This window comes from Streptomyces sp. NPDC005202 (assembly GCF_040608235.1).
Taxonomy (GTDB): Bacteria; Actinomycetota; Actinomycetes; order Streptomycetales; family Streptomycetaceae; genus Streptomyces.
This window is the reverse complement of record NZ_JBEXHW010000009.1, coordinates 1-57671: the sequence shown is the minus strand read 5'-3', so window position 1 is coordinate 57671 and position 57671 is coordinate 1. Positions and strand designations below refer to the sequence as shown.

Sequence of the window (57671 nt, the reverse complement as noted above, 5' to 3'; positions counted from 1 at the left end):
GGACCGCATCGGTCGCAAGCCGCTCGCGATCATCGGCTCCGTCGGCATGGTCGTCGGTCTGGCGCTGGAGGCCTGGGCTTTCTCCTACCACCTGGTCGACGGCAAGCTGCCGAGCACCCAGGGCTGGGTCGCCCTGATCGCCGCCCACGTCTTCGTCCTCTTCTTCGCCCTGTCCTGGGGTGTGGTCGTCTGGGTCATGCTCGGCGAGATGTTCCCGAACAGGATCCGCGCCGCCGCCCTGGGCGTGGCCGCCTCCGCGCAGTGGATCGCCAACTGGGCCATCACCGCGAGCTTCCCCTCGCTGTCCGACTGGAACCTGTCGGCGACCTACGTGATCTACACGCTCTTCGCCGCGCTCTCCGTCCCGTTCGTCCTGAAGTTCGTCAAGGAGACGAAGGGCAAGGCGCTGGAGGAGATGGGCTGAGCCTCTTCAGGAGGCCCTCGATCCCGAGGAGAAGGGCCAAGTCCCCGCTGCCCCTCTCCTCGAACCCGTAAGGCGTACTGCCCCGGCTCACGCACCGAGCCGGGGCAGTACGTCTTCGCAGAACAGGTGCAGGCTGCGCCACCCCTCGTCGACGGGCATCCCGCCGGCCAGGGGGTGGAGGACGTGGTTGTCCAGGCCCTGGGCGACGCACTCGTCCGGGGTGAGGATGCGGTAGACGCCCTCGGCGCGCAGCTCCTCCACGGTCGTCGCGCCCGACTTCACCGCCGACCGGATGTCGCCCGACTGCCAGGAGGCGTAGGTCCGCGCCTCGTGCAGGAAGTGCTCGCCGTACTCCGCCCACGCGCGGTCGGGGTCCTCGGCGAGGTGCAGCAGCGGGGTCTCGGCGGCGGGCATCATGGTCCAGCCCTCGGTGCCGTACTCGATCAGCCGCTCCTCAGCACGCCTCCAGCTCCGGCAGATGCGCGCTCGGGAAGAACGGCAGGCCGAGGCGGGCGGCGCGACGGGCGGCCGCCTTCGAGGAGCCGCCGACCAGGAGCAGGGGGTGCGGGTCGGAGTACGGCCGCGGGGTGACCCGTACGGTACGGCCCCGGTACGCGAAGGGCTCGCCCGTCCACGCCTTCAGCAGGGTTTCCAGCAGCTCGTCCTGGAGCCTGCCGCGCCGCTTCCACTCCACGTCGAACAGGGCGTACTCCTCGGGCCGGTACCCGATCCCCGCGACGGTCACCAGCCGCCCGCCGCTCAGCAGATCCAGTACGGCGATGTCCTCGGCCAGCCGCAGCGGGTCGTGCAGCGGGCCGACCACCGCCGACACCGTGACCGCGAGGTGCAGGGTCGCGCCGAGGACGGCACCCGCGAAGGTGAACGGCGACGGCAGCCAGTTGTTCGCGACCCCGTGGTGCTCCTCGGTCTGCACGGTGGTGATCCTGCGGTCGTCGGCGTACACGGCCATCTCGACGGCCGCCCGGTAACGCGCGCTGAGCGAGGCCGGGGTGGCGCCGGGTTCGACGAGGTTGAAACGTACGACCGTGACGGGCATGGCAGCGTCCCCCTTCGCCGGGCGGGTGTGCAGGGGACGGTATCTGACGATACGTCAGATAGCCCGGGCGGCGGCCGGTGTCGGCCGTGGGCTCGCGGTATGGCTGACCCGTGGCGGCCGCCGGCGTCACCACCGCCGGCTTCGGCAGCGCCAGGTACAGCAGGCCCGACATCGCGATCGTGGCGACCCAGCCGAGGCCGTACTCGCTGATGACGTTGTTCCTGGCGAGCGGGGCGGTGAACCAGTCGGACATGGTGAACATCAGGCCCGTACCGAGGCCGACCGCCCAGGCGGCGACCGCGGCGGGAGAGAAGCCGCCCCGGCTTTGATCCCACTCCATCCTTCCAGTGGGGTTTGTCCCTTGGAGGAAGCCACAAGCAGGGTGTCGCCGGAGCCCATGGCTGATACTGGACGGGTTATGGAAACCATCATCCTTGCTGTAGTCATCGCCGTGGTCGTGCTAGTCGCGCTCGGCGGGCTCGTCGTCGGCAGCCGGCGGAAGAAGTCGCTGCCCCCGCCGCCCCCCGCCGCGCCCGACATCACCGCCCCTCCGGCCGAGCCGCACGTCGGCGACGAGGCCGAGACGCCGCGCGAAGAGCCGCGGCGAACGATCGAGGAGGTGGATCTTCCGGACGGCTCCGCTCCCGTCGCCGTCGAGGAGCCACCCGCCGTCGAAGAGCTCCCGGCGCCCGCGATCGAAGTCCCCGAGCCCACCGCCGGCCGTCTGGTCCGGCTGCGCGCCCGCCTCTCCCGCTCGCAGAACGCCCTGGGCAAGGGCCTGCTCACCCTCCTGTCGCGCGAGCACCTCGACGAGGAGACCTGGGAGGAGATCGAAGACACGCTGCTGACCGCCGACGTCGGTGTGCAGCCCACCCAGGAGCTGGTCGAGCGGCTGCGCGAGCGCGTCCGCGTGCTCGGCACCCGCACCCCCGAGGAGCTGCGCGGACTGCTGCGCGAGGAGCTACTCAAGCTGGTCGGCACCGATCTGGACCGCACCGTGAAGACCGAGCCCGAGACCAGCAAGCCGGGCATCGTGATGGTCGTCGGCGTCAACGGCACCGGCAAGACCACCACCACCGGCAAGCTCGCCCGGATGCTGGTGGCCGACGGCCGCAGCGTCGTGCTAGGCGCGGCCGACACCTTCCGCGCGGCCGCCGCCGACCAGCTGCAGACCTGGGGCGAGCGGGTCGGCGCCCACACCGTGCGCGGCCCCGAGTGCGGCGACCCCGCCTCCGTGGCCTTCGACGCGGTCAAGGAGGGCAAGGAGATGGGGGCCGACGTCGTCCTCATCGACACCGCCGGCCGTCTGCACACCAAGACCGGCCTCATGGACGAGCTCGGCAAGGTCAAGCGCGTCGTCGAGAAGCAGGCCCCGCTGGACGAGGTGCTGCTCGTGCTGGACGCGACGACCGGGCAGAACGGCCTGGTGCAGGCCCGCGTCTTCGCCGAGGTCGTCGACGTCACCGGCATCGTGCTGACCAAGCTGGACGGCACGGCCAAGGGCGGCATCGTCGTCGCGGTGCAGCGCGAGCTGGGCGTACCGGTCAAGCTGGTCGGGCTCGGCGAGGGCGCGGACGACCTGGCGCCGTTCGAGCCGGAGGCGTTCGTTGACGCCCTTGTCGGAGACTGACCACCCGCGGCTTCCGTTGAGGTGCCGAGAAGCGCCCGCTCCCAAGGTTCAGTTGGGGACGGGCGCTTCGCTGTGTGCGGCTACGCCCGCGACCGGTGCGCCACGTACGCCAGGGTGCCCAGCAGCAGCCGCGCCTCCGGCGGCTTCGCCGCGTCCAGGGCCGGTGGGCGCAGCCAGCGCACCGGGCCGAGGCCGCCCCGGTCGGAGGGCGGTGCCGTGATGTACGCACCCGGTCCGAGGCCGCGCAGGTCGAGGGAGGTCGGGTCGTCCCAGCCCAAGCGGTAGAGCAGCGCGGGCAGCTCGGTGGCCGCGCCCGGGGCGACGAAGAAGTGGGCGCGGCCGTCCGGGGTGGCGGCCACCGGGCCGAGCGGGAGGCCCATGCGCTCCAGCCGGGCCAGGGCGCGGCGCCCGGCGGGCTCGGCGACCTCGATCACGTCGAACGCGCGCCCGACCGCCAGCATCACCGCGGCCCCGGGCAGCTCCGCCCAGGCCTTGGTCACCTCGTAGAGCGTGGCCCCGGCCGGGATCGCGGGCGCGAACTCGAGGGGATGGGCGCCCGGCGCGGGACAGTCGGTGCGGCCGCACGAGCACGCGCCGGCGGCGGCTCGGGCACCCCGCACCACGTCCCAGCCCCACAGCCCGGTGTACTCGGCCATCGCGGTGCACTCCGACGCGCGGTACGACCGGCCGCGCCGCCGCGCGCCGGAGCGGATCTCGCGAATGCCGCCGATCGTGAAGCCCATGCTCCCTCCAACGGGTCCGGCGCCTCGATGGTTACGAGGCGGATCCGGATCGTGACTCTCTGTTCTCACTCCCTCCCCGGCCCCGCCCAGTCCAGGCGGCGCCCGGAAGCGCTCCGGGTGGTGCGCTCGGCGCCGCACGCCCTTACGCGCACCGCTCCGCCGACTCCCGGCTGTCCTATGTCAAGTGAATCGCGCCAAGGCCACCGAGAGTTCATTCGAAGGGGTGGCGAATGGTGGCGTTTCCGGGATCGCCATGGCTGGACGGGTGATCGTAGGATTACTGTGAGTGTGCGAGTCCTGGGGGCACATGCACTCGTGGGTATGCCGGAGGCAAGTCGCCATTCCGTTCGAAGGGTGAGAACCGACGGACGAACGGCCCTATTGACCGGCATTCTGATAGGGCTTGGCGCACTCAGCGACAAGTGGTCTCAGGAATGGGGGCGTTCCAGTGAGCGGCAACGGCGGTAGCGGGACGAACGCTGCGAGTGCGGACAGGCGCCCCAACGAGCTGCTCACTTCGTGGTTCGTGCGCAGTGGCTGGTCCAAGGGGGAGCTCGCCCGCCAGGTCAACCGCCGGGCCCGCCAGCTGGGGGCCAACCACATCTCCACCGACACCTCGCGCGTGAGGCGCTGGCTGGACGGGGAGAACCCGCGCGAGCCGATCCCCCGGATCCTGTCGGAGCTGTTCTCCGAGCGCTTCGGCTGTGTTGTCTCCGTGGAGGACCTGGGTCTGCGCACCGCCCGCCAGTCGCCCTCCGCGACCGGAGTCGACCTTCCCTGGACGGGCCCGCAGACCGTGGCCCTGCTCAGCGAGTTCTCGCGCAGCGACCTGATGCTGGCGCGGCGCGGCTTCCTCGGGACCTCGCTGGTGCTGTCCGCGGGCCCGTCCCTCATCGAGCCGCTGCAGCGCTGGCTCGTCCCCGCGCCCCCGGCCCCGCGGACCGAACCCGAGCCGCCGGCCGCGACCCGCCACCCCGGCCGACTCTCCCGGCCCGAGCTCGACCTGCTGGAGTCCACCACCGTGATGTTCCGGGAGTGGGACGCCCAGTGCGGCGGCGGCCTGCGCCGCAAGGCGGTCGTCGGCCAGCTGCACGAGGTGACGGACCTTCTCCAGGAACCCCAGCCCGAAGCCACCACCCGCAGGCTGTTCAAGGTCGCCGCGGAGCTGGCGGAGCTGGCCGGCTGGATGAGCTACGACGTGGGGCTGCAGCCCACCGCGCAGAAGTACTTCGTGCTCGCCCTGCACGCCGCCAAGGAGGCCGGCGACAAGCCGCTCGGCTCGTACATCCTCTCCAGCATGAGCCGCCAGATGATCCACCTCGGCCGCCCCGAGGACGCCCTGGAGCTCATCCACCTCGCGCAGTACGGCAGCCGCGACTGCGCGAGCCCGCGCACCCAGTCCATGCTGTATGCGATGGAGGCCCGCGCCTACGCCAACATGGGCCAGCCCGGCAGGTGCAAGCGGGCGGTGCGGATGGCCGAGGACACCTTCGTCGACGCCGAGGACTGGGACGAGCCGGACCCCGACTGGATCCGCTTCTTCTCCGAGGCCGAGCTGTACGGCGAGAACTCCCACTCCTTCCGCGACCTCGCCTACGTCGCCGGCCGCAGCCCCACGTACGCCTCGCTGGCCGAGCCGCTGATGCAGAAGGCCGCGGAGCTGTTCGCCGAGGACGCCGAGCACCAGCGGTCGTACGCACTGAACCTCATCGGCGTGGCCACGGTGCACCTGCTGCGGCGCGAGCCCGAGCAGAGCACGGCGTATGCCGCGCGGGCGATGCAGGTCGCCAAGAAGGTCCGCTCCGAGCGAGTGAACACCCGTATCCGAAAGACCGTCGACACCGCCGTACGCGATTACGGCGATCTCGCCGAGGTCATCGGCCTCACCGAGCAGCTCGCCGTGGAGCTGCCCGAGACCGCCGAGGCCGTCTGAAACCCCTTGAACCCCGGCCGCGGCCGGCCCTCCCGAACTGCCCGACTCGGCTCCCCCACGCCAGGTCATCGGAAGGCCGCCCGCGGCCGGCTTCGTCCCTTCCCGCGCCTGAGCCGGCGCCGCTCTCGCGGATCCGGCTGATCGCCGTCGGGGCTCCTCAATTCATGGCTAATTCATGGCTGCGGTGCCCTTCATCGAAGGTTGCGTCACGATAGCGATCGGCGCGGCCGACATCCGGCACTTCATCGACGCGTAACACGCAGGGCGCCTTCGTCACCCCGGCGAAACAACGAGGGGCGTCGACCGAAACCGCGCTGCGCCAATCTCATGGCGCATAACCGGCCCACCCCTCACTGACCGCCCAGGCTTCGCCCGCACGGGGCCGTACCAACCGACGAGGAGACGCCGATGGCTCCAGCCATCATGCTTGCGGCGGACGCAGCCAAGCTGTCGTCCGCCAATACAGGCTTCATGCTGATCTGTTCCGCACTGGTGATGCTGATGACCCCGGGCCTGGCCTTCTTCTACGGAGGCATGGTCCGCGTCAAGAGCACGCTGAACATGCTGATGATGAGCTTCATCAGCCTCGGGATCGTCACCATTCTGTGGGTGCTCTACGGCTTCTCGATGGCCTTCGGCACCGACAAGGGCTCGATCGTCGGCTGGACCTCCGACTTCGTCGGCTTCAGCGGCATCGGCAAGATGGACCTCTGGCCCGGCTACACCATCCCGGTGTTCGCCTTCGCCGTGTTCCAGCTGATGTTCGCGATCATCACGCCCGCCCTGATAAGCGGTGCGCTGGCCGACCGCGTGAAGTTCAGCGCATGGTCGCTGTTCCTCGTCCTGTGGGCCACGATCGTGTATTTCCCGGTCGCCCACTGGGTATGGGGCACCGGCGGCTGGGCCTTCGACCTCGGGGTGATCGACTTCGCCGGTGGTACGGCGGTCCACATCAACGCCGGTGCCGCGGCGCTCGGCGTGATACTCGTCATCGGCAAGCGCGTCGGCTTCAAGAAGGACCCGATGCGCCCGCACAGCCTCCCGCTGGTCATGCTCGGCGCCGGTCTGCTGTGGTTCGGCTGGTTCGGCTTCAACGCCGGCTCCTGGCTCGGCAACGACGACGGCGTCGGCCCGCTGATGTTCGTCAACACCCAGGTGGCCACCGGCGCGGCCATGCTGGCCTGGCTCGCCTACGAGAAGATTCGCCACGGCGCGTTCACCACGCTGGGTGCCGCCTCCGGCGCGGTCGCCGGTCTGGTCGCGATCACCCCGTCCGGTGGCGCGGTCTCCCCGCTCGGCGCGATCGCGGTCGGCGCCACCGCCGGTGTGCTGTGCGCCATGGCGGTCGGCTTGAAGTACAGGTTCGGCTACGACGACTCCCTCGACGTGGTCGGGGTCCACATGGTCGGCGGCGTCGTCGGCTCCCTGCTCATCGGTTTCTTCGCCAGCGGCAAGGGCCAGTCCGACGTCAAGGGCCTCTTCTACGGCGGCGGCATGGACCAGTTCTGGAAGCAGTGCGCCGGTGTCTTCGCGGTCCTCGCCTACTCCCTGATCGCCTCCGCGATCCTCGCCTTCATCCTCGACAAGACGATCGGGATGCGGGTCCCCGAGGACGAGGAGATCTCCGGCATCGACCAGGCGGAGCACGCCGAGACCGCATACGACTTCAGCGGCGCGGGCGGCGGTGTCGTCGGCACGGTCGCCGCTCCGTCCCTGGCCGCCGCGCAGAGCAAGAAGGTGGACGCATGAAGCTCATCACCGCCGTCGTGAAGCCCCACCGGCTCGACGAGATCAAGGAGGCCCTGCAGGCCTTCGGTGTTCACGGTCTGACGGTCACCGAGGCGAGCGGCTACGGTCGTCAGCGGGGGCACACCGAGGTCTACCGCGGCGCCGAGTACACGGTCGACCTGGTGCCGAAGATCCGCATCGAGGTGCTGGCCGAGGACGACGACGCCGAGCAGCTGATCGAGGTCATCGTCAAGGCGGCCCGCACGGGCAAGATCGGTGACGGCAAGGTCTGGTCCCTCCCGGTCGAGACGGCCGTCCGGGTCCGGACCGGCGAGCGCGGCCCGGACGCGCTTTGAACTGCACAAGGACAGGAGTCGCTGGGTGACGAGTACGGATGTGCGGAAAGAAGCAGAGGACTCGGGACCCAGCGGCTACGCGGCGGCCCGGCTGCGCCTCCTCCAGGAGGGGGCGCGGTCCGGGCCGCCGCGCCGTGCGGCTCTCGCCGGACTGACCGACAACTGGCTGGCGGGGCTGTTCGGCGCGGCGGCCCAGAGGCTCCGGGGCGTCTCGCTGATCGCCGTGGGCGGCTACGGGCGGGGTGAGCTGTCCCCGCGCAGCGACCTGGATCTGGTGCTCCTGCACGACGGCGGGGACGCCAAGGCCGTCGCCGCCCTCGCCGACCGCATCTGGTACCCCGTGTGGGACCTCGGCCTCGCCCTCGACCACTCGGTCCGTACGCCGTCGGAGGCCCGCAAAACGGCGGGGGAGGACCTCAAGGTCCAGCTCGGCCTCCTGGACGCCCGGCACATCGCGGGCGACCTCGGCCTGACGGCGGGACTGCGCACCGCGGTCCTCGCCGACTGGCGCAACCAGGCGCCGAAACGTCTCCCCGAACTCCAGGAGCTGTGCACCGAACGGGCCGCCCGGCAGGGCGAGCTGCGGTACCTCCTGGAACCCGACCTGAAGGAGGCCCGCGGTGGCCTGCGGGACGCCACCGCCCTGCGCGCGGTCGCCGCGTCCTGGCTGGCCGACGCCCCGCGCGAGGGCCTCGCCGACGCCCGGCGCCGGCTCCTCGACGTACGGGACGCCCTGCACCTGGCCACCGGCCGTGCCACCGACCGGCTCGCGCTGCAGGAGCAGGACCAGGTGGCGGCCGAGCTGGGACTGCTGGACGCCGACACGCTCCTGCGGCAGGTGTACGAGGCGGCGCGCGTGATCTCGTACGCGAGCGACGTCACCTGGCGCGAGGTGGGGCGTGTGCTGCGGTCGCGCGCCGTGCGGCCCAGGCTGCGCGCCATGCTGGGCGGTGGGAAGCCGGTCACCGAAAGGTCTCCTCTGGCCGAGGGTGTCGTGGAGCAGGACGGCGAGGTGGTGCTCGCCCGCGCCGCGCGCCCCGAGCGCGACCCCGTCCTCCCGCTGCGCGCCGCGGCCGCCGCAGCGCAGGCCGGCCTGCCGCTCTCCCTGCACGCCGTACGGCGCATGGCGGCCACCGTGCGCCCCCTGCCCACGCCCTGGCCCGCCGAGGCGCGCGAACAGCTCGTCACCCTGCTCGGCTCCGGCCGCCCCACCGTCGACGTCTGGGAAGCCCTGGAGGCCGAGGGCCTGATCACGCGCCTGCTTCCCGACTGGGAGCGGGTCCGCTGCCGCCCGCAGCGCAACGCCGTCCACCTTTGGACCGTCGACCGGCATCTGATCGAAACCGCCGTCCGCGCCTCCGAACTGACCCGCCGTGTCAGCCGCCCCGACCTGCTCCTGGTCGCCGCGCTGCTGCACGACATCGGCAAGGGCTGGCCCGGCGACCACTCCGTGGTCGGCGAGATCATCGCCAGGGACGTGGCCGGGCGCATCGGCTTCGACCGCGCGGACGTGGCGGTGCTCGCCACCCTCGTACGCCACCACCTGCTGCTCATCGAGACGGCCACCCGGCGCGACCTGGAGGACCCGGCCACCGTCCGCTCGGTCGCCGAGGCGGTCGGCACGCAGAGCACGCTGGAGTTGCTGCACGCCCTGACCGAGGCGGACGCGCTGGCCACCGGACCGGCCGCCTGGTCGTCCTGGCGGGGCTCGCTGGTCGCCGAACTGGTCAGGCGGGTCTCCGCGGTCCTCTCCGGGGACGCCCCCGAGGAGCCCGAACCCGCCGCGCCCACCGCCGAGCAGGAGCGGCTTGCGATCGAGGCGCACCGCACGGGCGGGCCGGTGCTGGCGCTGCGCGCCCAGACCGAGGCGCCCGCGGAGGAGGACGCTTCCGCTTCGGGGGAGCCCGAGCCGCTCGGCGTGGAGTTGCTCATCGCCGTCCCCGATCAGCCGGGCGTGCTGCCCTCGGTCGCCGGGGTGCTGGCCATGCACCGCCTGACCGTCCGCACGGCCGAACTGCGCGCCCTGGAACTGCCGGACGGCGTCGACGAGGGCTCGGTCCTGCTGCTGAACTGGCGGGTCGCCGCCCAGTACGGCTCCCTGCCCCAGGCCGTCCGGCTGCGCGCCGACATCGTCCGCGCCCTCGACGGCTCCCTGGACATCGCGGGCCGCCTCGCCGAGCGGGACGCCGCCTATCCGCGCCGCCGGGGCGTGGTGGCACCCCCGCCCCGCGTGACGGTCGCGCCCTCCGCGTCCCGGCACGCGACCGTGATCGAGGTCCGCGCACAGGACGCGCCGGGGCTGCTGTTCCGCATCGGGCGGGCGCTGGAGGACGCGGAGGTACGCGTGCGCAGCGCCCACGTCTCCACGCTGGGTGCCAACGCGGTGGACACGGTGTACGTCACACGGGCGGACGGGGCAGTGCTGTCCGATGCGGATGCTGCGGCCGTGGTGAAGTCGCTGGAGGACGCTCTGCGCTGAACGCGTGACCGGGATGGTCGGCGGTCGTTGAGGGATGCGGGTTCCCCGCGGACGCGGGGGTGATCCGGCGTCGACCGCGTTGGCACCCGGCGTGGTCACGTAGTCCCCGCCGACGCGGGGCTCCCGTCCCCGTCCGCTGAATCCAGCAGGCGGGGACGATTGTCTTGTGCGGCCGGATACCCTGGAAGACGCTCAGACCTGCCCCCGACTCCGAGGACCGACGCCGCCGTGTTCGATACTCTCTCCGACCGCCTCTCAGCCACCTTCAAGTCCCTCCGGGGCAAGGGCAGGCTGTCCGAAGCGGACATCGACGCCACGGCCCGGGAAATCCGTATCGCGCTCCTCGAAGCCGACGTGGCCCTGCCCGTGGTCCGCACCTTCATCAAGAACGTGAAGGAAAGGGCTCTCGGCGCCGAGGTCTCCCGGGCGCTGAACCCCGCCCAGCAGGTCCTCAAGATCGTCAACGAGGAACTGGTCACCATCCTCGGCGGCGAGACCCGGCGCCTGCGCTTCGCCAAGCAGCCGCCGACCGTGATCATGCTGGCCGGTCTGCAGGGTACCGGTAAGACCACCCTCGCGGGCAAGCTCGGCAAGTGGCTCAAGGATCAGGGCCACTCGCCGCTCCTGGTCGCCGCCGACCTCCAGCGCCCGAACGCGGTCAACCAGCTCAGCGTCGTCGCCGAGCGCGCCGGCGTTGCCGTCTTCGCGCCCGAGCCGGGCAACGGCGTGGGCGACCCGGTCAAGGTCGCCCGGGACTCCATCGACTACGCGAAGACCAAGGTCCACGACATCGTGATCGTGGACACCGCCGGCCGCCTCGGCATCGACCAGGACATGATGCAGCAGGCCGCGGACATCCGGGACGCGGTCTCGCCGGACGAGATCCTCTTCGTCGTCGACGCGATGATCGGTCAGGACGCCGTCAACACGGCGGAAGCCTTCCGCGACGGCGTCGGCTTCGACGGCGTGGTGCTCTCCAAGCTCGACGGTGACGCCCGCGGTGGTGCGGCCCTGTCGATCGCTTCGGTCACCGGCAAGCCGATCATGTTCGCGTCGAACGGCGAGAAGCTCGAGGACTTCGACGCCTTCCACCCGGACCGGATGGCCTCCCGCATCCTCGACATGGGTGACCTGCTCACCCTGATCGAGCAGGCGGAGAAGACGTTCAGCCAGGAAGAGGCCCAGAAGATGGCCTCCAAGCTGGCGTCCAAGAAGGGCCAGGACTTCACGCTCGACGACTTCCTGGCCCAGATGGAGCAGATCAGGAAGATGGGCTCCATCTCCAAGCTGCTCGGCATGCTCCCGGGCATGGGCCAGATCAAGGACCAGATCAACAACCTCGACGAGCGGGACGTCGACCGCACGGCCGCGATCATCAAGTCGATGACTCCGGCCGAACGCCAGGACCCGACGATCATCAACGGCTCGCGCCGCGCCCGTATCGCCAAGGGCTCCGGCGTCGAGGTCAGCGCGGTGAAGAACCTCGTCGAGCGGTTCTTCGAGGCCCGCAAGATGATGTCCCGCATGGCCCAGGGCGGCGGTATGCCCGGCATGCCGGGGATCCCGGGCATGGGCGGCGGGCCCGGCCGGAGCAAGAAGCAGCCGAAGAAGGCCAAGGGCAAGCAGCGCTCCGGCAACCCGATGAAGCGCAAGCAGCAGGAGCAGGAGGCCGCCGCGCGCCGCGCCGCAGCCGCCGAGGGCGGCAACGCCTTCGGACTGCCGCATCAGGGCGGTCAGGACTTCGAGCTGCCGGACGAGTTCAAGAAGTTCATGGGCTGATGGTCCGGGGCCGGGGCCGGGTACGGTTCCGACGCCGCTCGTCGCGTACGTCTCCTCGGCTGGCACGTCACTGGGGGCGCCCCTCGCCGAGGGGCGCCCCCAGTGACGTGCTGCGGATGCCCGCGGGCACCTGGGGCGTCCCGGAGACGGGTACCTAGGGCGTCCGGGCGATCAGGTAGCGGAAGACGTTCGGCATCCACACCATGCCGTCCCCCCGCTGATGCGCGTGCAGCGCCTCCGCCAGCTCCTTGTCGACCTGGTTCTGATCGGTCGCGCGGATCGCTGCGTCGAACAGCCCCGTCGACTTCAGACCGCGCACCGCGCTGTCCAGGTCGGCGTACCCGAAGGGGCAGGCGACCCGGCCGGAGCCGTCCGGCCTGAGACCGGCGCGCTGGGCCACCTCCTCCAGGTCGTCGCGCAGGGCCGGGCGCCAACTGCCCGGGCTGCGCAGCGGGTCGGCCAGTTTGCTGGCCACCCGGAGCACGGACGACGTGGCGCAACGTTCCGGCGGGCCCCAGCCGGCCAGCACCACGGGAGTCCCGCGCTCGGCGAGCGGTGTCGCCGCGGCGAGCACCTCGCCCAGCCCCTCCGAGTCGCCCGCGAGGCACCCGATGGGCTCGAAGGCGGTCACCAGGTTGTACGCGGGCGTCTCCGCGTCGGCCGCGTCCTGAGGTGATCCGTCGACGATCCGGGCGTCCGCACGCGCGTGCGTGTCCCACGCCTCCGGCAGCAACCGCTGCCGCGCGAGGGCGAGCCGTTCGGGGGAGGAGGAGTCGACACCGGTGACCGCGGCGCCTCTGGAGGCCGCCATCAGCAGGGCCAGTCCGGAGCCGCAGCCGAGCGCCAGCAGCCGCGTGCCGGAGCCCACTTCCAGCCGTTCGTAGACGGCCTGGTACAGCGGAACCAGCATGCGCTCCTGGATCTCGGACCAGTCACGCGCGCGTGCACGCAGATCCACGCGGGGCACCGTTCCCGCGTGACGTACGTGCTGCCGCACGACCGTAGGTGTCATGGATAAGCGCCCCAATCCGCCGAGAGTTGCCGCTGTGCCCGATTCCCTGGCCCCCGTGCAGTGCGCTCGCACTCCCCGTATGCCAGGTAACTGCGAGCTCCCCATCGCGTCCAGTGCCTGTGGGACCCCGCTTGTGGGTTGTCGGTGACTTGGGCGGAAATTCACATTCCGGCAACTTGTGCCCGTACCATCGCGCCATGGCCAAGGCACCCGTTCTCACGCCGCAGGCGGACGACTTCCCGCGCTGGTACCAGGACCTGATCAACAAGGCCGAGCTGGCCGACAACGGGCCGGTGCGCGGCACCATGGTCATCCGGCCGTACGGGTACGGGCTGTGGGAGCGGATGCAGCAGGAGATGGACGCCCGGATCAAGGACGCGGGCGCCGCCAACGCCTACTTCCCGCTCTTCATCCCGCAGTCGTACCTGACGAGGGAGGCCGACCACGTCGAGGGCTTCACGCCCGAGCTCGCGGTCGTCACGCACGGCGGCGGCAAGGACCTGGAGGAGCCCGTCGTCGTCCGGCCGACCTCCGAGACGATCATCAACGACTACTTCTCCAAGTGGGTGCAGAGCTACCGCGACCTGCCGCTGCTGATCAACCAGTGGGCGAACGTGGTCCGTTGGGAGATGCGCCCGCGCGTGTTCCTGCGCACCACCGAGTTCCTCTGGCAGGAGGGCCACACGGCCCACGCCACGTACGAGGACGCCCGGGACTACGCCGCGTACATCCACAAGGAGGTGTACGCCGATTTCATGGTCAACGTCCTCGGCATCGACGTCGTGCTCGGCCGCAAGACGCCGAGCGAGCGGTTCGCCGGCGCCATCAACACCCTCACCCTCGAAGGGATGATGGGCGACGGCAAGGCCCTGCAGATGGGCACCAGCCATGAGCTCGGCCAGAACTTCGCCAAGGCCTTCCACACCCAGTACCTGTCCAAGGACGGCAGGCAGGAGTACGTCTGGCAGACCTCCTGGGGCTCCTCCACACGCATGGTCGGTGGCCTGATCATGTCGCACGGCGATGACAACGGGTTGCGGGTGCCGCCGCGGCTCGCGCCGATCCAGGCTGTCGTCCTCGCGATCAAGGGGGACGATGCGGTTCTGGCCAAGGTCCGCGAGCTCGGCGACCGGCTGAAGGCGGCCGGTGTCCGCGTCCACGTGGACGACCGCACGGACACTCCCTTCGGCCGCCGCGCCGTCGACTGGGAGCTCAAGGGCGTCCCCGTCCGCATCGAGGTCGGGCCGCGTGACCTGTTGAACGGCACCGCGATGCTGGCGCGCCGCATCCCGGGGGGCAAGGAACCGGTGCCGGTCGACGGGCTGGCCGCGCGGCTCCCGGCGATCCTCGAAGAAGACCAGGCGATGCTGCTGACGCAGTCCCGCGACCGCCGCGAGTCCCGCACGGCGGACGTGACGACGATCGAGGAGGCCGTGGAGGCCGCCACCGCCGACGGCTGGGCGCGCATCCCGTGGGCGGTCCTCGGCGAAGAGGGTGAGGCCAAGCTGTCCGAGCACGCGGTGACCGTACGGTGTCTGGTCGCCGAGGACGGGTCGGTGCCGGACGCCGACGACGCGCCCGGTAACGTCGCGGTGGTCGCGCGCGCTTATTGAGATAGCGCCTTCCGGCGGGAGAGCGACCGAAACGTCTCTTGCGCACCGCGCGACCACATGGACACCGGCGCGAGGAAATGGCCTACGCGCCGGGGCGTACGTCAGGCTACGCACCACCTTGGTATGAGCTGTGCGGCTTCTCCGCAGATCAGCGCACCCGCCCTCGTCAGGACGCATCAGCGGCAACTGACGGGTACGTGCAAAATATTTGGGATGCCCCGGAATAGGAACACAGCGGCCCCCAGGCTCGTTGTCATTACGTGAGCACGACACCACCTGTTCTCGCCGCAGAGCTGGCACAGGCGTGGGCCGACATTCAGCGGTACCACCCCGAGCTGCCAGACCTTGCCGCGCCCGAGTCCCTGATCGGAGAGTCGTCGTCCGCGTGCGGTCACGAACTCTCCTTCGAGCGACTGCTCCACGAAGCAGTCCACGGCATCGCCGCCGCGCGCGGAGTACGCGACACCTCCCGCGCCGGCCGCTACCACAACCGCAGATTCCTCGCGATCGCCGAGGAGCTGGGCCTGGACCACCCCGAGGAGCCGCACCCCAGCAGCGGCTTCTCGTTGGTCACGCTCAGCCCCGAGGCGAAGCGGCGCTACCGGCCGACGATCGAGCGCCTCCAGCGCGCCCTGAAGGCCCACACCGCAGCCACCTCCGCCGACACCACCCGCACCTTCCGCGGCCCGGCCGCCCGCCACGGCTCCTCCGGCGGCGGGGTGAGGGTCAAGGCGGTCTGCGACTGCGGTCGTAATGTGCGGGTCGTCCCGTCGGTCCTGGCCCAGGCACCGATCGTGTGCGGGGGCTGCGGCAAGCCGTTCCGGATCCCGGAGGCCGTGGGCGCGGCGTCAGGCTGAGAATGCGGCTGCTCGTGGCAGCCGCATTTCGCCTTCCGGCCCACGTGACGGCACCCGAAGCGCCGGGTGCCGCTCGGGCATGCCCCGGCGCCGTACCCTCGGCCGAGAGCGACCCGCAGGGTATGGCACAATGGCTAGCTGTACTCGACAGCCGCACAGGACCCCTCTCTCCTCCGGCTGACGCGTCCATCGGGCACTCGGGTACCGCAACCCCACGCGGCAACTCCGTCGTGCCCAACCACGTCAATTCCAGGAGAACCCACTCCCGTGGCAGTCAAGATCAAGCTGAAGCGTCTGGGCAAGATCCGTTCGCCTCACTACCGCATCGTCGTCGCCGACTCCCGTACCCGCCGTGACGGCCGGGCCATCGAGGAGATCGGTCTGTACCACCCGGTGCAGAACCCCTCGCGCATCGAGGTCAACGCCGAGCGTGTGGCGTACTGGCTCTCCGTCGGCGCTCAGCCGACCGAGCCCGTGCTCGCCATCCTGAAGAAGACCGGCGACTGGCAGAAGTTCAAGGGCGAGCCCGCCCCTGCGCCGCTGCTGCAGCCGGAGGAGAAGGCCGCGCGTCCGTCGTTCGAGGCCCTCGGTGGCGACGACGAGGGCAAGGGTGAGGCGATCACCCCGAAGAAGAAGGCTGAGAAGAAGGACGAGGCCCCGGCCGAGTCCGAGTCGACCGAGGCCTGAGCAGCATGCTCGAAGAGGCGCTCGAGCACCTCGTGAAGGGCATCGTCGACAACCCTGACGATGTGCAGGTGGCCTCGCGCAACCTGCGCCGCGGCCGCGTGCTCGAGGTCCGGGTCCACCCCGACGACCTCGGCAAGGTGATCGGCCGCAACGGCCGCACCGCACGCGCTCTGCGCACCGTCGTGGGCGCCATCGGCGGCCGCGGCGTCCGCGTCGACCTGGTCGACGTGGACCACGTCCGCTGACGCTTTCGCAGCACCGGCTCGGGCCGGGGAGGGCCACTGGGCCGTCCCCGGCCCGTAGTCGTCCACGCAGAGATGCCGTAGGCAGTACGACAGGAGATCTTCAGAAGTGCAGCTGGTAGTCGCACGGATCGGCCGCGCCCACGGCATCAAGGGCGAGGTCACCGTGGAGGTACGTACCGACGAGCCGGAGCTCAGGCTCGCCCCCGGCGCCCTACTGGCCACCGATCCCGCATCCGCGGGCCCGCTGACCATCGAAAGCGGCCGGGTGCACAGCGGCCGCCTGCTCCTGCGCTTCGAAGGCGTGACCGACCGCAACGCCGCCGAGGCCCTCCGCAACACTCTCCTGATTGCCGAGGTCGACCCGGACGAGCTCCCCGAGGGCGAGGACGAGTACTACGACCACCAGCTGATCGACCTCGACGTGGTGACCGAGGACGGCACGGAGGTCGGCCGGATCACCGAGATCTCGCACCTGCCCTCCCAGGACCTCTTCATCGTCGAGCGCCCCGACGGCAGCGAGGTTCTGATTCCCTTCGTCGAGGAGATCGTCACCGAGATCGACCTGGAGGAGCAACGGGCGGTCATCGACCCGCCGCCCGGGCTGATCGACGACGGCGCCGAGATCGCCTCCTCCCGGGAAGAGGCGTAATGCGGCTCGACGTCGTCACGATCTTCCCCGAGTACCTGGAACCGCTGAACGTCTCCCTCGTCGGCAAGGCACGCGCGCGTGGACAGCTGAACGTGCACGTGCATGATCTGCGCACCTGGACGTACGACCGCCACAACACGGTCGATGACACGCCGTACGGCGGCGGCCCCGGCATGGTGATGAAGACCGAGCCCTGGGGCGACGCCCTGGACTCCGTCCTCGCCGACGGCTACGAGACGGGCTCCCACGCGCCGGCCCTGATCGTCCCGACGCCCAGCGGCCGGCCCTTCACCCAGGAACTCGCCGTCGAACTCTCCGAGCGCCCCTGGCTCATCTTCACGCCCGCCCGCTACGAGGGCATCGACCGGCGCGTGATGGACGAGTACGCGACCCGGATACCCGTCTACGAGGTGTCCATCGGCGACTACGTCCTCGCCGGCGGCGAGGCGGCCGTCCTCGTCATCACGGAGGCCGTCGCCCGGCTGCTGCCCGGCGTCCTCGGCAACGCCGAGTCCCACCGGGACGACTCCTTCGCGCCCGGCGCCATGGCCAACCTCCTGGAGGGGCCCGTCTACACCAAGCCGCCCGAGTGGCGCGGCCGCGGGATCCCGGAGGTGCTGCTCAGCGGCCACCACGGGAAGATCGCCCGCTGGCGACGCGACGAGGCCCTGAAGCGTACGACGGCCAGCCGGCCCGACCTCATCGAGCGTTGCGACCCCAAGGTCTTCGACAAGAAGGACCGCGAGATGCTGTCCATCCTGGGCTGGGCCCCGGACCCCGAGGGGGAGCCGTACGGCCGATTTTGGCGCAGGACCGAGGGCGTGGAAGAATAGGCCGCTGTTGTGCGCCGTCCGGCGTGCGCCCCTGCCACAGGGGGACACGACGCCCGCCCCGACACGCGCAGCACTGATCCCGAACACCTAGTTCCCGTTGATGACCTGTGGCATCAGCGAAGAAAGCAGACGAAATGTCTCACCTGCTCGACTCCGTCGACGCCGCGTCGCTCCGCGACGACATCCCGGCCTTCCGCCCGGGTGACACCGTCAACGTGCACGTCCGCGTCATCGAGGGCAACCGCTCCCGTGTGCAGCAGTTCAAGGGCGTGGTGATCCGTCGCCAGGGCTCCGGCGTGCGCGAGACCTTCACGGTCCGCAAGGTCTCCTTCTCCGTCGGCGTCGAGCGGACCTTCCCGGTGCACACCCCGATCGTGGAGAAGATCGAGCTCGTCACCAAGGGTGACGTCCGCCGCGCCAAGCTGTACTACCTGCGCGAGCTGCGCGGCAAGGCCGCGAAGATCAAGGAGAAGCGCGTGAACTGAGCGCTCTCCGGGGTTCACGGCGGGGCCGGATAGCATCTGGCTCCGATGGACACCGAAGCACAGCCGACGGAGCGCGACCGCTCCTCCCGCCCTTCCGGATCCGCGGACATCCCGGACACCGAGAGGCCGGAGGAACGGTCGCGTTTCGCGTTGGTGCCACGGATCACGGACTGGCTCCCCGGCGGACGGATCACCCTGACCCTGCTGATCTGCCTGGTCGTTTTGCTGCTCCTCAACACTTTCGTGGCGCAACCGTTCCAGATTCCGAGCGGATCCATGGAACAGGGATTGAGGATCGGGGACCGCGTTCTCGTAAATAAGTTGGCGTACCGTTTCGGTGCCGAGCCGCAGCGCGGCGACGTCGTCGTGTTCGACGGCACCGGGTACTTCGGGGACGCCGACTACATCAAACGCGTTGTGGGTGTAGGGGGAGACCACGTGGTCTGCTGTGACAAGGAGGGGAGGATCCGGGTGAACGGCCGGTCGGTCGACGAGTCGACGTTCCTCCACCCCGGCGACAGCCCCTCCACGGTGCCCTTCGACGTCGTCGTGCCCGACGGCACCCTGTTCGTCCTCGGCGACCACCGCAGTGACTCCAGCGACTCCCGCGACCACCTGGGCTCGCCGGGCGGCGGCATGATCCCCGTCGGTGACGTGATCGGCCGGGCCGACTGGATCGTCTGGCCCGTCGGCCACTGGACCCGCCTGCACCGCCCCAGCGCCTACGCGCGCGTGCCCGCCGCCGAAGGGGCGCGCCGGTGTCCAGAGGTCGTGGAAGTACCCCCTGCTCGAAGAGCTCAGGGGAGCGCGGAGGCCCGAAGGGCTGAGCACGGTCGGGCTCTCGGCACCAGCTGTAGCGCCCCGGAGGCGAACAAGTCGGAAAACGCGGACGGCGCCCATGGGTAACCGCGGCAGACCACGCGGCGTCCCCCTCGGCGCCGCCGACAACCTCCTGCCCACCGGGGCCCGGCGCGCCGCCGGCCCGTCCGGCGGCCGCACCCGCGCGGAGCGGCGCAAGCTGCAGCGCAAGGTCAAGCGGAAGCGCAGGCGCTCCGCCGTCAGGGAGATACCCCTTCTGGTCGGCGTGGCCGTGCTCATAGCCCTGGTGCTGAAGACCTTCCTCGTGCAGGCCTTCGTGATCCCCTCGGGCTCCATGGAGCAGACGATCCGCATCGGCGACCGCGTCCTGGTCGACAAGCTGACCCCGTGGTTCGGCTCCAAGCCGCAGCGCGGGGACGTCGTCGTCTTCCACGATCCGGGCGGCTGGCTGGCGGGCGAGCAGACCACCAGGAAGAACGACCCCGTCGTCGTCAAGCAGATCAAGGAAGGCCTCACCTTCATCGGCCTGCTGCCCTCCGACAACGAGAAGGACCTCATCAAGCGGGTCGTCGGCGTCGGCGGGGACCACGTCAAGTGCTGCGACGCGCAGGGGCGGGTGACCGTGAACGGCGTTCCCCTGAACGAGGGAAATTACCTGTATCCCGGGAACGCGCCGTCCAACACGCAGTTCGACATCACCGTCCCCAAGGGCCGCCTGTGGATGATGGGCGACCACCGGGCCAACTCCGCGGACTCGCGCGCCCACCAGGACACCGCCTACGGCGGCACGGTCTCCGAAAACTCCGTGGTGGGACGCGCCATGTTCATCGGCTGGCCCATCGGCCACTGGAACATGCTGAAGGAACCGGAAACCTTCGCTTCGGTGTCCGACTCGGTGACCGGGGCGACCGCGGCCGACCAGCTGTCGCATAGGGTTGCCCCCGACGATCCGAACGGATCGATCCAACTCCCGAGCCCTGCGGAACTCCCGCTCGTTATGGGAGTGGTGGGCCTGCGCCGTGCACGGGGCAGGCGGCGGCACGGAGTAAGGAGTTGGCGTGGGGGATGTGGCGGTTGGCGAACGGTCCGGACACGACGGCGAGGAGCACCGCGGACACCCCGCGGGAGCAGCTGTCCCGGCCGCGAACAGCGCCGTGACCTCCGGGAGTGACTCCGGAGCACCTGAGGACGGCACGGTGACGGAGCAGAACGAGACCGGTGAACAGGGGACGGACGGCACCACCCCGCAGCAGAAGAAGCCGCGCTCCTTCTGGAAGGAGCTGCCCATTTTGATCGGTATCGCGCTGGTGCTGGCGCTGCTGATCAAGACGTTCCTCGTACAGGCGTTCTCGATCCCCTCGGACTCGATGCAGAACACCCTGCAGCGGGGCGACCGCGTTCTGGTCGACAAGCTCACCCCGTGGTTCGGCTCCAAGCCCGAGCGCGGCGAGGTCGTCGTCTTCCACGACCCGGACGACTGGCTGGCCGGCGAGCCGACGGCCAAGCCCAACGCCCTGCAGACGTTCCTCAGCTGGATCGGCCTGATGCCGTCCGCGGAGGAGAAGGACCTCATCAAGCGTGTCGTCGGCGTCGGCGGCGACACCGTGGAGTGCAAGGGCACCGGCCCGCTCAGGGTCAACGGCAGGGCGCTGAACGAGCCGTACGTGTACCCCGGCAACACGCCGTGCAGCGTCGACGACCAGGGCGGCCAGTTCAAGGTGAAGGTCCCCAAGGGCTTCATCTGGGTGATGGGCGACCACCGGCAGAACTCGCGCGACTCCCGCTACAACCAGGCCGACGAGCACCACGGCATGGTCCCGGTCGACAAGGTCGTCGGCCGCGCCATCGTCAAGGCCTGGCCGATCAACCGCTGGGGCACCCTGCCCATCCCGGACACCTTCGACCAGCAGGGCTTCAACCAGCAGTCCTCGGCCGCCGGCGCCCTGACGGTCGCCCCGGAGGGCCTCGCCCTCGCCGGGGTGGTTCCGGTGGCGCTGTGGCGCCGCAGGCGGCTCACCCGGGCCGAAACCGGGACGGGCACCGAAACGACGCCCACCGGAACCCGCTGACCCACCGCGCCTCCGACACACGCCCCCTACGGGAGCCCGCCGGCGCCTGCCCTCCCGGGGGGCGTCCCTGCCCCCGCGGGGGGGGTGCCGGCACCTGCCCTCCGGGATCGTCGGCACCTGGCAAGACCTGCGAGGCACTCGGCGGTACGCGGCATTCCCCTCGTACGGCCCGCCCCCCTCGTGGAGCTTGTGACCTTGGTCGCGGAAGAAGGGCTGCCCCGTTTCGGTACCGCCGGGTAGGGTGCGGGTCCATGGGTGGCGAGAGCACGACGCGTACGGCCCCGCGCAGCGGTGGCGCAGGCAAGGGCCAGGTGGGCAGCAGGACCGGACAGCGGCTGTCCGGGCTGGCCGTGGCGCTGGGCCTGGTGCTGTTCCTCGGAGGATTCGCATGGGGAGCGGTGGTCTACCGGCCGTACACCGTGCCCACCAGCTCGATGACGCCGACGATCGACGTCGGCGACCGGGTGCTGGCACAGCGCGTCGACGGCGGTGAGATCCGCCGGGGTGACGTCGTCGTCTTCCACGACACGACGTGGGTCACCAACGCCCCCGTGGTCAAGCGCGTGGTCGCCGTAGGCGGCGACACGGTCTCCTGCTGCAAGCAGGGCAAACTGACCGTCAACGGCAAGCAGATCGACGAGCCCTACCTCAAGGGCGGCGTGGCCGAGGTCACGAACTTCCCGACCGTGACGGTCCCCAAGGGCCGCCTGTTCCTGCTCGGCGACGAGCGCCAGGGCTCCCTGGACTCCACCGCCCACCTCACGGACGCGGCCAGCGGCACCGTCTCGCGTGACGCCGTGACCGCCCGGGTCGACGCCGTCGTCTGGCCCATGAAGGGCATGCTGGAGCGCCCCACCGGCTTCGAGGCCCTCGGCACCCTCTCCCAGCCTGGACCGCTGCGCACGATCGTCCTCCTGATCGTCGCCGGCGCCGTCCTCGTCCTCGCCGGTGGCGCCTACGGCCCGATCGCCAAGCGGCTCGGCGGCTCCCGTCCCCGCACGCGGACGGAGCCCGCCGGTGCCCGCTGAGGCGACGGACGCGGGCGAGCACGCGTACGAGGAGTCGTACGGCGGCGGGCTGCGCAAGGTGGCCCGGGTGGTCCTGCTCGACCCCGCGGACCGCATCCTCCTCCTGCACGGCCACGAGCCGGACGATCCGGCGGACGACTGGTGGTTCACGCCGGGCGGCGGTCTGGAGGGCGACGAGACGCGAGAGGAAGCCGCTCTCAGGGAACTCGCGGAGGAGACGGGCATCACCGAGGTCGAGCTCGGCCCGGTGGTGTGGCGGCGCAGGTGCTCGTTCCCGTTCGCGGGCCGTCGCTGGGACCAGGACGAGTGGTATTACCTGGCTCGTACGACCCAGACGGCGACCGAGGCCGCGGGCCTCACCGACCTGGAGCGGCGCAGTGTCGCCGGAGCGCGCTGGTGGACGTGCCGGGAACTGACCCGGGCACATGAGACGGTGTATCCGACCAGACTCGCCGAGCTGCTGCGCACACTGCTCGACGAAGGTCCCCCGGCCAGGCCTGTGACCCTTGACACCGAAATCGTCTAGGGCCTCACGGGACTGGCGCACAATGGTGGGATCGCACGGCTGAAGGGGAACATGCCATGAGCGCCGAGGACCTCGAGAAGTACGAGACCGAGATGGAGCTCAAGCTCTACCGGGAGTACCGCGATGTCGTCGGTCTGTTCAAATACGTGATCGAGACCGAGCGGCGCTTCTACCTCACCAACGACTACGAGATGCAGGTCCACTCGGTCCAGGGCGAGGTGTTCTTCGAGGTGTCGATGGCGGACGCCTGGGTGTGGGACATGTACCGGCCGGCTCGCTTCGTGAAGCAGGTACGCGTCCTGACGTTCAAGGATGTGAACATCGAGGAGCTCAACAAGAGCGACCTTGAGCTGCCGGGCGGCTGATCGCCGAGATGTTCACCCGTGAGGGTGGCGGAGTTGTCCACAACCACTGAGTAACCCCCCAAGATCCACTTGGTCGGGCCAAATGCGTGACGGTTGGCGCCGGAGGTGGTGCCGACATGAACGCACGAAGGGCACTCGGCAGGTACGGCGAGCAGCTGGCCGCACGGCGGCTGGCCGGGACCGGGATGACGGTCCTGGCGCGCAACTGGCGCTGCGGCAGGACCGGCGAGATCGACATCGTGGCCAGGGACGGCGACGTGCTCGTCGTCTGCGAGGTGAAAACCCGCAGGTCAGAGGCCTTCGAACATCCGATGGCCGCGGTCACGCCGCAGAAGGCACAGCGACTGCGCGGCCTCGCGGAACGCTGGATCCAGTCACACGGAGGGGCGCCCCCGGGAGGCGTCCGCATCGATCTGGTCGGCGTCCTGCTGCCCCGGCGCGGCGCGCCCGTGGTCGAGCACGTGCAGGGGGTGGCCTGATGGGGTTCGCTCGTACGTGCTCCGTGACCTTGGTCGGCGTCGAGGGCGTGGTCGTCGAGGTCCAGGCCGACCTCGAACCGGGCGTCGCGGCGTTCACCCTGGTGGGTCTCCCGGACAAGAGCCTGACGGAAAGCCGGGACCGGGTGCGGGCGGCGGTCGTCAACTCGGGGGGCGAGTGGCCGCAGAAGAAGCTGACGGTGGGGCTCAGCCCGGCCTCGGTGCCGAAAGCCGGCAGCGGCTTCGACCTGGCCGTGGCCTGCGCGGTCCTCGGTGCCGCCGAGCGGATCGACCCCCGGGTGCTCGCCGACATCGTGATGATCGGAGAGCTCGGACTGGACGGACGGGTGCGCCCCGTCCGCGGCATCCTGCCGGCGGTGCTGGCCGCGGCGGACGCCGGCTACGAGCAGGTGGTCGTGCCCGAGTGCGCCGCAGCCGAGGCCTCGCTGGTGCCCGGCGTCTCCGTGCTCGGTATCCGCAGCCTGCGGCAACTGATCGCCGTGCTGACCGACGAGCCCGTGCCCGAGGAACATCCGGACGAGCAGGGACGGCCGGATCCGCTACTCGCCGGTCTGCGCTTGCCGGGCGCGGGCGCGGCGACAGGCATGCACAGCGTGGGAGGAGCGGAGCAGGACCAGGGGCACGACCTCGCCGACGTCGTCGGCCAGATCTCGGCGCGTACGGCGGTGGAGGTCGCTGCGGCCGGCGGACACCACTTGTTCCTCGAGGGGCCGCCCGGCGCGGGCAAGACCATGCTCGCGGAGCGGCTGCCCGCGGTCCTGCCCCGGCTCGGCCGGGAGGAGTCCCTGGAGGTGACGGCGGTGCACTCGGTGGCCGGACTCCTGCCGCCGGGCAAGCCGCTGATCGACGTCGCGCCCTACTGCGCCCCGCACCACTCGGCCACGATGCAGGCCCTCGTCGGCGGCGGCCTCGGCATCGCCCGGCCGGGTGCCGTCTCGCTCGCCCACCGGGGCGTGCTCTTCCTCGACGAGACACCGGAGTTCAGCAGCCATGCCCTCGACGCCCTGCGCCAGCCCCTGGAGGCGGGACATGTGGTGATCGCCCGCAGCGCGGGCGTCGTGCGGTTCCCCGCAAAGTTCCTGATGGTGCTGGCGGCCAATCCGTGTCCCTGCGGCCGCTTCTCGCAGAGGGACACGCTGTGCGAGTGCCCGCCCTCGTCGATCCGCCGCTACCAGGCCCGCCTCTCCGGCCCACTGCTCGACCGGGTCGACCTCCGGGTCGAGGTGGACCCGGTCACCCGGTCCGAGCTCGCGCAGCGCGGTGCCGGGGGCGAGTCCACGGCGACGGTCGCCGACCGTGTGCGAGCCGCCCGGGAACGGGCGGCGGCGCGACTCGAGGGAACGCCGTGGCGGACCAACAGCGAAGTGCCGGGACGGGAGCTGCGCACCCGCTGGCATGCCGCGGTCGGCGCGATGGACGAGGCCGAGCGGAACCTGGAACGCGGCGTCCTCACGGCCCGCGGACTCGATCGCGTCCTGCGCGTCGCCTGGACGGTCGCGGACCTCGTCGGCCACGACCGGCCCGACGCGCCGGACGTCGCCCTGGCGCTGCAACTGCGCACCGGGGTTCCGCGGGGTGTGCCCATGGCCATCGGGGCGCTGACGTGAACGTGGAGGAGGAGCCCGACGGCGAACTGCTCGCCCGTGTCTTCCTCAGCCGCGTCATCGAACCCGGTGACGAGGCCGGCGGGCGATGGGTGCGGGAGGTCGGGGCCGTGGAGGTGGCGCGGCGGTTGCGGGAGGGCGGGCCGCGGCTCGGCGGGGTGTCGGACAAGCGGTGGGCAGGGCTGCGGGCGCGGGCCGCGCGGGCCGAGCCCGAGCGGGACCTCGCCGTCGCGCGGGAGGCCGGGGTGCGGTTCGTGCGCCCGGGTGACGCGGAGTGGCCCGCGCAGCTGGACGACCTGGGGGACGCACGCCCCACGGGACTGTGGGTGCGCGGCCGCCCCAGCCTGCGGATATGGGCGCTTCGATCGGTCGCGCTCGTCGGCGCCCGCGCCTGCACCGAGTACGGCGCCCACATGGCCGCCACGCTCGCCGCCGGCCTTGCCGAGCGCGGCTGGGTCGTGGTGTCCGGCGGAGCCTACGGCGTCGACGGCGCCGCCCACCGGGGCGCACTCGGCGCGGGCGGCGCCACTGTTGCCGTCCTTGCCTGCGGCGTCGACCGGCCCTACCCGCGCGGGCACACCGAGTTGATCACCAGGATCGCGGAACAGGGGCTGGTGATCGGCGAGTTACCGCCCGGTGATCACCCGACGCCGAGCCGGTTCATCGTCCGCAACCGGGTCATCGCCGCACTCACCCGCGGCACCGTGGTCGTCGAGGCCGCCTACCGCAGCGGTTCGCTGGTGACCGCGCGGGCGGCACAGCGACTGGGGCGCCACACCATGGGGGTCCCCGGCCCGGCCACCAGCGCCCTCTCCGCGGGCGTCCACGAACTCCTGCGCGGCGAGGCGGCACTGGTCGCCGACGCCGCAGAAGTGGTCGAACTGGTCGGCGACATGGGTGAGCTGGCCCCGGACCGGCGCGGCCCCGTACTGCCCCGTGACCTGCTGGCACCGGACGCGCGACACGTCCTGGCCGCCCTGCCCGCGCGCCGCGCGGCGACGCCTGCCGAGATCGCGCGCGGTGCCCGGACGACGGAGGACGACGTGATCGCGAGACTGTACGAACTCCGATCACTCGGTTACGTCGAACGACATGGCGATGGCTGGAGGTTGACACGCCAGGCGGTGGTCTCCGCCCGGGCCGGTCGGAGTCGGTGCTGACCGAGCGTGTTCGGCTGTATGGGGGAACCTCGACGCCTATACGAATTCCCCCAGTTGGTCGGGGTTCCGTCGGTCACCGAGGGTGACGGGCGTGACCCGGTGGGGCGCCCAGCGGAACGAATCTGCGCACGCTTCGCGCCCCGCCGTTCGCGCACCGCGACACTCCTGTCACGCTACGCTCACGAGGTTCCGACGCAGACACCCGACCTCGACACCCGACCGACAGCCCCCAGGCACCTCTACGCAACGGCAGAACGGCACAAGGCGACGAATGCCCCAGCACACCTCCGGGTCCGACCGGGCGGCGATCCCCCCAGCCTCCCGCGACGGTGGCAGCGTGCGGCCGCCCGCTCCCTCGACGCTCGACGAGCTGTGGCGGTCGTACAAGGCGACGGGGGACGAGCGGCTGCGGGAGCAGCTGATCCTGCACTACTCGCCGCTCGTGAAGTACGTGGCGGGACGGGTGAGCGTGGGCCTGCCGCCCAATGTGGAGCAGGCGGACTTCGTGTCGTCGGGAGTGTTCGGGCTGATCGACGCGATCGAGAAGTTCGACATCGACCGGGAGATCAAGTTCGAGACGTACGCGATCACGCGGATCCGGGGCGCGATGATCGACGAGCTGCGGGCGCTGGACTGGATCCCACGGTCGGTGCGGCAGAAGGCGCGGAACGTGGAGCGGGCCTACGCCACCCTGGAGGCGCGGCTGCGGCGCACGCCGACGGAGGGCGAGGTGGCCGCCGAGATGGGCATCGCTGTGGACGAACTCCACGCCGTCTTCAGCCAGTTGTCGCTGGCCAACGTGGTGGCGCTGGAGGAGCTGCTGCACGTCGGCGGCGAGGGCGGGGACAGGCTGAGCGTCATGGACACGCTGGAGGACACCGCCGCCGACAACCCGGTGGAGGTGGCCGAGGACCGGGAGCTGCGGCGGTTCCTGGCGCGGGCGATCAACACGTTGCCGGAGCGGGAGAAGACCGTCGTCACGCTGTACTACTACGAGGGGCTCACGCTCGCCGAGATCGGGAACGTGCTCGGGGTGACCGAGAGCCGGGTCAGCCAGATCCACACCAAGTCGGTGCTGCAGCTGCGCGCGAAGCTGGCGAGCTTCGGGCGGTGACGGCGGCCGAACGGGGGCGGTCGACCGGAGTCGCTCCCGTCGTGGGTGGTGCGTCCGTACAGTGGTTGACGTGCCAAGGATTCGAGCGGCCTCCGTGGCCGAGCACCGGTCGATGCAGCGAGCCGCCCTGCTGGACGCGGCGCGGACCCTGTTGTCCGAGGGCGGGACGGAGGCGCTGACCTTTCCGGCCCTCGCCGAGCGGACGGGGCTGGCGCGGTCGTCCGTGTACGAGTATTTCCGGTCGCGGGCCGCCGTGGTCGAGGAGCTGTGCGAGGTCGACTTTCCCGTGTGGGCCGCGGAGGTCTCGGCGGCGATGGAGCGGGCGGAGGGGCCGACGGCCAAGGTCGAGGCGTATGTCCGCAAGCAGCTCGAGCTGGTCGGGGACCGGCGGCACCGCGCTGTGATGGCGATCTCGGCGAGTGAGCTCGATGCGGGGGCCCGGGAGAAGATCCGGGCCGCGCACGGCGGGCTGGTCGCGATGATCGTCGAGGCGCTGGGGGAGATGGGGCACAGGCAGCCGCGGCTGGCGGCCATATTGCTTCAGGGAGTCGTCGACGCGGCTGTGCGGAGGATCGAGCTCGGGGCGGCCGAGGATCCGACGGAGATCGCGGAGGCGGCGGTGGGGATGGCTCTGAGGGGCGTGCGGGGCTGACCTCGGCTGCGGCCGTGGGTATGCGGGCTGGGCGGGGCTGACCTCGGCTGCGGCCGTGGGTATGCGGGCTGGGCGGGGCCGACCTCGGCTGCGGGTGCGGGCTGTGCGTATGCGGGCTGGGTGGTGCTGACCTCGGCTGCGGGTGGGGCTGTGCGTATGCGGCTGTGCGTATGCGGGCTGGGCGGGGCCGACCTCGGCTGCGGCCGTGGGTATGCGGGCTGGGCGGGGCCGACCTCGGCTGCCGCTGTACGGGCTGGGAGGGCTGTGCGGGCTATGCGGGCAACGGCACCCCCAAAACCGGCAGCAGTCTCGACGGACCCGTGTGCAGCAGCCACGGTGGCAGCAACAACAAGGGGTTCAGATACCTCTCCCCTCGCAGCAGACCCCAGTGCACGCACGCAGCCGCGCAGTGCGACTCCGTCGCCTCCGACGTGCCGACCACCTCGCCCGCCTCCACCTCGTCCCCCTTCTTCACCGACGCCCTCACCGGCTCGTACGTCGTCCGCAGGGGCGGGTCGCCCGTCCCGGCGAGCTCCACCGACACGACCCCTCTCCCGGCCACCCGGCCCGCGAAGAGCACCCGCCCCGGTGCCGCCGCCCGGACCGGCGCCCCGTCCGGCGCCCCGAGGTCCACGCCCCGGTGCCCGCGGCCGTACACCGTCGCCGGGGGCTCCCAGCCCCGTAGCACCGGTGGACGTACGCCCACGGGCCACGCGCGGCCCACCGCCGGCACCGGCGCGTCCGTCCCCGCCGGGCCCGGGGCAACCGGCGGAGCCGGGCCGCCGGCTGCCCACGCCACCGAGGCCAGGACGCTCGCCGCCCACCCCGACAGCAACCCCAGCCGTACACCCGCACAGCGCATCGCTCGCATCCGAACCATGCGCCCACCGTCCCGCACCCCGGCCGATCACGGCCGGGATCTGTGGACGACTCCCCGGTTGTGGACAGCGGCGTCACCCGGTGCCTCGCGGGTCACGTACACTTCTGGTGGCGACCCGGGTCACCGGGTCGACTTCGCACGCCCCGACACCCGGGCCGGCAACGGTCGGTGTCAGCGCCTCTCGGTCCTTCGTGGCACGGCGCACTGCGGGCGTCAGGCGCGGGAGCCGTCCGGCATCCGCGGCACAACCGAGAAACTCAAGGAGAGTACGGCCATGGCCGTCGTCACGATGCGGGAGCTGCTGGAGAGCGGCGTCCACTTCGGTCACCAGACCCGCCGTTGGAACCCGAAGATGAAGCGCTTCATCTTCACCGAGCGCAACGGCATCTACATCATCGACCTGCTCCAGTCGCTGTCGTACATCGACCGCGCCTACGAGTTCGTCAAGGAGACCGTCGCCCACGGCGGCACGGTCATGTTCGTCGGCACGAAGAAGCAGGCGCAGGAGGCCATCGCCGAGCAGGCCACCCGCGTCGGCATGCCGTACGTCAACCAGCGCTGGCTGGGCGGCATGCTCACCAACTTCTCGACCGTCTACAAGCGTCTGCAGCGCCTGAAGGAACTCGAGCAGATCGACTTCGAGGACGTCGCGTCCTCCGGTCTGACCAAGAAGGAGCTCCTGGTCCTCTCGCGTGAGAAGGCCAAGCTGGAGAAGACCCTCGGCGGTATCCGCGAGATGCAGAAGGTGCCGAGCGCCGTCTGGATCGTGGACACCAAGAAGGAGCACATCGCGGTCGGCGAGGCCCGGAAGCTCAACATCCCGGTCGTCGCCATCCTCGACACCAACTGCGACCCCGACGAGGTCGACTACAAGATCCCGGGCAACGACGACGCGATCCGCTCCGTCACCCTGCTCACCCGTGTGATCGCGGACGCCGTCGCCGAGGGCCTCATCGCCCGCTCCGGCGTCGCCACCGAGGGCAAGGGTGAGAAGGTCGCGGGCGAGCCGCTCGCCGAGTGGGAGCGCGACCTGCTCGAGGGTGAGAAGAAGGCCGCCGAGGCTCCCGCCGCCGAGGCTCCGGCTGCTGAGGCCCCCGCCGCCGAGGCTCCGGCCGCCGAGGCTCCGGCCGCCGAGGCTCCGGCCGCCGAGGCTCCGGCCGCCGAGGCTCCGGCTGCCGAGGCGCCGGCTGCCGAGGGCGAGCAGGCCTGACCCGTCAGCGTCAGCGTTGACGGCGGGAGCGGTGACATGAAGTCCGCTCCCGCCGTTCACCCGTAGGTCAGCGGCGTGTCAGCGGGCCCCTGCTCCATGGGGACCGTCAGACCCCCTGATCTTCGATCTTCCAGACTTCGAGAAAGATTCACAGACTCATGGCGAACTACACCGCCGCCGACGTCAAGAAGCTCCGTGAGCTCACGGGCGCCGGCATGATGGACTGCAAGAAGGCGCTGGACGAGGCCGAGGGCAACGTCGAGAAGGCCGTCGAGGCGCTGCGCATCAAGGGCCAGAAGGGCGTCGCCAAGCGTGAGGGCCGCTCCGCCGAGAACGGCGCCGTGGTCTCGATCATCGCCGACGACAACTCCTCCGGTGTCCTCGTCGAGCTGAAGTGCGAGACGGACTTCGTCGCCAAGAGCGAGAAGTTCCAGGCTGTGGCCAAGGCCATCGCCGAGCACGTCGCCAAGACCTCCCCGGCCGACATCGAGGCCCTGCTCGCCTCCGAGATCGAGCCCGGCAAGACCGTCCAGGCGTTCGTGGACGAGGCCAACGCCAACCTCGGCGAGAAGATCGTCCTGGACCGCTTCGCGCAGTTCTCCGACGGCTTCGTGACGGCGTACATGCACCGCACGATGCCCGACCTGCCGCCGCAGATCGGTGTCCTCGTCGAGTTCGACAAGCCGAACGCCGAGGTCGCCAAGGGCGTCGCCCAGCACATCGCCGCCTTCGCGCCGAAGTACCTCTCCAAGGAGGACGTCCCGGCCGAGGTCGTCGAGGCCGAGCGCCGCATCGCCGAGGAGACCACCCGCGCCGAGGGCAAGCCCGAGGCCGCCCTTCCGAAGATCGTCGAGGGTCGCCTCAACGGCTTCTTCAAGGACGCCACGCTGCTCGGCCAGCCGTACGCGCTCGACAACAAGAAGTCCGTCCAGAAGGTACTGGACGAGGCCGGTGTCACCCTGAAGCGCTTCGTGCGCATCAAGGTCGGCATCTGAGTCCGTACCGCGACGGACACCCGACCCCCGGTAGGGTCGACAGCAGTCGTCCGTGTCGGTCGCGTATGCCGCAGCGCACGCGCGCGTGACGGACGACAGCAGATCTGACGAGGAGGCCATTGCCGCGCATGGGATGCGAAACACGCCCCACCGGCAATGGCCTTCTTCGTATGTGCAACACGTTACAGAGGCGGGATCTCGATGACCACCAAGGCCCAGAAGAGCGACGACGGCAAAGTACGCGGCCGGTTTCTGCTGAAGCTGTCCGGAGAGGCCTTCTCCGGTGGCGGGGGCCTGGGCGTCGACCCCGACGTGGTGCACGCCATTGCCCGTGAGATCGCGGCCGTCGTACGGGACGGCGCGCAGATCGCGGTCGTGATCGGCGGCGGCAACTTCTTCCGCGGTGCCGAACTCCAGCAGCGCGGCATGGACCGTGCCCGCTCGGACTACATGGGCATGCTCGGCACCGTGATGAACTGCCTCGCCCTGCAGGACTTCCTGGAGAAGGAAGGCATCGACAGCCGGGTCCAGACCGCCATCACCATGGGCCAGGTCGCCGAGCCGTACATCCCGCTGCGCGCCGTGCGCCACCTGGAGAAGGGCCGCGTGGTCATCTTCGGCGCCGGTATGGGCATGCCGTACTTCTCCACCGACACCACCGCCGCACAGCGCGCCCTGGAGATCGACGCCGAGGCGCTGCTGATGGGCAAGAACGGTGTGGACGGGGTCTACGACTCCGACCCGAAGGCCAACCCGGACGCCGTGAAGTTCGACTCCCTCGGCTACGGCGAGGTCATCACGCGCGACCTGAAGGTCGCCGACGCCACGGCCATCACGCTGTGCCGCGACAACAAGCTCCCGATCGTCGTCTTCGAGCTCCTGAAGGAGGGCAATATCGCCCGCGCCGTCAAGGGTGAGAAGATCGGCACGCTTGTGGGTGACCAAGGCAGCCGGGACTGACCGGTGAACCACCCCGTCCGCGGGACGACACCTGTCCGGGGGACGGACCCTCGGCGGGGGACGGACCCTGGGCGGGGGATGGACAATGTCCTGCCGGTCGGGAACCGTGCAGGAAGAAGACGCGACGCAGCCGGCCGCCGCCCCGACAAGGAACCGCAGCCGGGCCTACTCAAGACACGCAGGAGCAAGTGGTGATCGAAGAGACCCTCCTCGAGGCCGAGGAGAAGATGGAGAAGGCCGTCGTGGTCGCCAAGGAGGACTTCGCCGCGATCCGCACCGGCCGTGCGCACCCGGCGATGTTCAACAAGATCGTGGCCGACTACTACGGCGCGCCGACGCCGATCAACCAGCTGGCTTCGTTCTCCGTGCCGGAGCCGCGCATGGCCGTTGTGACCCCGTTCGACAAGAGCGCGCTGCGCAACATCGAGCAGGCGATCCGCGACTCCGACCTGGGCGTCAACCCGAGCAACGACGGCAACATCATCCGAGTGGTGTTCCCCGAGCTCACCGAGGAGCGTCGCCGCGAGTACATCAAGGTCGCCCGGCACAAGGGCGAGGAGGCCAAGATCTCCATCCGTTCCGTGCGCCGCAAGGCCAAGGACGCCATCGACAAGCTGATCAAGGACGGCGAGGTCGGCGAGGACGAGGGCCGCCGTGCGGAGAAGGAGCTCGACGACACCACCGCGAAGCACGTCGCGCAGGTGGACGAGCTCCTCAAGCACAAGGAAGCGGAGCTGCTCGAGGTCTGATGAACGACTCTTCCTGGGGGGCGCCGCAACAGGCCGGGTACTGGGGGCCCGCGGACCAGGGTCCTGTCCCGGGGGTCGCCCCGGCGGGGCCCGCGTACGATGCGCATGACGCCCAGCAGACTCGCCCCAAGGCCATCGTGCCCGACGTACCCGCATACGGCGGAAACCAGGATGACGACCGGGGGGCCGCTCGGCTGAGCGGCCCCCTGTTCCGCGACGACACGCCGCAGACGCGGCCCTTTGACACGCCGCAGACGTCGCCCCCCTACGGGCCGGCGTCGCAGAATCCGGAGCCCATGCCCGACTCCCCGCAGCCGGCGCCCGCCCCGCAGAAGAAGAGCGCGGGGCGCAACCTGAGTGCTGCCATAGGGGTCGGTGTCGGGCTCGGTGTGGTGATCGTCGCGTCCCTGTTCATCGTGAAGGCCGTGTTCGTCGGCGTGATCGCGGTCGCGGTCGTGGTGGGTCTGTGGGAGCTGACGAAGCGGCTCGAGGAGCGCAAGGGCATCAGGGCTCCGCTCGTGCCGCTCGCGGTCGGCGGCGCGGCGATGGTGGTCGCCGGGTACGTCCGGGGTGCCGAGGGTGCCTGGGTGGCGATGGCGCTCACGGCGCTGGCCGTCCTGGTGTGGCGGATGACGGAGCCGCCCGAGGGCTATCTCAAGGACGTCACGGCGGGCGTGTTCGCCGCCTTCTACGTGCCGTTCCTGGCCACGTTCGTCGCGATGATGCTCACTGCCGGCGACGGGCCGTTCCGCGTCCTGACGTTCCTGCTCCTGACGGTGGTCAGCGACACCGGTGCGTACGCCGTCGGCTGGCGCTTCGGCCGGCACAAGCTGGCCCCGCGCATCAGCCCCGGAAAGACCCGCGAGGGCCTGTTCGGCGCGGTCACCTTCGCCATGGTGGCCGGGGCGCTGTGCATGCAGTTCCTGATCGACGGCGGCTCCTGGTGGCAGGGCCTCATCCTCGGCCTCGCGGTCGCCGCCAGCGCCACGCTGGGCGACCTCGGCGAGTCCATGATCAAGCGAGACCTTGGCATCAAGGACATGGGCACGCTGCTCCCCGGTCACGGGGGGATCATGGATCGGTTGGACTCGCTGCTGCCGACGGCGCCGGTGGTGTGGCTGCTCATGGTGCTGTTCGTCGGATCCGCGTGACCGCACTCGGCCAGGGAGCCCCCGCCCGTCCCAGGGCCGGGGGCTCGCTCCGTTTCCGGGACCACCTTCAGCACGGCCGGGGCGGCGGGGCACCGTAAACGATCTGCGACACCGAAAGACCATGCCCAAGCCCGGAGAACTGGCAGTGATCCGGAAGCAGCGGCCCCCCTACCTGCATGTTTGGCGTCCGTGGGGGGCTGGTTGCGGCCCCCTGGGCCGTCTGTGGGGCGTGAGGTTGAGCTCAGCGCCCATCGAGTTGAACCAAGACGACCAGCTGCGCCATGCGTTACACGAGAATGCCCTTGTGGATGCAGGCATATGGGTCGGTGCTGTCTCCGGCCTGGTTGGGGCTGCGCTGGGTGCAGCGGGTGCGATCGTCCCTACAACGATGGCTCACCGCCATCAGTGGTCGATGGCTCGCGATCAACGGCGTGCAGAGCTGGCGAAGGAATCCATCGACACCCTCACGACAGAGTTTGTCAGTCTGCTGAACCTGGCGCAGAGGTACCCGGAGGAAGGTGCGGGCGAAGATGTGATGCTCCCGTTTCGGCGGGAGGCCCACGGACACCATCTGAGTACGGAAGACGAATACCGCGTTCTTCGCATAGCTGCCTTCAACGTGCCGGGGGAAGCTCTCGCATGCCTGGCGCCCGTTTGAGGGAGGAAAGAATGCCGCCGCTTACCTCCGACACCGCTGAGGTTCGACGCCGACGCCTGGCGTACCAGGCGCGGCGCAGAATGAGCCCTACGCATTCGTCCTGACAGCCTTGGACAGGACCGTGTCTACAACTCGGCGGGTCCGCTCCTGACTCGACGGCATGAGGTGCGCGTACACCAGCAGCGTCAGCGCCGGGTCGGTGTGCCCCAGGTACTGGCTCACGGCCTTGATGCTTTCCCGGCGTCCAGCAGCACCGAGGCGTAGAAGTGCCTGAGCGCGTGCATTCCGTGCTCGCGCGCGGACTCGTACTTGCCGTCTTCCCCGGCGTCCTGGATGAGGCCAGCCACCGCCAGCGCGGGCTTCCACTCCTGGATGTTGAAGTTGCTGCGCCACACCACCCCGCTCGCGGTGTTCGTGAACAGGAGCCGGGCCGACACCTTCGGGCCGTCCGGCCTCCGCCACGGCAGCGTGATCTCAACCGGCTTGCAGGCGTCCATGTGGGCGCGCAGGGCCTCAGCCACTGACGACGGCAGCGGCACGTCCCGCTCCTTGTTGCACTTCGGCGGGGCGAACACGGCCTTTCCCTGGATGAGTTTCACCTGTCGAACCACCCGCAGGATGCCGCCCTCGAAGTCGAGCGCATCCTCAGCGAGTCCCGCGATCTCGCCCTGTCGGAGCCCGCACCCCGCGCCCGTGTCCACCATGGTCCGGTACCGCTGGGGGAGCGCTGCGCGAACGGCGTGCACCTGGGTGGGCAGCCACGGCACGACGCGCCGCCGCTCAGCCGCCGGCGGGCGGACGGACTTTGCGGAGCACGGGTTACGGGGCAACAGGCCGTCGTCCACGGCCGCGCTCAGCACGGCTCGAACGTCGCCGTAGATGTTGCCGCGCGCACGCGCCGCTCACGGCGGGGTTCGCCTCCAGGTTGCTCACGAGGTCGCGGATGTGCTCGGGGCGGAACGAGTCGAGTGGACGCGAGCCGAGCACCGGGAACGCGTGCAGGCGCAACCGCTGTTCGGCCACGATCTTGCGACCTGATCCGATACCGGACCCGGTGTGTACCTCCCGAGCCAGAAGCCCTACCTCGTCTACGACGGTTACCCCGATTCGGTACTGAAGGCACTGGAAGAAGCGGCCACGCCCCGGTCCTGACCTGGGCGGCACGGGTCCCCCGCCCTGGATTGCCGTCCTCAGGCACGTACGGGCCGCGGTGTCAGAGGCCGGGTGTCAGAGGTGTCAGAGAACGGTGTCAGGCTGGGTGTCAGAGAGCGTGACACTGCGTGTGCCCAGGGGCTTGGGTGTCAGGACCGCCTGACTGTAAGAGGGTGTCAGGGCGGGGCGGCCCGTCGGGGTTACTAGCCGCCAGTCGCCCAGGTGCCAGAGCTCCGACGGGGATTAGGCGCCCGAAGAACGTCCGCCCGCAGGGCGGTCCTTCATGCTCTTCCTTCCCCGACGCGTCCGGCGTCGGATGGCGTCCCGCGGGCACCGAGCTCGTCGAGGCTCGCGATCACCAGCTCGACATCGGCCATCGCCCTGCGGGCCCTTGAGCCATTCGTGTACGCCGCGTGCTGACACAGAGGCCATGAGCTGGAGGAATACGATGTTCGCTCTGAAGGACCTGTGTCGTCGACCGCCTCGCGGTGAAAGCTCCCGTGAGCCAAGCCAGAGCCCACGAGAGGCAGGAAACGTGGCACACCCGCGCAGAAACAACCGACGAGTCAGAGCGGTGATCGGCACCGCAGTGGTTGCCGGAGCCGTGTTCTGCGGTGCTCCCGCGGCACACGCTCAACCGATCATCCCCGGAGACTCGGCCCGCCTGATCCGCCCCATCATCCCGAAGGTCCCGTTCTTCCCGGGGCCGGAGACAAGCCCGGGGTTCCGCCCGATCATCCCGAAGGTCCCGTTCCTCCCGGGGCCGGAGACAAGCCCGGGGTTCCGCCCGATCATCCCAGACCTGGGCGGAGACGGCAGCATGGGTGGCGGAGGCGGAGGCGGCGGCGGTGGAGGCGGCCCCGTGTAACGGGTGGAGACGGCAGCGTGGACTCGGTAACCTGACCGCCGCGCGATGACCGGGGGCGCTCCAGGCCCCCGGTCCTTAGACCCCAAACCCTTCGTCCGGAGGAAGACCGCAGACGAGATCCTCGAACGCCTCGCCCGCCAGCTGAACCGAATTGACGACTCAGGACGCTAGGGTCCGTCTTCAAACGGATCTTGGCCCAGGATGGCGGCGCGTCGGCGCCCTTGTCCTGTCGCTTGTCGCTTGAGCCCCGGCCGGGCCGTCTGTGGGCCGTCCGAGGGTGGCCAAAGACGACCGACGACGACAGTCAACGACCACCGTGCGAGCCTTCGGGCGCAGGTCACAGGAATTGATCTGCGACACTGAAAAGACCATGCCCAAGCCCGGAGAACTCACTTTCGTCGCCCCGCGCGGAGCCAAGAAGCCGCCGCGGCACCTTGCCGATCTCACGCCTGCCGAGCGTAAGGAGGCCGTCGCCGCGATCGGCGAGAAGCCGTTTCGTGCCAAGCAGCTTTCGCAGCACTACTTCGCGCGGTACGCGCACGACCCGGAGCAGTGGACCGACATTCCCGCCGGTTCGCGCGCCAGGCTGCAGGAGGCGCTGCTTCCGGAGCTGATGACGGTCGTCCGGCACCTGTCGACCGACCAGGGCACCACGCGCAAGACGCTGTGGCGGCTGTTCGACGGGACGCTCGTCGAGTCCGTGCTCATGCGGTACCCGGACCGGGTGACCATGTGCATCAGCTCGCAGGCGGGCTGCGGCATGAACTGCCCGTTCTGCGCCACCGGGCAGGCGGGTCTGGACCGCAACCTGTCCACCGCGGAGATCGTGCACCAGATCGTGGACGGGATGCGGGCGCTCAGGGACGGCGAGGTCCCCGGCGGTCCCGCGCGGCTGTCCAACATCGTCTTCATGGGCATGGGCGAGCCCCTCGCCAACTACAAGCGCGTCGTCGGCGCGATCCGGGCCCTGACAGACCCCGCGCCGGACGGACTCGGGCTGTCGCAGCGCGGCATCACGGTGTCGACGGTAGGACTGGTCCCGGCGATCCACCGGTTCGCCGACGAGGGTTTCAAGTGCCGGCTCGCGATCTCGCTGCACGCACCCGACGACGAGCTGCGCGACACCCTCGTCCCCGTCAACACGCGGTGGAAGGTGCGCGAGGTCCTCGACGCCGGGTTCGAGTACGTAGAGAAGTCCGGGCGTCGGCTGTCCATCGAGTACGCGCTGATCCGGGACATCAACGACCAGGCGTGGCGCGGTGACCGGCTCGGACGGTTGCTCAAGGGCAAGCCGGTGCACGTCAATCTGATCCCGCTCAACCCGACGCCGGGGTCGAAGTGGACCGCCTCGCGGCCTGCGGACGAGAAGGCGTTCGTCGAGGCCATCGCGGCCCATGGGGTGCCCGTCACCGTCCGGGACACCCGGGGTCAGGAGATCGACGGGGCATGTGGTCAGCTGGCGGCCACCGAGCGGTAATCTGAGGCCGTCCACATCTTCATATTCCGACAGGGGAGCGCCACAGCGCTGAGAGTGCGGCAACCGGCCGCAGACCCTCTGAACCTCGCCCAGGTCATTCTGGGTAGGGAGATCGGTCGTTACTCGAGCTGTTGCGCCCTGCCCGGGAGTCGGCGGAGAACCCCTCCGAAGGCCCCGGGCAGGGCCGCGTCTCTTCCTGGTCACCCCCAGGAGGAAATCCAGTGCACACCAAGACCTTCGTGGCCGTGGCGGTCGGGCTCGGCCTCGTCACGCTGTCCGCCTGCGGATCGTCGTCCGGCTCCGGCGCCGGCAGCGGCGGCGGCTCCAGGACCGTGACGCTCGTCAGCCACGACTCGTGGGCCGTCTCGAAGAGCGTCATCAAGGACTTCGAGAAGCAGTCGGGCTACACGGTCAAGGTCCTCAAGGACGGCGATGCCGGACAGGCCGTCAACAAGGCCATCCTCACCAAGGACAACCCGCAGGGCGACGTCTTCTTCGGCGTCGACAACACGCTGCTGTCGCGGGCCCTCGACAACGGGCTGTTCCAGCCGTACGAGGCCAAGGGGCTCGACAAGGTCGGCGCCGCCTATCAGCTCGACAAGGGCAAGCACCGGGTCACGCCGATCGACTACGGCGACATCTGCGTCAACTACGACAAGGCGTACTTCAGCAAGCATGGGCTGACCCCGCCGCAGTCCTTCGACGACCTGGTCAAGCCGCAGTACAAGGACCTTTTCGTCACCGAGAACGCCGCCACCTCCTCGCCCGGCCTCGGCTTCCTGCTCGGCACCGCCGCCCAGTACGGGGACAACGGCTGGCAGGACTACTGGAAGAAGCTCAAGGCCAACGGCGTGAAGGTCGTCGACGGCTGGGAGCAGGCCTACAACGAGGAGTTCTCCGGGTCCGCCGGTGGCAAGAAGGCCAAGGGCGACCGGCCGCTCGTCGTGTCGTACGCCTCCTCGCTGCCCGCCGAGGTCGTCTTCGCCGACCCGAAGCCGAAGACCGCCCCCACGGGGGTCGCGGCCGGCACCTGCTTCCGGCAGATCGAGTTCGCCGGACTGCTGAGCAACGCGAAGAACACCAAGGGCGGCAAGGCGTTCATCGACTTCCTGATCTCCAAGGAGTTCCAGGAGGACATGCCGCTCAACATGTTCGTCTACCCAGTGGTCGAGGGGGCGAAGGTGCCCGCCGAGTTCACCCAGTACGGTCCGGCGGCCAAGGACCCCCAGAGCATGGCTCCCGGCAAGATCGCCGCCAACCGTGACCAGTGGGTCAAGTCGTGGACCTCACTCGTACTGAAGTAGTCCCCCGCAAGGGCTGGACGAGGAGCCGAACGGGGAACGCGGCGCGGCTCGGGCTCATGGCCGTGCCCGTCGCGTTCTTCGCGGTGTTCTTCGCCTACCCCGTGGCCGCGATCGTCGAGCGCGGCCTGAAGGTCGGCGGGGCCTGGCAGTTCGGGCGGCTCGCGGATGTGCTCGGGCAGTCCGACATCCGGCACGTGCTGTGGTTCACCACCTGGCAGGCGCTCGCCTCCACCGCGCTCACGCTGCTGGTCGCGCTGCCCGGCGCGTACGTCTTCGCCCGCCTCGACTTTCCGGGCCGCCAGGTCCTGCGGGCCGTCGTCACCGTCCCGTTCGTGCTGCCCACGGTCGTCGTCGGCACCGCGTTCCTCGCGCTCGTCGGGCGCGGCGGACTCCTCGACGAGCTGTGGGGCGTACGGCTGGACACCACCGTGTGGGCGATCCTGCTGGCGCACGTCTTCTTCAACTACGCGGTCGTCGTGCGGACCGTCGGCGGGCTGTGGGCGCAGCTCGACCCGCGGCAGGAGGAGGCCGCGCGGGTGCTCGGCGCGTCGCCGCTGACGGCCTGGCGGAACGTCACGCTGCCGGCCCTGGCCCCGGCGGTCGCCGCCGCCGCGCTCATGGTCTTCCTCTTCACCTTCACCTCCTTCGGCGTGGTGCAGATCCTCGGCGGCCCGACCTTCTCGACCCTCGAAGTGGAGATCTACCGGCAGACGTCCGAGATCTTCGACCTGTCCACGGCCGCGGTGCTGACGATCGTCCAGTTCCTGGCGGTGGGGGTGATCCTCGCCGTGCACGCCTGGACCGTGCGGCGGCGGGAGACCGCTCTCAAGCTGGTGGACGCGTCCGTGACCGCGCGGCGGCCGCGCGGCGCGGGACAGTGGACGCTGCTGGCGGGCGTCCTCGCCACCGTCGTCGTCCTGCTCCTGCTGCCGCTCGCCGTGCTGGTGCAGCGGTCACTGGACGCGCCAGGGTTCGGCTACTACCGGGCGCTGACGAACGCGGACGGCGGGACCTTCCTGGTGGCGCCGATCGACGCCGTCGGTACGTCCCTGTCGTACGCCGTCGCCGCCACCGCCGTCGCCGTGGCGATCGGCGGTCTCGCCGCCGCCGCGCTCACCCGGCGGGACGCGGGCCGGATCGTGCGCGGCTTCGACGCGCTGCTGATGCTGCCGCTCGGGGTCTCCGCGGTGACCGTCGGCTTCGGGTTCCTGATCGCGCTGGACAAGCCGCCGTTCGACCTGCGCAGCTCCTGGATCCTCGTGCCGCTCGCGCAGGCCCTGGTCGGCGTCCCCTTCGTCGTACGGACCATGCTGCCCGTGCTGCGGGCGGTGGACGCGCGGCTGCGGGAGGCGGCGGCCGTGCTCGGGGCGTCGCCGTGGCGGGTGTGGCGCGAGGTCGACCTGCCGATGGTGCGGCGGGCGCTGCTCATCGCCGCCGGGTTCGCCTTCGCGGTGTCGCTCGGCGAGTTCGGGGCGACCGTGTTCATCGCCCGGCCCGACAACCCGACCCTGCCGGTCGCCGTGGCCCGGCTGCTGGGGCGGCCCGGCGACCTCAACTACGGCCAGGCGATGGCTCTTTCCACGATTCTGATGGTGGTGTGCGGGGTGGCGCTGCTGGTGCTGGAGCGGCTGCGCACCGACCGGACCGGGGAGTTCTAGATGCTGCTGAGCCTGGATGCCGCGACCGTCCGTTTCGGCGGGCGGGCGGTGCTCGACGCCGTCGATCTCGAGGTCGCCGAGCACGAGATCGTGTGCGTGCTCGGGCCCAGCGGCAGCGGCAAGTCGACGTTGCTGCGGGCGGTGGCCGGGCTGCAGCCGCTGGACTCCGGGCGGGTGCTGCTCGACGGGCGGGACCAGGCGGGGGTGCCCGTGCACCGGCGCGAGGTGGGTCTGATGTTCCAGGACCACCAGCTGTTCCCGCAGCGGGACGTGGGCGGCAACGTGGCGTTCGGGCTGCGCATGCACGGCGCCCAGAGGAGCGAACGGGCCGCCCGCGTCCGGGAGTTGCTGGAGCTGGTCGGGCTGCCCGGCGCCGCGTCCCGGGCCGTGGCCGCCCTCTCCGGCGGGGAGCAGCAGCGGGTGGCGCTGGCCCGCGCACTGGCGCCCCGGCCGCGGCTGCTGATGCTGGACGAGCCGCTCGGCCAGCTCGACCGGTCGCTGCGGGAGCGGCTCGTCGTCGAACTGCGGGAGCTGTTCGGACGGTTGGGCACCACCGTGCTCGCCGTCACCCACGACCAGGGCGAGGCCTTCGCGCTCGCCGACCGGGTCGTGGTGATGCGGGACGGGCGGATCGCCCAGTCCGGCACACCGCTCGAGGTGTGGCAGCGGCCGGCGGACGCCTTCGTCGCCCGCTTCCTCGGCTTCGAGAACGTCGTCGAGGCGACGGTCGACGGCGAGGCCGCGGTCACGCCGTGGGGCAAGGTGCCGGTGCCCGAGGGCGCGCCGCAGGGGGCGCGCACCCTCCTCGTACGGCCCGCCGGCGTCCGTCTCGTCCCCGCCGACGAGGGCCTGCGCTGCACGGTCGCCGCCCGCACCTTCCGGGGCACCCATGTCGCCGTCCATCTCCAGCCCGAGGACGCGCCGCGGCTGGAGGCGGCGTGTCCGCTGCGGGCGGCGCCGGAGGTCGGGGACGAGGTCGGAGTGGAGTTCGGCGTGGCCGAAATCGTCGTGCTCGGCTGATCGTCGCGCCCTAGGGTAAGGGGCATGACGCTACTCGTACATGACCGCTATTGCGACGAAATCGACCACCAGGTCAAGCAGTTGAGGGCTGTCGTGACCTCGGGCGCCGACCTCTCCGCCACCGTGCCGACCTGCCCGGACTGGTCGCTGGAGAAGCTCGTACGGCACATGGGAGGCGCTCTGCGCTGGGTGGAGGCGCTGGTGCGGACCCGGGCCCAGGAAAACATCCCGGAGGACAGGATCCCGCTCATCGACGGCCCCGAGGCGCAGGGCGACCCCGCTGCGCTGGACGCCTGGCTGGCCGAGACCGGCCGGATGGTCGTCGACACGCTGCGGGAGGCAGGGCCGGACGCGAAGGTGTGGGCGTGGGCCGGGGTGCTCAACTCCGGTTTCTGGGCCCGCCGTATGACCCACGAGATCACGATCCACCGCGCCGACGCCACGCTCGCCGCCGGGCTGCCCTACGAGGTCGCTCCCGTTGTGGCCGCGGACGCGGTCGACGAGTGGCTGCAGATCGTGCAGTGGCTGCAGCAGACCAGGCCGAACAAGGACGCCGAGGAGCTGCGCAGGCCAGGCCGCAGCATCCACCTGCACGCCACCGACACCGGCCCCGAGCTGAACGCCGAGTGGGTCGTCGAGCTCACCGAGAAGGGCGTCACCTGGCGCCGTGGCCACGAGAAGGCGACGGTCGCCCTGCGCGGGCCCCTCACCTCCGTCCTGCTCGCCTTCTACCGCCGGCTGCCGCTGGACAGCCCGGAGTTGGAGGTGCTCGGCGAGCGGGAGCTGCTGGAGTTCTGGCTGCAGCGGGCGACGTTCGGGTGAACAGCTGTGGCCCGTCCCCGGGTTCGGGAACGGGCCACGAGCAGTGTGCGCGCGAGGCGTCAGCGACCGCTGTTCGCCCCACGACGGCGCAGGCCGAAGAAGACCGCGCCGCCGCCGACGACGACCAGGGCCGCCGCGATGCCGGCGATCAGACCGGTGTTGGAGTTCGCACCGGTCTCGGCGAGGTTGGAGTCACCGACCGCGGGCGACGGAGCGTTGCTCGAGGTGCCTGCGGGAGCGGTGCTGCTCTCCGAGGCCGACGGAGTCGGGGTGGCGGTCTCCGACGGCTTCGGAGTGGCCGACTTGGTCGGGGTCCCCGGCGAAGACGGAGTCGGAGTCGGGCTCTCCTCCTTCTTGCAGGCCGTGGACGGCGTGGTCAGGTTCGGCTTGATGTCCTCGTCGACCAGGTTCCCGGCCTTGACGTGGATGCGGTAGGTGGCGTTCGGCTGCCAGTCCTCGGCGAAGGTGAGCGCGGTGCCCTGGCGCGAGCCCTTGACCTCCTGCGTGCCGATCTTCTTCGCGTCGGCGCCGTTGCTCTCGAGGAACACGGAGACGTTCGCCGGGGTTCCGGAGGCGTCGACGTCGGTGACGACGATGACGCCCTTGGTGCCGTCGCACTTCGCTTCGGCGGAGAACTCACTGATGTTGCAGGCGAGCGCGTTGCCGGCGACACCGATGGCGAGCGCGGCCGAGGCGGAGGCGACACCGAGGATGCGCACGGAACGTGCGGTACGACGGGATTTGGACAAGATGGCCACTTTGCCCTTCACGGGATGCGCAATTGCGGGGGGCTAAGGGGATGTTGAGGCGACGGTGAGGTGAGGCCCCGGCATCCCCAGGAGACTCATCTGTTTATAAGGGCTCCATAAGAAGTGTCAATGCATATGCCGCCCACGGGCGTTGGCTTTGCCCTCTTATTAACCGCCGAGACGTTTCAACGCCTCCGGAGCCTCCTCGATCCGGTCAACCAGGGCGATTCAATCCTCCATCGAACGGCCCCGCGCCAGCGACTGTAGCAGTGGCCAGGCCGGCAGCCGCTCCGTCCAGTGCGCGCGGTCCACCAGAACCATCGGCGTGGGCCCGCCCCGGGACCCGTAGAAGCCCGCGGTGGAGCGGGCCAGCAGGCCGTCCTCGCGCGTGGCGTTGGCGGAGTACTTGGCGATGTGCGCGGCGAAGGCGTTCGGCGGCTCGTGGCCGTAGAACCAGGTCGGGATGCCGACCGAGGCCCCGCCGCCCGGCCAGCGGTCGCGCACCTCGAAGGCGGCGCGCGCCCAGTCGGTGACCGAGGGCGTGAACGACGGGGCCTTGGCGAGGAGTTGCAGGGCCTCGGTCAGCATCGTGTCGTCGAAAGCGCGGCGTATGCGCCGAGGTTCGCCGCCTCCATCGCGCCCGGGCCGCCGCCCGTGGCCACCGTGAAGCCGGCCGGGTCAGCTCGCGGCCGAGGCGCGCGGCACCGGCGTAGTGTTCCATCCCGCGCGCCATCCCGTGGCCGCCCATGACACCCACCACCCGGGCGCCGGTGAGGAGTTCGTCGAGCGCGTCGTAGACGGCGCCGTCGTGGACGGCGCGCAGCATGGAGGCGAACATGTCCCCGTCCGCCTTCGTCTGCTGGAACCAGGCGTAGGCGCGGGCGTCCGGCGTCGCCTCGTAGCCCTCGTCGAGGCCGTCGAACAGCTCGTCGGGGGTGTACTCGACACCCCGGTACGGGTCGAAGGAAAGCCCCGGGACGGGCGGGAAGACCAGGGCCCCGTCGGCGCGCACCTTGGCGGCGGCCCCGGGGTCCATGGGGCAGCCGAGGAAGACGGAACCCGCGGAGTCCACGGACAGCAGGACGTCCGTACGGTCCGTCAGGTCGACGGCCCGGACGCGATGGGGGTCCCCCTGCTCGAGCGAAGCCGAGAGCTTGGGGGAGGGCCAGCGTGCCGTGCGCGGAGACGACCTCGTCGAACTCGGCGAGGGACTCGATCTCGCGCTAGTGGGAGCCGTCGAGCGGCTGGGCGGGTGTCGGATGCACCCGCCCATGCCAGGGCTCAGCCCTGTACGGCCGCCGGGTCCATCCACATGACCTCCCAGGTGTGGCCGTCGAGGTCGTCGAAGGCGCGGCCGTACATGTGGCCGTAGTCCTGGGTCTCGCCGGTCGCCGTGCCGCCCGCCGCGATCGCCTTGTCGACCAGCTCGTCGACCTTCTCGCGGCTCTCGGCACTCAGACACAGCAGTACCTCGCTGGTCTTGGTCGAGTCCGCGATCTCCTTCTTCGTGAAGTCGGCGTAGCGCTGCTTGCTGAGGAGCATCGCGATGATCGTGTCGCTGATGACGACGCAGGCGCAGTCGTCGGTCGTGAACTGCGGGTTGATCGTGTAGCCGAGCTCCGTGAAGAACTTCTTGGCGGCGGCGACGTCGTTGACGGCCAGGTTCACGAAGATCATTTGCTGGTACATGCGAGGTCTCTCCCATCGGGTTCGTGCCGTTCGGTGGGACAGACCGGGGGCCCGGGCGGAAGTCATCGGTGTTGGGTGACCTTTTTTCTACGTCGTCTTCGGGCGCCGCGGGTCTTCTCAGCGGGCCAGCGGCAGTGCGGCAAGGTCGGCGATCACCAGGGTCAGCGGGGCGAACAGGGCCAGCAGGGCGGCGGTGCGGAGGGCGGCGGCGGTGCGGAGCAGCGTGGGGGGTGCGCCGAGGCGCAGCAGGGCGGCCATGGTGTCGGCGCGGGCCTGTCTCGCCTCGACGGCCGCCGTCAGCAGGGTGGTCAGGGCGCAGCAGGTGACGAGGAGTGTGCCGAGGGTGGTGAGGGGGCCGAACGCCGGGGCGGCGCCGCCGTAGAGGGCGACCATGGCGTACGTCCCCGAGGCCACCGCGCAGACGACGCCCAGCGGGCGGCCGATGCGGCCGGCCTCCTCCATCAGGACGCGGCCGGCCAGCAGGCGCAGGGCGCCCGGGCGCGCCGACTGGAGCAGGCGGCCGCACAGGTGGGTGAGGCCGGGGCCGGCCAGGGCCAGACCGAGGGCGGTCAGCAGCCAGCCGGCGAGGACCGGGGCGGAGCCGGCTGCGAGGCCGCCGGGGAGGGTGGGGGACGGAGTGCTCACCGTGTGGCTGGCGTATGCCTCGACGGCGAGGCCGACGGCCACTACGGCGATGCCCCACGGGAGGCCGACGGGCAGTTGGCGGGGGGCCGGGGGGCGGTGCGGGGCGGGGTCGGGATCGGGGCTGGGGTCGGTGAAGGCGTCGGTCCAGTCGACTGGCGTTTTCAGGATGCCGTCCGTTGCGGCCAGGGGGTCGGTCGCGCAGCCCGGCGCCGACGGGGTGCCGCCCGCGCCCACCCGTGCCGCCCCAGCGGCACGACTGCCCGCGGACTGACGGGGTGCCTGGGCGCCGTCGCTGTCCGGGGCTTGGGCGGTACGACTGTCCTTGGCGGGAAGGGGTGGCTGGGTGCCGTCGCCCTCCGCGGCTTGTGCGGACGGGCCGCTGCGGCCGTCCGCGGTGTCCGTCCGTGCCGGGCCGGCAGCGCGGCTGCGCGTGGTGTGTGCGAAGTGGGCTCCGAAGCGGCCGTACGTGCCGAAGTTCTCCCGTGTGCCCGCTCGGCCGTATGCCCCGAAGCGGCCGTACTTCCGGGCCGTGCGCCCTGCCGCCGCGGGCTTGGTGTCTCGTGGGCGCAGGACCAGGGCCACCGACACCGACGCGATCGCCGGGACCAGTGACAGCAGGGTCAGCGCGGCCGGGACCGGCAACTGCTCGTCCGCGGCCAGGAACTCCGGGGCCGGGCCGTCGAACGGCATGCCCGTGAGGTCGCCGCGCAGGTGCAGGAAGAGCAGCAGCGCCAGCATCGAGCCGAGCACGCAGGACAGGGCCGTCGTGGCCGCCGAGACGGCCATCAGACGGCCGGGGCCGAGGCCGAGCGCCGAGAGCCCGGGGCGCGGCCGCGAGCCCGGGTCGGTGTGGGCCACCGCGACCGCGAGGTACACCGTGGCGACGAGGGGCACCGCGCACCAGGACAGGCGCAGCACCGCGGCGGCCGAGTCCTCCGGGTGGCCCAGGGCGTAGCCGAGCGTGCTCAGCAGCAGAAAGCCCGTGCCCGCCGACGCCGCCGCGACCGTCAGGCGGCGCAGTTGGACGGCGGGGTGGGCGACGCGGGTCAGGCGGAGAGCGAGCACGCGGCCCGGCCTTCCGTGTCGCCGACCGGGGGCAGGTGCACGGTCCGCACGCACCGTCCGTCGAGCAGCGCCACCGCACGGTCGGCGAGGGCCGCGGTCTCCGCGTCGTGCGTGGCGAGCACGACGGTGATGCCGTGCGAGCGGGCCGCCGCGGTGAGCGTGCGCAGCACATGGGCGCGGTCGGCCCGGTGCAGCGGGGCCGTCGGCTCGTCGGCGAACAGCACCGTCGGCGCGGGCGCGAGCGCGCGGGCGATGCAGACGCGCTGCCGCTCGGCCTGGCGGAGTTCGTGCGGGCGTTTGCGGGCGCTGTCGCCGACGTCGAGGCGCTCCAGCCACTCCCGGGCGGCCGTCCTGGCCCGGCGCCGGCTGGTGCCGCGCAGCATCAGGGGCAGGGCCGTGTTCTCCCAGACGTTCAGCTCCGGTACGAGCACGGGGGCGGGGTCGATCCAGCCGAACCGGTCGCGGCGCAGCCGTTCCCGTCTGAGCGGGCCCATCGTGTGCAGGGGCGCGCTGTTGAACCAGACCTCGCCGCGCTGGGCGGGCACCATTCCGGACAGGCACCGCAGCAGGGTCGTCTTGCCGCTGCCGCTCGGGCCGCTGACGGCGAGGATCTCGCCCTGACGGACGCTGAGCGAGACGCCGCTGAGCGCGGGCGAGCCGTCGTTGTGGGTGAAGTGCAGGGCGCGTGCCCAGAGCACGTCGTTGTCCGGCGGGGCCACCATGGCGTACACCTCGGTTCAGATCTGAATGCCGTGCGCGATCCGCGAAATGCTCCGTGCGGGGGAACGAAGGCAGGGCCGATCGGTCACTGGCACGCTAGGCAGCCGACGCCGGGAGGCCGGACAGCACGCGGCCCCGGGCCGCCGTTTCTCACTCGAACGGGCGGCACCGGGGCCGGTGATGATCATCTGATCGTCAAGTGTGACCCCCTGCGGTCACCCTCCTGCGATCACAGCTTCGTCCACGCCTCCGTCAGCGTCGCGCGCAGGATCTGCTCGATCTCGTCGAAGGTCTCCTGGTTGGAGATCAGCGGCGGGGCGAGCTGGACGACCGGGTCGCCGCGGTCGTCGGCACGGCAGTACAGGCCGTTGTCGAAGAGGGCCTTGGACAGGAAGCCGTACAGGACGCGCTCGGTCTCCTCCTCGTTGAAGGACTCCTTGGTGTTCTTGTCCTTCACCAGCTCGATGCCGTAGAAGAAGCCGTTGCCGCGGACGTCGCCGACGATCGGCAGGTCGTGCAGCTTCTGCAGCGTGGAGAGGAACGCGGACTCGTTGTCGAGGACGTGCTGGTTGAGGCCCTCGCGCTCGAACAGGTCCAGGTTCGCCAGGCCCACGGCCGCGGACACCGGGTGGCCGCCGAAGGTGTAGCCGTGCAGGAAGGTGTTGTCGCCCTTGTAGAAGGGCTCGGCGAGGCGGTCGGAGACGATGCACGCGCCGATGGGGGAGTAGCCCGAGGTCATGCCCTTGGCGCAGGTGATCATGTCCGGGACGTAGCCGAACTTGTCGCAGGCGAACATCGTGCCCAGCCGGCCGAAGGCGCAGATGACCTCGTCCGACACGAGCAGCACGTCGTACTTGTCGCAGATCTCGCGGACCCGCTGGAAGTAGCCGGGCGGCGGCGGGAAGCAGCCGCCGGCGTTCTGCACCGGCTCCAGGAAGACCGCGGCGACGGTGTCCGGGCCCTCGAAGAGGATCTGCTGCTCGATCTGGTCGGCGGCCCAGCGGCCGAACGCCACCGGGTCGTCGCCGAAGATCGGGGCGCGGTAGATGTTGGTGTTGGGGACCTTGTGCGCGCCCGGCACCAGCGGCTCGAAGGGGGCCTTCAGGCCCGGCAGGCCGGTGATGGACAGGGCGCCCTGCGGGGTGCCGTGGTAGGCGACCGCGCGGGAGATGACCTTGTGCTTGGTGGGCTTGCCGACCAGCTTGAAGTACTGCTTGGCGAGCTTCCAGGCGGTCTCGACCGCCTCACCGCCGCCGGTGGTGAAGAAGACCTTGTTCAGGTCGCCCGGCGCGTAGTGGGCGAGGCGCTCCGCCAGCTCCACGGCCTTGGGGTGGGCGTAGGACCACACCGGGAAGAACGCCAGCTCCTGCGCCTGCTTGAAGGCGGTCTCGGCGAGCTCGGTGCGGCCGTGACCGGCCTGGACCACGAACAGACCCGCGAGACCGTCGAGGTAACGCTTGCCCTTGTCGTCGTAGATGTAGGTGCCCTCGCCGCGCACGATCGTCGGGACGGGCGAGTTCTCGTACGAGGACATGCGGGTGAAGTGCATCCACAGGTGGTCGTACGCGGATCGGCTGAGGTCCTTGCTGCTCACGGTTATCGGGTTCCCCACATGTAGGTCTGCTTCTTGAGCTTGAGGTAGACGAAGCTCTCGGTGGAGCGCACGCCGGGCAGGGCCCGCATGCGTTTGTTGATGACGTCCAGCAGGTGGTCGTCGTCCTCGCAGACGATCTCGGCGAGGATGTCGAACGAGCCCGCGGTCATCACCACGTACTCGACTTCCGACATGTCAGTCAGCGCGTCGGCCACGGACTCCACGTCGCCCTCGACGTTGACCCCGACCATCGCCTGCCGGCGGAAGCCCACGGTGAGCGGGTCCGTGACGGCGACGATCTGCATCACGCCCTGGTCGAGCAGCTTCTGGACGCGCTGGCGCACGGCCGCCTCGGACAGGCCGACGGCCTTGCCGATGGCGGCGTACGGCCGGCGGCCGTCCTCCTGGAGCTGTTCGATGATGGCGAGGGAGACGGCGTCCAGGTGAGGGTTGCCGTTCCTGGACTCGCGGGAGTCCTTCTGGTCTGCGCTTCGACTGGCCACGACCTCACTGTGCACGACGTCTCGACAGTTCCGCAAGGCTGCATCAATGAAATTCGTTGTTTACGAGACTGAGACCTGCGGATTTCGCAGCAGTGATGCGACCGGGGGTGTTGAAAACGTCGGGCTGCCGATTAGGGTGGGGGTGTCTCAGCGAGTGGACACCCAGAGACCTTCGAGAACAGCCAGAACCTGACAGGAGGGCCGGCAGTGAGCACCGAGCTGCGTCGTCTGCGCAACTACATCGACGGTGAGTTCCGGGACGCCGCCGACGGACGGACCACCGAGGTGGTCAACCCGGCGACGGGCGAGGCGTACGCGACCGCGCCGCTGTCCGGGCAGGCGGACGTGGACGCCGCCATGGCGGCCGCCGCCGAGGCCTTCCCGGGCTGGCGCGACACGACCCCGGCCGAGCGCCAGAAGGCACTCCTGAAGATCGCTGACGCGTTCGAGGAGCGCGCCGAGGAGCTGATCGCGGCCGAGGTGGAGAACACGGGCAAGCCGATCGGGCTGACCCGCACCGAGGAGATCCCGCCGATGGTGGACCAGATCCGCTTCTTCGCGGGCGCGGCGCGGATGCTCGAGGGCCGCAGCGCCGGCGAGTACATGGAGGGGATGACCTCGATCATCCGCCGCGAGCCGGTCGGTGTCTGCGCCCAGGTCGCGCCGTGGAACTACCCGATGATGATGGCCGTGTGGAAGTTTGCCCCGGCGATCGCGGCGGGCAACACGGTCGTCCTGAAGCCGTCGGACACGACCCCCGCCTCCACCGTCCTGATCGCCGACATCGTCGGCTCGATCCTGCCCAAGGGCGTCTTCAACGTCATCTGCGGCGACCGGGAGACCGGCCGCATGATGGTCGAGCACCCGACCCCGGCGATGGCGTCCATCACCGGCTCCGTCCGTGCCGGCATGTCGGTCGCCGAGTCCGCCGCCAAGGACCTCAAGCGCGTCCACCTGGAGCTCGGTGGCAAGGCCCCGGTCGTGGTCTTCGAGGACACCGACATCGACAAGGCCGTCGAGGACATCTCCGTGGCGGGCTTCTTCAACGCCGGCCAGGACTGTACGGCCGCCACCCGCGTCCTGGTCCACGAGTCCATCCACGACGAGTTCGTGTCCGCGCTGGCCAAGGTCGCCGCCGAGACGAAGACCGGCCAGCCGGACGACGAGGACGTCCTCTTCGGCCCGCTCAACAACCCCAACCAGCTCAAGCAGGTGGCCGGCTTCATCGAGCGGCTGCCCGCCCACGCCAAGGTCGAGACCGGCGGTCACCAGGTCGGCGACAAGGGCTACTTCTACGCCCCGACCGTCGTCTCGGGCCTCAAGCAGGACGACGAGATCATCCAGAAGGAGGTCTTCGGCCCGGTCATCACCGTCCAGTCCTTCACGGACGAGGACCAGGCCGTCGAGTACGCCAACGGCGTCGAGTACGCCCTCGCGTCCTCGGTGTGGACCAAGGACCACGCCCGCGCCATGCGGATGTCGAAGAAGCTCGACTTCGGCTGCGTGTGGATCAACACCCACATCCCGCTGGTCGCCGAGATGCCCCACGGCGGCTTCAAGAAGTCCGGCTACGGCAAGGACCTGTCGGCGTACGGCTTCGAGGACTACACGCGGATCAAGCACGTCATGACGTCGCTCGACGCGTGACCCGCTGACCTCGCGGCCCCGGACGGGAGGTGTCCCGTCCGGGGCCGAGGTGTTCCCCCTCGACGTCCGTCACGTCCGTCAGTCCCGCGCCACGTACGCCGGCCAACTGATCGACAAGGTGTCGTGTCCGCCCCGGCCCGCTCGACGCAGCGTCGGTTGTTCCCCCCAGGCGGGGGCGGCATGCTGCCCGAATGCCCTTCACTCCGAAGACGCCCTCCTTCACCCGTCGTTCCCTGCTGCGCACGCTCGGCGGCACCGCCGCGCTCGGTGTGCTCGCCGGGTGCGGTGTGCCCGCCGCCCACGTCAACCCCGGCGACCGTGCCGCCACCGACCTGTCGGCCACCGACAAGCGGCTGACCTGGGCGAACTGGCCGCTGTACATCGACACCGACGACAACGACCCGAACCGGCGACCCACCCTTGCGGCCTTTCAGAAGCGCACCGGCATCTCCGTCGACTACGTCGAGGAGATCAACGACAACGACGAGTTCTTCGGCAAGATCAGCCCGGCCCTCATGAACCACCAGCAGCCGGGGCGCGACCTGATCGTCGTCAGCGACTGGATGTGCGCGCGCTTCGTGCGCCTGGGCTGGGTCCAGGAGATGGACCGCGCCCGGCAGCCCCATGTGGCCGAGCACCTCGACCCGCTGTTGCGCAACCCGCCTTCGACCCGGGGCGGAAGTGCACGGTGCCGTGGCAGTCGGGCATCACCGGCATCGCGTACAACCGCCGCAGGCTCGGTCGCGAGATACGTCGCGTCTCCGACCTGTGGGCGAGCGATCTGAAGGGCCGCGTCACCCTGCTCTCGGGCCTGGACGAGGCGTTCGCGCTGCTGATGCAGGGCAACGGCGTCGACATCACGAAGTGGACGGCGGACGACTTCCACACGGTGTGCGACCAGGTGGAGAAGGAGGTCCGCACGGGGCAGATCCGCCGCTTCACCGGCAACGACTACACCAAGGACCTGGTCAGCGGCGACGTGCTGGCCTGCCAGGCGTACTCGGGCGACGTGATCCAGCTCCAGGCGGACAACCCCGACATCCGCTTCGTCGTGCCCGAGGAGGGCGCGGAGCTATGGGCGGACTCCCTGATGATCCCCAACCGGGCCCGCCACAAGGCGAACGCGGAACGGCTGATCGACTACTACTACGAGCCCGAGGTCGCCGCGGAGCTCGCCGCCTGGGTGAACTACGTCTGCCCGGTCCCGGCGGCCCGGGCCGTCCTCGCCGCGTCCAAGGACAAGGACACGGCGGCGCTGGCCGAGAACCCGCTGATCTTCCCCGACGCGACGATGCGCAGGCGCCTCGCGATCGCCCGGGACATCACGTCCACGGAGCGGGTGGAGTTCGCGAAGCGGTGGAACAAGATCGTGGGGCTGTAGCAGACTCACGGACGTGATGTGACGTGGATATTTTCAGCCGGCACTCAGGATTTCTGCTGGCACCAAGATCGGCAGCTGTTCTCAGAGGTGACCGCGCATCACTTCGATGCGGGCTGCTCTGGCTGCGGCTGATCGATCTCGAGGGTAGGCCGCACCGAGGTTCATGCCGCCGGACGCTCACTCGTTCACCGGCCCTGCCCCGACCGTTCGATGCGCTCCACCAGTTCGGCCGCCATCGTTTTGATGGTCTCCAGTCCTTGGTGACCCCAGGGATGCGGATCCTGGTCCACCACACAGATCGTGCCCAGCACCATGCCCGTGTGGTCGATCAGCGGGGCTCCCAGGTAGGAGTGGATCCCGATGGCATCGACGACGTGATTTCCGGCGAAGCGTGGAAAGTCGCGGACATCGTCCAGCACCAGAGCCTTGCGCCGCCTGACCACGTGCGGGCAGAAACCGATGTCGAGGTCACGAGGCATCACCCGGCCTGGCACGGGCTCCTCGAGCAGGGGGGACTCCAGTTCCACGGTCGTGTCCGAGGCCGCGCTGTACAGGCCCGCGAAGTACTGGCGGTTCTCGTCGATGAAGAAGTTGACCCCCGCGTAGCACCCACCGGTGCGCTTCGCCAGTTCACGTGCGAAGTCGTCGAACTCCGGAACCGGCTTGTCCTCGATCCCCAGTTCCCGGAGCCGGCGTGCCCGGGCCTGCGCCTCAGGGTCGTGCGGGGGCAGAAGCAGATGACGCACGGCGATCCCTGTCTCCCCTCCGAAGGGAGTTTTGGACACCATCGCTGCCATGGGAACTCCTTGAAGTGATCAGATGCTGCACGAGTGAAAGTAGAACCCGAATGCCTGAGCTGGACAGGCGAGCGTCACACAGGACCACCGGCACCTCGGGCTTGAGGTCAAGCGCCGCCCGCACCTCTTCCGGCTCGTAGTGGTGCGCTCCGTCGAACTCGTTGACCGCGACAATGAAGCTGATGCCGCGTGCTTCGAAGAAGTCGACCGCCGCGAAACAGTGGTCCAGCCGACGGGTGTCGGCGAGTACGACCGCACCGAGTGCACCGGCTGACAGTTCGTCCCACATGAACCAGAAGCGCTCCTGGCCGGGCGTGCCGAACAGATAGAGCACGTGGTGGGGGCTGATGGTGATCCGGCCGAAGTCCATGGCCACCGTGGTGGTGGCCTTGCTCTCCACCCCGTCCAGCCTGTCCGTGGCAGCACTGACCTCGGTCAGCAGTTCCTCCGTGCTCAGCGGCTCGATCTCGCTGACCGCTCCCACAAAGGTGGTCTTGCCCACCCCGAAACCGCCGGCGACCAGAATTTTGATCCCCATCGGAAGGGAGTCGGCGCCGGGTGCCTCAGAGCCGTTTGAGGAGCCCATCCCGCAACGCCTCCAATAGATCCAGATCGGGGGCAGAACATGACCCCTGTATTGACAGGTTGAAGGGCCGTGTGACGACTGCGCCACGCTCGACCAAGTCGGACAGCAACACCTTGATCACCGTTGCGGGCATGCGTGTGAGCCCCGCGATCTCAGCCACCGTGACCGGCGTCCGGCACAGCTCCAGCACTTGGGTGTGATCCAGTCCGAGGTTGCTCCGAAGCGTGGTCCCGGTGGCCACCACCATGGTCATCAGGTCGAAGTGGCACGTGGGTCTGGTGCGTCCTTCGCTGACGGTGTACGGCCGGACCATCCGTCCGACGGCATCGTCGAGCAGCGCCCTGTCCGGATCGCCCGGGTCGTCCGGCATCTGTCACTGCCCCACCGACTGACGTGGCGAGACCCCCAGGTGGCGGCGGACGCTCTTGACCATCATGGTCATCTCGTAGCCCAGCACCGCCGCATCCGCTTCGCGCCCGGCGAGCACTGCCAGCAGGGCACCCTGCCCGGCCGCGGAGACGAAGAGCAGCGAGTTGCTGAGTTCGGTCACGATCTGCTGCACATCACCGCCGTCGTCGAATCGCTTGCCGGCACTGCGGGCCAGCGAGTAGAGCCCGCTGGACAGGGCCGCCAAATGATCCGCTGCGTCTTTTTCCAGTCCGTCCGAGGCCATCACCAGACCGTCCGAGGACAACAGCAGTGCGCTGCGGGTATGCGGTACGCGCTGCACAAGGCCGCTCAACAGCCAAGAAAGATCTTCGCTCACCACGATCGAGTACTTCTCCTCAATGACGTGAAACTGCTAGGGGGCCAGGTCCGTTCGGGTATGCCTGCCGACGGACGTGGTGATGGTGTCGGTTTCCCTGGATTCTTCGGCTGCCTTGAACTCTTCTTCCTTCAACTCTTCGGCTTCCACGGGTTCTTAGGCTTCCATGGGTTCTTCGGCTGCCTCGGATTTCTCGGCCCGGCGGACGCCGGTCCGGAAGGCGGCCATCAGGCCCGGATCGTGCTCGGCTTCCTTCGCCACCACGTCCGTGGGGGAGGCCTGTCGCAATTCGGGGGCGAGGTGCTCCTGACGGCGGCGCTTGGGCAGCAACGGGCGACCGTCTCCCGGCGCAGGGGCCGCGACGGGGGCGCGTAGTGGTTCGGCCGTCGGTGCGGGTACCGAGGTCCGAGCAACGGGGATTTCCCGCGCCGGTGCCTGCTCTGCCGCGTCCTCCGCACGTCCATGAGGGGGTGGGGGTGTCTGTCCATGAAGGGCTGGGGATGTGACGCCCGACGGCTGTTGCTGTGGTTCCGTCACCTCCGGCTGCTTGCCCAGCAGTTCGTGCGGCAGCACGACGACCGCCTGTGTACCGCCGTAGACGTTGTTCTGGAGCCGTACGGCGATGCCGTGCCGCCGGGCAAGCGCGGAGACCACGTACAGGCCGATCCGGCCGTCCTTGAGCAGCTCGCCCAGAGCGACCCCGTCGGGCGAGGCGAGCAGGGAATTCATCTGGTTCCGCTCGGCGGAGGTCATGCCCAGGCCGCGGTCCTCGACCTCGATCGCCAGCCCGGCGGTGACGTGCTCGGCACGCAGCAGCACCTGGGTGTGGGGAGGCGAGAACACCGTGGCGTTCTCGACCAGCTCCGCCAGCAGGTGGACCACGTCGACGACCGCGTGCCCGCTCACCGTCCCCTCCACCGGGGGAACCAGCTTGACCCGCGCATACTGCTCGATCTCGGCGGCCGCGGAACGCATCACATCGCTCATGCTGACCGGTTGGGTCCACAGGCGGTGGGAGACGGCGCCGCCGAGCACGGCCAGATTCTCGGCGTATCGCCGGATACGGGTGGCCAGGTGGTCCACACGGAACAAGCCCTTGAGCAGGTCCGGGTTCTCGACCTCGTTCTCCAGGTCGTCCAGCAGCCCGATCTCGCGGTGCACCAGGGACTCGAGCCTCCGGGCCATATTGGCGAAGACCTCGAAGTGCTCGCTGTCGCGCGGCTGTGCCGCCAGCTCCTGCGCAGTCGCCTCGGCAGCGCGCTGGGCGGACGCGATCTCGTCCCCGAGCCGGTTCAGCGCGTCCCCCGCCTGGTCCGGCAACGGGCTGCCCTGATGTCGCCGGCGCTCCATCAGCTCTTGGCTGTGCTCGAGCTGCAGCCGCAGCTGCGCCAGTTCGGCCCGGTCGCGGGCCGCGAAGCTGCTCACCTCGGCATAGCGGCGTCGCAGCGCGCGCGCCTTCGCGGAGGCGAAGAGCCCTGCGCCCGTGAGGATCCCGCAGACGACCAGCAGCGTGCCCGTGAGCAGACTCCGGAAGGCGTCCTTGCCGATGTGGCCCACGCCCGCGGTGAAAAGGAGAGCGGCGGCCGCGGCTCCGGTGACCGTGACCAGCCCGGCGGGCAGCACCGCGAGAAGCACCATGTGGCGCTCAACTGCCTTACCGTGCCCGGCCGGATTAGTGTCCGGGACATGCCACGACTGGGAGTCGACTGCCGTCATCTCCTCCGGGGCATGTGCGGGCAACATCGAAGGTTCCTGCATCACAGTCCCTGGTTGCATATCGGCCAACAGGCCAAAAGTGTGCGATGCACGTTACAGGTAACCGCACGGCACGTCACTACTAGTTACGTCGTGGGGAGTGATTTACCGGATCGCGCAACAGGTGGCGCCAGCGCCCCAAGGAACTGAGGATGCAGCCTGTGCCGAGGCTATGCACGAAGCAGCGGCGTGATCCAGGCCCCGGCAGGGTTCGTGACGGGCCTGTGATCCCCGAGCCGGCTGCCGGAGCAGCACGCAACCCTGCGGTCGGGGGTCGCCGTCATGCAGCGGAGGATCCGGGATCGATCATGAAAGGCGGCCGCTCCCGGTCCTTCTCAGCGGGGCTCCTCCTGGTGCTGCGAGGCTCGGGGTCAGGTGATCGCCTCGAAGACTGGTCTCGCCGTGACGCCCGTGAAGGTGGAGCATGAAGGGGGGCTTCCACCGTGATCGTGGACACCAGTTGTCATGCAGCGATGGCCAGCGTAGTTGATCTCTGTTCGAAGACGGCGGGCGCGAGGTAGCCGAC

General features: G+C 70.2%; 51 protein-coding genes, 5 pseudogenes and 1 riboswitch (1 of these 57 running past the window's edge). Of the genes and pseudogenes, 38 read left to right on the top strand and 18 right to left on the bottom strand.

Translation table 11 applies throughout. From position 1 onward, the window contains the following. On the top strand, positions 1-424 hold the 3' end of the coding sequence (locus ABZV31_RS16360; protein WP_355893762.1) for a sugar porter family MFS transporter. It extends 995 nt beyond the left edge of the window; only the last 424 of its 1419 coding nucleotides appear in the window; the start codon falls outside the window, past its left edge; the stop codon is at positions 422-424. Between the two features lie 87 nt (positions 425-511). Here ABZV31_RS16360 and ABZV31_RS16355 read toward each other — a convergent pair. Then, positions 512-1481, bottom strand: a pseudogene (locus tag ABZV31_RS16355) (LLM class flavin-dependent oxidoreductase). A 115-nt stretch (positions 1482-1596) separates the two neighbouring features. Beyond that, a pseudogene (locus ABZV31_RS16350) lies at positions 1597-1803 on the bottom strand (cytosine permease); the annotation flags it as partial. A gap of 96 nt (positions 1804-1899) precedes the next feature. Here ABZV31_RS16350 and ftsY point away from each other — a divergent pair. After that, entirely contained in the window at positions 1900-3111 is a 1212-nt protein-coding gene (gene ftsY / locus ABZV31_RS16345) for a signal recognition particle-docking protein FtsY (protein ID WP_355893759.1), read from the top strand. 80 nt (positions 3112-3191) lie between these two features. Here the strand turns inward: ftsY and ABZV31_RS16340 are convergent, their stop codons facing one another. Further along, positions 3192-3854 carry a bifunctional DNA primase/polymerase gene (locus ABZV31_RS16340; RefSeq protein WP_355893757.1) on the bottom strand — a complete coding sequence of 221 codons (663 nt, stop codon included), beginning with the start codon at positions 3852-3854 and terminating at the stop codon, positions 3192-3194. 448 nt (positions 3855-4302) lie between these two features. Between ABZV31_RS16340 and ABZV31_RS16335 the strand changes: the two genes are divergently transcribed. The 5 genes from ABZV31_RS16335 (at position 4303) to ffh (ending at position 12129) form a co-directional block, all read left to right on the top strand. Continuing rightward, complete coding sequence (locus ABZV31_RS16335; RefSeq protein ID WP_355893754.1) at positions 4303-5787, top strand: hypothetical protein; 1485 nt, start codon at positions 4303-4305, stop codon at positions 5785-5787. A gap of 408 nt (positions 5788-6195) precedes the next feature. Then, positions 6196-7536, top strand: a complete 1341-nt coding sequence (locus ABZV31_RS16330; protein WP_355893751.1) for an ammonium transporter — start codon at positions 6196-6198, stop codon at positions 7534-7536. Beyond that, on the top strand, positions 7533-7871 hold the full coding sequence (locus ABZV31_RS16325; RefSeq protein WP_030990174.1) for a P-II family nitrogen regulator: 339 nt from the start codon (positions 7533-7535) through the stop codon (positions 7869-7871). The genes ABZV31_RS16330 and ABZV31_RS16325 overlap by 4 nt, the downstream gene beginning before the upstream one ends. A 25-nt stretch (positions 7872-7896) precedes the next feature. Next, positions 7897-10350: a [protein-PII] uridylyltransferase gene (locus ABZV31_RS16320; protein ID WP_355893747.1), complete on the top strand. Its 2454-nt coding sequence runs from the start codon at positions 7897-7899 to the stop codon at positions 10348-10350. A 228-nt stretch (positions 10351-10578) separates the two neighbouring features. Beyond that, positions 10579-12129, top strand: a complete 1551-nt coding sequence (gene ffh / locus ABZV31_RS16315) for a signal recognition particle protein (RefSeq protein ID WP_355893745.1) — start codon at positions 10579-10581, stop codon at positions 12127-12129. A 154-nt stretch (positions 12130-12283) separates the two neighbouring features. Here the strand turns inward: ffh and ABZV31_RS16310 are convergent, their stop codons facing one another. Then, complete coding sequence (locus ABZV31_RS16310) at positions 12284-13141, bottom strand: class I SAM-dependent methyltransferase (protein WP_355893743.1); 858 nt, start codon at positions 13139-13141, stop codon at positions 12284-12286. Positions 13142-13338: 197 nt separating this feature from the next. Here ABZV31_RS16310 and proS point away from each other — a divergent pair, with 197 nt between their 5' ends. The 18 genes from proS to ABZV31_RS16220 all read left to right on the top strand — a co-directional run bounded on the left by proS (position 13339) and on the right by ABZV31_RS16220 (position 28344). Next, positions 13339-14754, top strand: coding sequence for a proline--tRNA ligase (gene proS / locus ABZV31_RS16305; RefSeq protein ID WP_355893740.1), 1416 nt, complete (start codon positions 13339-13341; stop codon positions 14752-14754). Positions 14755-15014: 260 nt separating this feature from the next. Beyond that, a complete protein-coding gene (locus ABZV31_RS16300) occupies positions 15015-15611 on the top strand; it encodes a hypothetical protein (protein ID WP_355893737.1) in 597 nt (198 codons plus the stop codon). A 267-nt stretch (positions 15612-15878) separates the two neighbouring features. Then, a complete protein-coding gene (rpsP, locus tag ABZV31_RS16295) occupies positions 15879-16298 on the top strand; it encodes a 30S ribosomal protein S16 (protein ID WP_355893734.1) in 420 nt (139 codons plus the stop codon). 5 nt (positions 16299-16303) lie between these two features. Then, a complete protein-coding gene (locus tag ABZV31_RS16290) occupies positions 16304-16543 on the top strand; it encodes an RNA-binding protein (protein ID WP_003973401.1) in 240 nt (79 codons plus the stop codon). A 106-nt stretch (positions 16544-16649) separates the two neighbouring features. After that, a complete protein-coding gene (gene rimM / locus ABZV31_RS16285) occupies positions 16650-17192 on the top strand; it encodes a ribosome maturation factor RimM (protein ID WP_355893731.1) in 543 nt (180 codons plus the stop codon). Beyond that, the gene (trmD, locus tag ABZV31_RS16280; RefSeq protein WP_355893729.1) at positions 17192-18025 is read left to right on the top strand and encodes a tRNA (guanosine(37)-N1)-methyltransferase TrmD; all 834 of its coding nucleotides are present in this window, start codon (positions 17192-17194) and stop codon (positions 18023-18025) included. The genes rimM and trmD overlap by 1 nt, the downstream gene beginning before the upstream one ends. A gap of 134 nt (positions 18026-18159) precedes the next feature. Then, positions 18160-18510: a 50S ribosomal protein L19 gene (gene rplS / locus ABZV31_RS16275; protein WP_355893727.1), complete on the top strand. Its 351-nt coding sequence runs from the start codon at positions 18160-18162 to the stop codon at positions 18508-18510. Positions 18511-18555: 45 nt separating this feature from the next. Continuing rightward, positions 18556-19416: a signal peptidase I gene (gene lepB / locus ABZV31_RS16270; protein ID WP_355893725.1), complete on the top strand. Its 861-nt coding sequence runs from the start codon at positions 18556-18558 to the stop codon at positions 19414-19416. After that, positions 19409-20500: a signal peptidase I gene (gene lepB, locus ABZV31_RS16265; RefSeq protein WP_355893722.1), complete on the top strand. Its 1092-nt coding sequence runs from the start codon at positions 19409-19411 to the stop codon at positions 20498-20500. Before lepB (ABZV31_RS16270) ends, lepB (ABZV31_RS16265) begins: the two co-directional genes overlap by 8 nt. Then, positions 20388-21398, top strand: a complete 1011-nt coding sequence (gene lepB, locus ABZV31_RS16260; RefSeq protein WP_355893719.1) for a signal peptidase I — start codon at positions 20388-20390, stop codon at positions 21396-21398. Before lepB (ABZV31_RS16265) ends, lepB (ABZV31_RS16260) begins: the two co-directional genes overlap by 113 nt. Before the next feature lie 251 nt (positions 21399-21649). Then, positions 21650-22426, top strand: coding sequence for a signal peptidase I (lepB, locus tag ABZV31_RS16255; protein ID WP_355893716.1), 777 nt, complete (start codon positions 21650-21652; stop codon positions 22424-22426). Further along, positions 22416-22952, top strand: a complete 537-nt coding sequence (locus ABZV31_RS16250; protein ID WP_355893713.1) for an NUDIX hydrolase — start codon at positions 22416-22418, stop codon at positions 22950-22952. The genes lepB (ABZV31_RS16255) and ABZV31_RS16250 overlap by 11 nt, the downstream gene beginning before the upstream one ends. Positions 22953-23008: 56 nt before the next feature. Beyond that, complete coding sequence (locus ABZV31_RS16245; protein ID WP_003965949.1) at positions 23009-23317, top strand: DUF2469 domain-containing protein; 309 nt, start codon at positions 23009-23011, stop codon at positions 23315-23317. A 116-nt stretch (positions 23318-23433) separates the two neighbouring features. Beyond that, positions 23434-23796 carry a YraN family protein gene (locus ABZV31_RS16240; protein WP_355893710.1) on the top strand — a complete coding sequence of 121 codons (363 nt, stop codon included), beginning with the start codon at positions 23434-23436 and terminating at the stop codon, positions 23794-23796. Next, on the top strand, positions 23796-25421 hold the full coding sequence (locus ABZV31_RS16235) for a YifB family Mg chelatase-like AAA ATPase (protein ID WP_355893707.1): 1626 nt from the start codon (positions 23796-23798) through the stop codon (positions 25419-25421). The genes ABZV31_RS16240 and ABZV31_RS16235 overlap by 1 nt, the downstream gene beginning before the upstream one ends. Next, positions 25418-26578 (top strand): DNA-processing protein DprA, encoded by a 1161-nt coding sequence (dprA, locus tag ABZV31_RS16230; protein WP_355893704.1) that lies wholly within the window; start codon positions 25418-25420, stop codon positions 26576-26578. Before ABZV31_RS16235 ends, dprA begins: the two co-directional genes overlap by 4 nt. Positions 26579-26849: 271 nt before the next feature. Beyond that, the gene (gene whiG / locus ABZV31_RS16225) at positions 26850-27692 is read left to right on the top strand and encodes an RNA polymerase sigma factor WhiG (RefSeq protein WP_355893701.1); all 843 of its coding nucleotides are present in this window, start codon (positions 26850-26852) and stop codon (positions 27690-27692) included. A gap of 94 nt (positions 27693-27786) precedes the next feature. Further along, a complete protein-coding gene (locus ABZV31_RS16220) occupies positions 27787-28344 on the top strand; it encodes a helix-turn-helix domain-containing protein (protein ID WP_355894093.1) in 558 nt (185 codons plus the stop codon). A gap of 271 nt (positions 28345-28615) precedes the next feature. Here ABZV31_RS16220 and ABZV31_RS16215 read toward each other — a convergent pair whose 3' ends face one another. Then, complete coding sequence (locus tag ABZV31_RS16215; protein WP_355894090.1) at positions 28616-29215, bottom strand: M23 family metallopeptidase; 600 nt, start codon at positions 29213-29215, stop codon at positions 28616-28618. Between the two features lie 283 nt (positions 29216-29498). Here ABZV31_RS16215 and rpsB point away from each other — a divergent pair, with 283 nt between their 5' ends. The 6 genes from rpsB (at position 29499) to ABZV31_RS16185 (ending at position 34947) form a co-directional block, all read left to right on the top strand. Beyond that, positions 29499-30434 (top strand): 30S ribosomal protein S2, encoded by a 936-nt coding sequence (rpsB, locus tag ABZV31_RS16210; RefSeq protein WP_355893698.1) that lies wholly within the window; start codon positions 29499-29501, stop codon positions 30432-30434. A gap of 158 nt (positions 30435-30592) precedes the next feature. After that, a complete protein-coding gene (gene tsf, locus ABZV31_RS16205; RefSeq protein WP_355893695.1) occupies positions 30593-31429 on the top strand; it encodes a translation elongation factor Ts in 837 nt (278 codons plus the stop codon). A 201-nt stretch (positions 31430-31630) separates the two neighbouring features. After that, complete coding sequence (pyrH, locus tag ABZV31_RS16200; protein WP_355893692.1) at positions 31631-32389, top strand: UMP kinase; 759 nt, start codon at positions 31631-31633, stop codon at positions 32387-32389. Positions 32390-32580: 191 nt separating this feature from the next. Next, a complete protein-coding gene (gene frr, locus ABZV31_RS16195) occupies positions 32581-33138 on the top strand; it encodes a ribosome recycling factor (RefSeq protein WP_355893689.1) in 558 nt (185 codons plus the stop codon). Continuing rightward, positions 33138-34289 carry a phosphatidate cytidylyltransferase gene (locus tag ABZV31_RS16190; protein WP_355893687.1) on the top strand — a complete coding sequence of 384 codons (1152 nt, stop codon included), beginning with the start codon at positions 33138-33140 and terminating at the stop codon, positions 34287-34289. The genes frr and ABZV31_RS16190 overlap by 1 nt, the downstream gene beginning before the upstream one ends. Positions 34290-34545: 256 nt before the next feature. Beyond that, positions 34546-34947: a hypothetical protein gene (locus ABZV31_RS16185; RefSeq protein ID WP_355893684.1), complete on the top strand. Its 402-nt coding sequence runs from the start codon at positions 34546-34548 to the stop codon at positions 34945-34947. 87 nt (positions 34948-35034) lie between these two features. Here the strand turns inward: ABZV31_RS16185 and ABZV31_RS16180 are convergent. Next, positions 35035-35973: pseudogene (locus tag ABZV31_RS16180) on the bottom strand (site-specific integrase); the annotation flags it as partial. A gap of 1364 nt (positions 35974-37337) precedes the next feature. On the opposite strand from ABZV31_RS16180, the gene rlmN reads away from it, so the two are divergent. The 5 genes from rlmN to ABZV31_RS16155 all read left to right on the top strand — a co-directional run bounded on the left by rlmN (position 37338) and on the right by ABZV31_RS16155 (position 43248). Beyond that, complete coding sequence (gene rlmN / locus ABZV31_RS16175) at positions 37338-38444, top strand: 23S rRNA (adenine(2503)-C(2))-methyltransferase RlmN (protein WP_355893681.1); 1107 nt, start codon at positions 37338-37340, stop codon at positions 38442-38444. A gap of 21 nt (positions 38445-38465) precedes the next feature. Further along, positions 38466-38572: riboswitch (TPP riboswitch) on the top strand. Positions 38573-38665: 93 nt separating this feature from the next. Further along, entirely contained in the window at positions 38666-39748 is a 1083-nt protein-coding gene (locus ABZV31_RS16170; RefSeq protein ID WP_355893679.1) for a thiamine ABC transporter substrate-binding protein, read from the top strand. A 56-nt stretch (positions 39749-39804) separates the two neighbouring features. Then, positions 39805-41406: an iron ABC transporter permease gene (locus ABZV31_RS16165; RefSeq protein WP_355893677.1), complete on the top strand. Its 1602-nt coding sequence runs from the start codon at positions 39805-39807 to the stop codon at positions 41404-41406. After that, a complete protein-coding gene (locus tag ABZV31_RS16160) occupies positions 41407-42426 on the top strand; it encodes an ABC transporter ATP-binding protein (protein ID WP_355893674.1) in 1020 nt (339 codons plus the stop codon). A gap of 24 nt (positions 42427-42450) precedes the next feature. Then, positions 42451-43248, top strand: coding sequence for a maleylpyruvate isomerase N-terminal domain-containing protein (locus ABZV31_RS16155; RefSeq protein WP_355893672.1), 798 nt, complete (start codon positions 42451-42453; stop codon positions 43246-43248). 59 nt (positions 43249-43307) lie between these two features. On the opposite strand, the gene ABZV31_RS16150 is transcribed toward ABZV31_RS16155, so the two are convergent. The 7 genes and pseudogenes from ABZV31_RS16150 to ABZV31_RS16120 all read right to left on the bottom strand — a co-directional run bounded on the left by ABZV31_RS16150 (position 43308) and on the right by ABZV31_RS16120 (position 50228). Continuing rightward, positions 43308-43967, bottom strand: a complete 660-nt coding sequence (locus tag ABZV31_RS16150) for an LAETG motif-containing sortase-dependent surface protein (protein ID WP_355893670.1) — start codon at positions 43965-43967, stop codon at positions 43308-43310. A 258-nt stretch (positions 43968-44225) separates the two neighbouring features. After that, a pseudogene (locus ABZV31_RS16145) lies at positions 44226-45214 on the bottom strand (Rossmann fold nucleotide-binding protein). Positions 45215-45278: 64 nt separating this feature from the next. Continuing rightward, on the bottom strand, positions 45279-45686 hold the full coding sequence (locus tag ABZV31_RS16140; RefSeq protein WP_355893668.1) for a VOC family protein: 408 nt from the start codon (positions 45684-45686) through the stop codon (positions 45279-45281). Positions 45687-45803: 117 nt separating this feature from the next. Next, the gene (locus tag ABZV31_RS16135) at positions 45804-47396 is read right to left on the bottom strand and encodes a hypothetical protein (protein WP_355893665.1); all 1593 of its coding nucleotides are present in this window, start codon (positions 47394-47396) and stop codon (positions 45804-45806) included. Next, the gene (locus tag ABZV31_RS16130) at positions 47378-48118 is read right to left on the bottom strand and encodes an ATP-binding cassette domain-containing protein (protein ID WP_355893662.1); all 741 of its coding nucleotides are present in this window, start codon (positions 48116-48118) and stop codon (positions 47378-47380) included. The genes ABZV31_RS16135 and ABZV31_RS16130 overlap by 19 nt, the downstream gene beginning before the upstream one ends. 227 nt (positions 48119-48345) lie before the next feature. Then, complete coding sequence (locus ABZV31_RS16125; RefSeq protein ID WP_355893660.1) at positions 48346-49728, bottom strand: aspartate aminotransferase family protein; 1383 nt, start codon at positions 49726-49728, stop codon at positions 48346-48348. Then, on the bottom strand, positions 49713-50228 hold the full coding sequence (locus tag ABZV31_RS16120) for an Lrp/AsnC family transcriptional regulator (protein WP_355893657.1): 516 nt from the start codon (positions 50226-50228) through the stop codon (positions 49713-49715). Before ABZV31_RS16120 ends, ABZV31_RS16125 begins: the two co-directional genes overlap by 16 nt. 192 nt (positions 50229-50420) lie before the next feature. On the opposite strand from ABZV31_RS16120, the gene ABZV31_RS16115 reads away from it, so the two are divergent. After that, entirely contained in the window at positions 50421-51860 is a 1440-nt protein-coding gene (locus ABZV31_RS16115) for a gamma-aminobutyraldehyde dehydrogenase (protein ID WP_355893654.1), read from the top strand. Between the two features lie 191 nt (positions 51861-52051). Further along, positions 52052-53241, top strand: a pseudogene (locus ABZV31_RS16110) (spermidine/putrescine ABC transporter substrate-binding protein). Between the two features lie 185 nt (positions 53242-53426). On the opposite strand, the gene ABZV31_RS16105 reads toward ABZV31_RS16110, so the two are convergent. From ABZV31_RS16105 to ABZV31_RS16085, 5 genes are all read right to left on the bottom strand, one after another. Further along, on the bottom strand, positions 53427-54029 hold the full coding sequence (locus ABZV31_RS16105; RefSeq protein ID WP_355893651.1) for a GAF domain-containing protein: 603 nt from the start codon (positions 54027-54029) through the stop codon (positions 53427-53429). Further along, a complete protein-coding gene (locus ABZV31_RS16100) occupies positions 53953-54624 on the bottom strand; it encodes an ATP/GTP-binding protein (protein ID WP_355893648.1) in 672 nt (223 codons plus the stop codon). Before ABZV31_RS16100 ends, ABZV31_RS16105 begins: the two co-directional genes overlap by 77 nt. Then, on the bottom strand, positions 54602-54994 hold the full coding sequence (locus ABZV31_RS16095; RefSeq protein WP_355893646.1) for a DUF742 domain-containing protein: 393 nt from the start codon (positions 54992-54994) through the stop codon (positions 54602-54604). The genes ABZV31_RS16100 and ABZV31_RS16095 overlap by 23 nt, the downstream gene beginning before the upstream one ends. A gap of 3 nt (positions 54995-54997) precedes the next feature. Then, positions 54998-55393, bottom strand: a complete 396-nt coding sequence (locus ABZV31_RS16090) for a roadblock/LC7 domain-containing protein (protein ID WP_355893643.1) — start codon at positions 55391-55393, stop codon at positions 54998-55000. 153 nt (positions 55394-55546) lie between these two features. Beyond that, the gene (locus tag ABZV31_RS16085; RefSeq protein ID WP_355893640.1) at positions 55547-57028 is read right to left on the bottom strand and encodes an ATP-binding protein; all 1482 of its coding nucleotides are present in this window, start codon (positions 57026-57028) and stop codon (positions 55547-55549) included. Between the last annotated feature and the right edge of the window lie 643 nt (positions 57029-57671).

Coding starts and splice junctions, on each gene's coding strand:
- ftsY (WP_355893759.1), top strand. CDS start 1,900: ATGGAAACCATCATCCTTGCTGTAGTCATCGCCGTGGTCGTGCTAGTC.
- ABZV31_RS16340 (WP_355893757.1), bottom strand. CDS start 3,854: ATGGGCTTCACGATCGGCGGCATTCGCGAGATCCGCTCCGGCGCGCGG.
- ABZV31_RS16330 (WP_355893751.1), top strand. CDS start 6,196: ATGGCTCCAGCCATCATGCTTGCGGCGGACGCAGCCAAGCTGTCGTCC.
- ABZV31_RS16325 (WP_030990174.1), top strand. CDS start 7,533: ATGAAGCTCATCACCGCCGTCGTGAAGCCCCACCGGCTCGACGAGATC.
- ABZV31_RS16310 (WP_355893743.1), bottom strand. CDS start 13,141: ATGACACCTACGGTCGTGCGGCAGCACGTACGTCACGCGGGAACGGTG.
- proS (WP_355893740.1), top strand. CDS start 13,339: ATGGCCAAGGCACCCGTTCTCACGCCGCAGGCGGACGACTTCCCGCGC.
- ABZV31_RS16290 (WP_003973401.1), top strand. CDS start 16,304: ATGCTCGAAGAGGCGCTCGAGCACCTCGTGAAGGGCATCGTCGACAAC.
- trmD (WP_355893729.1), top strand. CDS start 17,192: ATGCGGCTCGACGTCGTCACGATCTTCCCCGAGTACCTGGAACCGCTG.
- rplS (WP_355893727.1), top strand. CDS start 18,160: ATGTCTCACCTGCTCGACTCCGTCGACGCCGCGTCGCTCCGCGACGAC.
- lepB (WP_355893725.1), top strand. CDS start 18,556: ATGGACACCGAAGCACAGCCGACGGAGCGCGACCGCTCCTCCCGCCCT.
- lepB (WP_355893722.1), top strand. CDS start 19,409: ATGGGTAACCGCGGCAGACCACGCGGCGTCCCCCTCGGCGCCGCCGAC.
- lepB (WP_355893716.1), top strand. CDS start 21,650: ATGGGTGGCGAGAGCACGACGCGTACGGCCCCGCGCAGCGGTGGCGCA.
- ABZV31_RS16245 (WP_003965949.1), top strand. CDS start 23,009: ATGAGCGCCGAGGACCTCGAGAAGTACGAGACCGAGATGGAGCTCAAG.
- ABZV31_RS16240 (WP_355893710.1), top strand. CDS start 23,434: ATGAACGCACGAAGGGCACTCGGCAGGTACGGCGAGCAGCTGGCCGCA.
- ABZV31_RS16235 (WP_355893707.1), top strand. CDS start 23,796: ATGGGGTTCGCTCGTACGTGCTCCGTGACCTTGGTCGGCGTCGAGGGC.
- whiG (WP_355893701.1), top strand. CDS start 26,850: ATGCCCCAGCACACCTCCGGGTCCGACCGGGCGGCGATCCCCCCAGCC.
- ABZV31_RS16215 (WP_355894090.1), bottom strand. CDS start 29,215: ATGCGAGCGATGCGCTGTGCGGGTGTACGGCTGGGGTTGCTGTCGGGG.
- rpsB (WP_355893698.1), top strand. CDS start 29,499: ATGGCCGTCGTCACGATGCGGGAGCTGCTGGAGAGCGGCGTCCACTTC.
- tsf (WP_355893695.1), top strand. CDS start 30,593: ATGGCGAACTACACCGCCGCCGACGTCAAGAAGCTCCGTGAGCTCACG.
- pyrH (WP_355893692.1), top strand. CDS start 31,631: ATGACCACCAAGGCCCAGAAGAGCGACGACGGCAAAGTACGCGGCCGG.
- ABZV31_RS16190 (WP_355893687.1), top strand. CDS start 33,138: ATGAACGACTCTTCCTGGGGGGCGCCGCAACAGGCCGGGTACTGGGGG.
- rlmN (WP_355893681.1), top strand. CDS start 37,338: ATGCCCAAGCCCGGAGAACTCACTTTCGTCGCCCCGCGCGGAGCCAAG.
- ABZV31_RS16165 (WP_355893677.1), top strand. CDS start 39,805: ATGGCCGTGCCCGTCGCGTTCTTCGCGGTGTTCTTCGCCTACCCCGTG.
- ABZV31_RS16160 (WP_355893674.1), top strand. CDS start 41,407: ATGCTGCTGAGCCTGGATGCCGCGACCGTCCGTTTCGGCGGGCGGGCG.
- ABZV31_RS16155 (WP_355893672.1), top strand. CDS start 42,451: ATGACGCTACTCGTACATGACCGCTATTGCGACGAAATCGACCACCAG.
- ABZV31_RS16140 (WP_355893668.1), bottom strand. CDS start 45,686: ATGTACCAGCAAATGATCTTCGTGAACCTGGCCGTCAACGACGTCGCC.
- ABZV31_RS16130 (WP_355893662.1), bottom strand. CDS start 48,118: ATGGTGGCCCCGCCGGACAACGACGTGCTCTGGGCACGCGCCCTGCAC.
- ABZV31_RS16105 (WP_355893651.1), bottom strand. CDS start 54,029: ATGGTGTCCAAAACTCCCTTCGGAGGGGAGACAGGGATCGCCGTGCGT.
- ABZV31_RS16100 (WP_355893648.1), bottom strand. CDS start 54,624: ATGGGCTCCTCAAACGGCTCTGAGGCACCCGGCGCCGACTCCCTTCCG.
- ABZV31_RS16095 (WP_355893646.1), bottom strand. CDS start 54,994: ATGCCGGACGACCCGGGCGATCCGGACAGGGCGCTGCTCGACGATGCC.
- ABZV31_RS16085 (WP_355893640.1), bottom strand. CDS start 57,028: ATGGTGCTTCTCGCGGTGCTGCCCGCCGGGCTGGTCACGGTCACCGGA.